Source organism: Texcoconibacillus texcoconensis (assembly GCF_014202575.1).
Classification (GTDB): Bacteria; Bacillota; Bacilli; order Bacillales; family Salisediminibacteriaceae; genus Texcoconibacillus; species Texcoconibacillus texcoconensis.
The window spans coordinates 1-57,671 of record NZ_JACHHB010000014.1; the positions used below are offsets into that span (position 1 = coordinate 1).

At 39.5% G+C, this 57,671-nt stretch carries 52 protein-coding genes and 1 pseudogene (1 of these 53 running past the window's edge); 10 read left to right on the forward strand and 43 right to left on the reverse strand.

From position 1 onward, the window contains the following. The 5 genes and pseudogenes from HNQ41_RS13450 to HNQ41_RS13465 form a co-directional block, all read right to left on the reverse strand. The coding region (locus tag HNQ41_RS13450; RefSeq protein WP_184664952.1) for a helix-turn-helix domain-containing protein at nucleotides 1–206 on the reverse strand (206 nt) is incomplete at its 3' end. A gap of 7 nt (nucleotides 207–213) precedes the next feature. Then, a pseudogene (locus tag HNQ41_RS16940) lies at nucleotides 214–285 on the reverse strand (IS200/IS605 family transposase); the annotation flags it as partial. Nucleotides 286–896: 611 nt separating this feature from the next. Continuing rightward, nucleotides 897–1,361, reverse strand: coding sequence for a hypothetical protein (locus HNQ41_RS13455; protein WP_184664953.1), 465 nt, complete (start codon nucleotides 1,359–1,361; stop codon nucleotides 897–899). Further along, nucleotides 1,358–1,825, reverse strand: a complete 468-nt coding sequence (locus HNQ41_RS13460) for a hypothetical protein (protein ID WP_184664954.1) — start codon at nucleotides 1,823–1,825, stop codon at nucleotides 1,358–1,360. The genes HNQ41_RS13455 and HNQ41_RS13460 overlap by 4 nt, the downstream gene beginning before the upstream one ends. A gap of 302 nt (nucleotides 1,826–2,127) precedes the next feature. Beyond that, nucleotides 2,128–2,979, reverse strand: coding sequence for a nuclease-related domain-containing protein (locus HNQ41_RS13465; protein ID WP_184664955.1), 852 nt, complete (start codon nucleotides 2,977–2,979; stop codon nucleotides 2,128–2,130). Between the two features lie 113 nt (nucleotides 2,980–3,092). Here HNQ41_RS13465 and HNQ41_RS13470 point away from each other — a divergent pair, with 113 nt between their 5' ends. Next, on the forward strand, nucleotides 3,093–3,725 hold the full coding sequence (locus HNQ41_RS13470; protein WP_246421696.1) for a restriction endonuclease: 633 nt from the start codon (nucleotides 3,093–3,095) through the stop codon (nucleotides 3,723–3,725). 198 nt (nucleotides 3,726–3,923) lie between these two features. Here HNQ41_RS13470 and HNQ41_RS13475 read toward each other — a convergent pair whose 3' ends face one another. The 6 genes from HNQ41_RS13475 to HNQ41_RS13495 all read right to left on the reverse strand — a co-directional run bounded on the left by HNQ41_RS13475 (nucleotide 3,924) and on the right by HNQ41_RS13495 (nucleotide 9,742). Continuing rightward, nucleotides 3,924–4,904: an Abi family protein gene (locus HNQ41_RS13475; protein WP_184664956.1), complete on the reverse strand. Its 981-nt coding sequence runs from the start codon at nucleotides 4,902–4,904 to the stop codon at nucleotides 3,924–3,926. 628 nt (nucleotides 4,905–5,532) lie between these two features. Next, a complete protein-coding gene (locus HNQ41_RS13480) occupies nucleotides 5,533–5,964 on the reverse strand; it encodes a hypothetical protein (RefSeq protein WP_184664957.1) in 432 nt (143 codons plus the stop codon). A 129-nt stretch (nucleotides 5,965–6,093) separates the two neighbouring features. Continuing rightward, complete coding sequence (locus HNQ41_RS16825) at nucleotides 6,094–6,216, reverse strand: hypothetical protein (RefSeq protein WP_281394027.1); 123 nt, start codon at nucleotides 6,214–6,216, stop codon at nucleotides 6,094–6,096. A 107-nt stretch (nucleotides 6,217–6,323) separates the two neighbouring features. Next, nucleotides 6,324–7,658 carry a UDP-glucose dehydrogenase family protein gene (locus HNQ41_RS13485; protein ID WP_184664958.1) on the reverse strand — a complete coding sequence of 445 codons (1,335 nt, stop codon included), beginning with the start codon at nucleotides 7,656–7,658 and terminating at the stop codon, nucleotides 6,324–6,326. 266 nt (nucleotides 7,659–7,924) lie between these two features. Further along, nucleotides 7,925–8,812 (reverse strand): UTP--glucose-1-phosphate uridylyltransferase GalU, encoded by an 888-nt coding sequence (galU, locus tag HNQ41_RS13490; protein ID WP_184664959.1) that lies wholly within the window; start codon nucleotides 8,810–8,812, stop codon nucleotides 7,925–7,927. A 429-nt stretch (nucleotides 8,813–9,241) separates the two neighbouring features. Further along, a complete protein-coding gene (locus HNQ41_RS13495) occupies nucleotides 9,242–9,742 on the reverse strand; it encodes a sigma-70 family RNA polymerase sigma factor (RefSeq protein WP_184664960.1) in 501 nt (166 codons plus the stop codon). A gap of 412 nt (nucleotides 9,743–10,154) precedes the next feature. On the opposite strand from HNQ41_RS13495, the gene HNQ41_RS13500 reads away from it, so the two are divergent. Then, the gene (locus HNQ41_RS13500; protein ID WP_343043371.1) at nucleotides 10,155–10,625 is read left to right on the forward strand and encodes a competence protein ComK; all 471 of its coding nucleotides are present in this window, start codon (nucleotides 10,155–10,157) and stop codon (nucleotides 10,623–10,625) included. 577 nt (nucleotides 10,626–11,202) lie between these two features. On the opposite strand, the gene HNQ41_RS13505 is transcribed toward HNQ41_RS13500, so the two are convergent. Beyond that, on the reverse strand, nucleotides 11,203–11,607 hold the full coding sequence (locus HNQ41_RS13505; RefSeq protein ID WP_184664962.1) for a hypothetical protein: 405 nt from the start codon (nucleotides 11,605–11,607) through the stop codon (nucleotides 11,203–11,205). Nucleotides 11,608–11,692: 85 nt separating this feature from the next. Here HNQ41_RS13505 and HNQ41_RS13510 point away from each other — a divergent pair, with 85 nt between their 5' ends. After that, nucleotides 11,693–12,499, forward strand: a complete 807-nt coding sequence (locus HNQ41_RS13510; protein ID WP_184664963.1) for a hypothetical protein — start codon at nucleotides 11,693–11,695, stop codon at nucleotides 12,497–12,499. Nucleotides 12,500–12,746: 247 nt separating this feature from the next. On the opposite strand, the gene HNQ41_RS13515 is transcribed toward HNQ41_RS13510, so the two are convergent. The 4 genes from HNQ41_RS13515 to HNQ41_RS13530 form a co-directional block, all read right to left on the reverse strand. After that, a complete protein-coding gene (locus tag HNQ41_RS13515; RefSeq protein WP_184664964.1) occupies nucleotides 12,747–13,208 on the reverse strand; it encodes a hypothetical protein in 462 nt (153 codons plus the stop codon). Nucleotides 13,209–13,309: 101 nt separating this feature from the next. Next, on the reverse strand, nucleotides 13,310–14,269 hold the full coding sequence (locus tag HNQ41_RS13520) for a ParB/RepB/Spo0J family partition protein (protein ID WP_184664965.1): 960 nt from the start codon (nucleotides 14,267–14,269) through the stop codon (nucleotides 13,310–13,312). Between the two features lie 727 nt (nucleotides 14,270–14,996). Then, nucleotides 14,997–16,319: a UDP-glucose dehydrogenase family protein gene (locus HNQ41_RS13525; RefSeq protein ID WP_184664966.1), complete on the reverse strand. Its 1,323-nt coding sequence runs from the start codon at nucleotides 16,317–16,319 to the stop codon at nucleotides 14,997–14,999. 104 nt (nucleotides 16,320–16,423) lie between these two features. Beyond that, nucleotides 16,424–16,945, reverse strand: coding sequence for a sigma-70 family RNA polymerase sigma factor (locus HNQ41_RS13530; RefSeq protein WP_184664967.1), 522 nt, complete (start codon nucleotides 16,943–16,945; stop codon nucleotides 16,424–16,426). 305 nt (nucleotides 16,946–17,250) lie between these two features. Between HNQ41_RS13530 and HNQ41_RS13535 the strand changes: the two genes are divergently transcribed. Further along, nucleotides 17,251–17,505, forward strand: coding sequence for a helix-turn-helix domain-containing protein (locus HNQ41_RS13535; protein WP_184664968.1), 255 nt, complete (start codon nucleotides 17,251–17,253; stop codon nucleotides 17,503–17,505). A gap of 120 nt (nucleotides 17,506–17,625) precedes the next feature. Continuing rightward, the gene (locus HNQ41_RS13540) at nucleotides 17,626–18,105 is read left to right on the forward strand and encodes a competence protein ComK (RefSeq protein ID WP_184664969.1); all 480 of its coding nucleotides are present in this window, start codon (nucleotides 17,626–17,628) and stop codon (nucleotides 18,103–18,105) included. 193 nt (nucleotides 18,106–18,298) lie between these two features. Here the strand turns inward: HNQ41_RS13540 and HNQ41_RS16830 are convergent, their stop codons facing one another. The 20 genes from HNQ41_RS16830 to HNQ41_RS13635 form a co-directional block, all read right to left on the reverse strand. Next, a complete protein-coding gene (locus HNQ41_RS16830; RefSeq protein ID WP_281394029.1) occupies nucleotides 18,299–18,433 on the reverse strand; it encodes a hypothetical protein in 135 nt (44 codons plus the stop codon). A gap of 273 nt (nucleotides 18,434–18,706) precedes the next feature. Next, the gene (locus HNQ41_RS13545; protein ID WP_184664970.1) at nucleotides 18,707–19,498 is read right to left on the reverse strand and encodes a LamG domain-containing protein; all 792 of its coding nucleotides are present in this window, start codon (nucleotides 19,496–19,498) and stop codon (nucleotides 18,707–18,709) included. A gap of 311 nt (nucleotides 19,499–19,809) precedes the next feature. Further along, nucleotides 19,810–21,285 carry a lipopolysaccharide biosynthesis protein gene (locus HNQ41_RS13550; protein WP_184664971.1) on the reverse strand — a complete coding sequence of 492 codons (1,476 nt, stop codon included), beginning with the start codon at nucleotides 21,283–21,285 and terminating at the stop codon, nucleotides 19,810–19,812. Nucleotides 21,286–21,303: 18 nt separating this feature from the next. Further along, nucleotides 21,304–22,521 carry a polysaccharide pyruvyl transferase family protein gene (locus tag HNQ41_RS13555; RefSeq protein WP_184664972.1) on the reverse strand — a complete coding sequence of 406 codons (1,218 nt, stop codon included), beginning with the start codon at nucleotides 22,519–22,521 and terminating at the stop codon, nucleotides 21,304–21,306. Between the two features lie 504 nt (nucleotides 22,522–23,025). Continuing rightward, on the reverse strand, nucleotides 23,026–23,973 hold the full coding sequence (locus HNQ41_RS13560) for a glycosyltransferase (RefSeq protein WP_184664973.1): 948 nt from the start codon (nucleotides 23,971–23,973) through the stop codon (nucleotides 23,026–23,028). A gap of 560 nt (nucleotides 23,974–24,533) precedes the next feature. After that, nucleotides 24,534–25,319: a hypothetical protein gene (locus tag HNQ41_RS13565; RefSeq protein ID WP_184664974.1), complete on the reverse strand. Its 786-nt coding sequence runs from the start codon at nucleotides 25,317–25,319 to the stop codon at nucleotides 24,534–24,536. Between the two features lie 868 nt (nucleotides 25,320–26,187). Beyond that, on the reverse strand, nucleotides 26,188–27,351 hold the full coding sequence (locus HNQ41_RS13570) for a glycosyltransferase family 2 protein (RefSeq protein ID WP_184664975.1): 1,164 nt from the start codon (nucleotides 27,349–27,351) through the stop codon (nucleotides 26,188–26,190). A 32-nt stretch (nucleotides 27,352–27,383) separates the two neighbouring features. Next, on the reverse strand, nucleotides 27,384–28,010 hold the full coding sequence (locus HNQ41_RS13575; protein WP_184665030.1) for an ATP-grasp domain-containing protein: 627 nt from the start codon (nucleotides 28,008–28,010) through the stop codon (nucleotides 27,384–27,386). Beyond that, complete coding sequence (locus HNQ41_RS13580; protein WP_184664976.1) at nucleotides 28,007–29,305, reverse strand: phenylacetate--CoA ligase family protein; 1,299 nt, start codon at nucleotides 29,303–29,305, stop codon at nucleotides 28,007–28,009. Before HNQ41_RS13580 ends, HNQ41_RS13575 begins: the two co-directional genes overlap by 4 nt. Nucleotides 29,306–29,345: 40 nt before the next feature. Beyond that, on the reverse strand, nucleotides 29,346–30,317 hold the full coding sequence (locus tag HNQ41_RS13585; protein WP_246421697.1) for an ATP-grasp domain-containing protein: 972 nt from the start codon (nucleotides 30,315–30,317) through the stop codon (nucleotides 29,346–29,348). Continuing rightward, nucleotides 30,307–31,266, reverse strand: coding sequence for a 1-aminocyclopropane-1-carboxylate deaminase/D-cysteine desulfhydrase (locus HNQ41_RS13590; RefSeq protein WP_246421698.1), 960 nt, complete (start codon nucleotides 31,264–31,266; stop codon nucleotides 30,307–30,309). The genes HNQ41_RS13585 and HNQ41_RS13590 overlap by 11 nt, the downstream gene beginning before the upstream one ends. Then, nucleotides 31,208–31,861, reverse strand: coding sequence for a sugar transferase (locus tag HNQ41_RS13595; RefSeq protein WP_184664977.1), 654 nt, complete (start codon nucleotides 31,859–31,861; stop codon nucleotides 31,208–31,210). Before HNQ41_RS13595 ends, HNQ41_RS13590 begins: the two co-directional genes overlap by 59 nt. Before the next feature lie 6 nt (nucleotides 31,862–31,867). Then, the gene (locus HNQ41_RS13600) at nucleotides 31,868–32,977 is read right to left on the reverse strand and encodes a DegT/DnrJ/EryC1/StrS family aminotransferase (RefSeq protein WP_184664978.1); all 1,110 of its coding nucleotides are present in this window, start codon (nucleotides 32,975–32,977) and stop codon (nucleotides 31,868–31,870) included. Between the two features lie 147 nt (nucleotides 32,978–33,124). Continuing rightward, the gene (locus HNQ41_RS13605; RefSeq protein WP_184664979.1) at nucleotides 33,125–35,002 is read right to left on the reverse strand and encodes an SDR family NAD(P)-dependent oxidoreductase; all 1,878 of its coding nucleotides are present in this window, start codon (nucleotides 35,000–35,002) and stop codon (nucleotides 33,125–33,127) included. A gap of 357 nt (nucleotides 35,003–35,359) precedes the next feature. Continuing rightward, nucleotides 35,360–36,130, reverse strand: a complete 771-nt coding sequence (locus HNQ41_RS13610) for a tyrosine-protein phosphatase (RefSeq protein ID WP_184664980.1) — start codon at nucleotides 36,128–36,130, stop codon at nucleotides 35,360–35,362. Nucleotides 36,131–36,305: 175 nt separating this feature from the next. Next, on the reverse strand, nucleotides 36,306–37,010 hold the full coding sequence (locus HNQ41_RS13615; RefSeq protein WP_184664981.1) for a CpsD/CapB family tyrosine-protein kinase: 705 nt from the start codon (nucleotides 37,008–37,010) through the stop codon (nucleotides 36,306–36,308). Beyond that, complete coding sequence (locus tag HNQ41_RS13620) at nucleotides 37,007–37,753, reverse strand: YveK family protein (RefSeq protein WP_184664982.1); 747 nt, start codon at nucleotides 37,751–37,753, stop codon at nucleotides 37,007–37,009. Before HNQ41_RS13620 ends, HNQ41_RS13615 begins: the two co-directional genes overlap by 4 nt. 532 nt (nucleotides 37,754–38,285) lie before the next feature. Continuing rightward, nucleotides 38,286–38,942, reverse strand: a complete 657-nt coding sequence (locus HNQ41_RS13625) for a hypothetical protein (RefSeq protein ID WP_184664983.1) — start codon at nucleotides 38,940–38,942, stop codon at nucleotides 38,286–38,288. A 103-nt stretch (nucleotides 38,943–39,045) separates the two neighbouring features. Beyond that, a complete protein-coding gene (locus HNQ41_RS13630; protein WP_184664984.1) occupies nucleotides 39,046–40,146 on the reverse strand; it encodes an S-layer homology domain-containing protein in 1,101 nt (366 codons plus the stop codon). Between the two features lie 195 nt (nucleotides 40,147–40,341). Further along, the gene (locus HNQ41_RS13635; RefSeq protein ID WP_184664985.1) at nucleotides 40,342–42,378 is read right to left on the reverse strand and encodes an S-layer homology domain-containing protein; all 2,037 of its coding nucleotides are present in this window, start codon (nucleotides 42,376–42,378) and stop codon (nucleotides 40,342–40,344) included. Between the two features lie 325 nt (nucleotides 42,379–42,703). On the opposite strand from HNQ41_RS13635, the gene HNQ41_RS13640 reads away from it, so the two are divergent. Then, nucleotides 42,704–43,540, forward strand: a complete 837-nt coding sequence (locus HNQ41_RS13640; RefSeq protein WP_184664986.1) for an S-layer homology domain-containing protein — start codon at nucleotides 42,704–42,706, stop codon at nucleotides 43,538–43,540. Between the two features lie 211 nt (nucleotides 43,541–43,751). Here HNQ41_RS13640 and HNQ41_RS13645 read toward each other — a convergent pair whose 3' ends face one another. The 3 genes from HNQ41_RS13645 to HNQ41_RS13655 all read right to left on the reverse strand — a co-directional run bounded on the left by HNQ41_RS13645 (nucleotide 43,752) and on the right by HNQ41_RS13655 (nucleotide 46,379). After that, nucleotides 43,752–43,922, reverse strand: a complete 171-nt coding sequence (locus HNQ41_RS13645; protein WP_184664987.1) for a hypothetical protein — start codon at nucleotides 43,920–43,922, stop codon at nucleotides 43,752–43,754. An 838-nt stretch (nucleotides 43,923–44,760) separates the two neighbouring features. Beyond that, the gene (locus HNQ41_RS13650; protein WP_184664988.1) at nucleotides 44,761–46,224 is read right to left on the reverse strand and encodes a sodium/proline symporter; all 1,464 of its coding nucleotides are present in this window, start codon (nucleotides 46,222–46,224) and stop codon (nucleotides 44,761–44,763) included. Further along, nucleotides 46,221–46,379 carry a hypothetical protein gene (locus HNQ41_RS13655; RefSeq protein WP_184664989.1) on the reverse strand — a complete coding sequence of 53 codons (159 nt, stop codon included), beginning with the start codon at nucleotides 46,377–46,379 and terminating at the stop codon, nucleotides 46,221–46,223. The genes HNQ41_RS13650 and HNQ41_RS13655 overlap by 4 nt, the downstream gene beginning before the upstream one ends. Nucleotides 46,380–46,637: 258 nt before the next feature. Here HNQ41_RS13655 and HNQ41_RS13660 point away from each other — a divergent pair, with 258 nt between their 5' ends. From HNQ41_RS13660 to HNQ41_RS13675, 4 genes are all read left to right on the forward strand, one after another. Beyond that, nucleotides 46,638–48,380: a M28 family peptidase gene (locus HNQ41_RS13660; RefSeq protein ID WP_184664990.1), complete on the forward strand. Its 1,743-nt coding sequence runs from the start codon at nucleotides 46,638–46,640 to the stop codon at nucleotides 48,378–48,380. Between the two features lie 5 nt (nucleotides 48,381–48,385). Further along, complete coding sequence (locus HNQ41_RS13665) at nucleotides 48,386–49,399, forward strand: NADH:flavin oxidoreductase/NADH oxidase (RefSeq protein ID WP_184664991.1); 1,014 nt, start codon at nucleotides 48,386–48,388, stop codon at nucleotides 49,397–49,399. 30 nt (nucleotides 49,400–49,429) lie between these two features. Then, entirely contained in the window at nucleotides 49,430–50,485 is a 1,056-nt protein-coding gene (locus HNQ41_RS13670; RefSeq protein ID WP_184664992.1) for a ketopantoate reductase family protein, read from the forward strand. A 67-nt stretch (nucleotides 50,486–50,552) separates the two neighbouring features. Continuing rightward, nucleotides 50,553–51,038, forward strand: a complete 486-nt coding sequence (locus tag HNQ41_RS13675; protein ID WP_184664993.1) for an Lrp/AsnC family transcriptional regulator — start codon at nucleotides 50,553–50,555, stop codon at nucleotides 51,036–51,038. A gap of 803 nt (nucleotides 51,039–51,841) precedes the next feature. Here the strand turns inward: HNQ41_RS13675 and HNQ41_RS13680 are convergent. The 4 genes from HNQ41_RS13680 to HNQ41_RS13695 form a co-directional block, all read right to left on the reverse strand. Next, nucleotides 51,842–52,618, reverse strand: coding sequence for an REP-associated tyrosine transposase (locus HNQ41_RS13680; RefSeq protein WP_184664994.1), 777 nt, complete (start codon nucleotides 52,616–52,618; stop codon nucleotides 51,842–51,844). 5 nt (nucleotides 52,619–52,623) lie between these two features. After that, nucleotides 52,624–54,207, reverse strand: coding sequence for a YifB family Mg chelatase-like AAA ATPase (locus tag HNQ41_RS13685; RefSeq protein WP_184665033.1), 1,584 nt, complete (start codon nucleotides 54,205–54,207; stop codon nucleotides 52,624–52,626). 755 nt (nucleotides 54,208–54,962) lie between these two features. After that, nucleotides 54,963–55,226 (reverse strand): magnesium chelatase domain-containing protein, encoded by a 264-nt coding sequence (locus HNQ41_RS13690; protein WP_184664995.1) that lies wholly within the window; start codon nucleotides 55,224–55,226, stop codon nucleotides 54,963–54,965. An 874-nt stretch (nucleotides 55,227–56,100) separates the two neighbouring features. Continuing rightward, a protein-coding gene (locus tag HNQ41_RS13695; RefSeq protein WP_184664996.1) for an S-layer homology domain-containing protein crosses the window boundary here: on the reverse strand, nucleotides 56,101–57,671 show its 3' portion. The gene runs 1,981 nt beyond the window's last position; only the last 1,571 of its 3,552 coding nucleotides appear in the window; its start codon lies off the right edge, out of view — the gene reads right to left on this strand; its stop codon occupies nucleotides 56,101–56,103.

The window sequence follows — 57,671 nt, forward strand, 5'->3', positions numbered from 1 at the left end:
TTGAAAAATTCACCTTTCCAGTTGTTTTTCGTAAGCTGTCCATTTTGCACCATTTCATTGACGATATACCAATAAGCATCTTTCTCTTTTTGTTTACCTACGAAATAGTTATATACTAAACGTGAACACCCCATCGTCTTATTGATGAAGACCATTTGTTTTTGATTTGGATAGATGCGGAATTTGTAGGCTTTTTTGACTTGCATTTTATTTTCACCTCACTTTCTGGTTTTGGATATATTGTCGTATCTGTGCTTCTGTTGGTTCGCTTACAGTCGTGACAAAGGGAAAAGCACGGGGACGGACCTCCTTTGCCAAATTTGTAATCATACTGTAATCATTTTTCCTTGATGATGCGCTTAAAGGATCAATCGAATATTTCAGCAAAATCAAACTCTCGAACATTGATATATTCTCTGTAGTTTGTTTTACTTCCCCGTGACAGAAGACTCCCTCTCCATCGCGTGAAGTGATTGAGTCCAGTGGTAAGGAGATATTTCATGACATTTTTTACCTTCCATAACCTAATATACTGTCAGTACCAATGGTGTCGCCTTGTTTCATCACCCAAATCGCTCTAGCGAGTGCATCAAACACCATAAGGAACATGCTACTGCAATTCTAATAATCAATAATCATAGTAACTGTTAAGTTTTTCTCAAGGATACCCATTCCAACTTTAGTACCTTACCTTCATGACTTTTACACTTTTATTACAAATTTGGAAAAGTGGATACGTCCCCTTGTTTCCCCTGAAAAGTGGATACGTCCCCTTGTTTCCCTGATACGTTCCGTCCTTTGAGTATTCCTAAAGAAACGACCTGTCTATTTACTTTAGATTCAACCTCAGGGTCGGTTTATTATTATTCTATAAAAAATCCTCGTCCGCGCTCCCTTTATCCCTTTGCGAGGTCTATGATTTCTTGAAATAATTCTTTTAATTTCGGATCAGTTGTATCGATTTTACCTAAGTATTCTTTTCTCACCACGAGTGTTAGTGTATCGAAGTGTGGTTCGGATCGAAATCGCCACCATGATTTTGCGGTCGGGGCTTTATTTTCTGGTGAGTAATAGGGCCATTCATGGTTTGGGTCGACAATTGTCTGAAGGTATTCTTTGGTGAATGATTGGTGTGGAAAGTCTATATCTAACTTTACTCCGCTCTCCTGAGGAAAAAGATAGCCTATTTTCTCCTTGGATTCACTGCGTTCTGCGTGTAAATTTTCATGCCACGGGACAGGAAAAGGGTTCTCTACCATTAACCTGTTATCTTTCATTTTTCGATCTACTAATTTACAACCCTCTAGCTCTTCGAATAACTTCACCCAACGATCAAATTCACCTTTAATTGCTTGGTTCATTTTGCCACCTCCGCCCCTTCGTCGGCGTTTGTGAATATTTTTTCTGGGAATGAGTTGTGGCGAATGGTTTGTTCTAGTTCTCCTAGGCTTCCGGAAACGTGCATGGAGCCGCTTGGTGGTACTTCAACATTGATGACTTGTCTTTCTGTTGATGTTACATCAATCAGGTTTGAAAACTCTTGGTAATCTAATGCGCAGATCGTTTCTTCTCCACAGACTAAACATAGAAATACATGCACTGGTGCTTGGATGTCATTACGGATTGCTTCTAATTCATTTCCATGAAACTGAAAGTTCCAAGGTGACGCTTCTTTCGTTAAGTATTTCACAAATAAACGTGTGTCGTGATTGACTAGGTAATGTCCATAGATGTCATCGACTTTATTTAAGGCTTTGAAAGAATGATGTTCGGTGATTTGTGTAAGAACGGACCCATGATATAAGTGTTGTGTTTGTATTTTCATATTTTCGCCTCCTCTAATGATAAACTTCATGGTTATTTAATATGAAATGTGCTCACTGGATATCTATGATGTGAAAATTGAAATCATACAGAGGTTTCAGTGATCGATAGTTGAGGTAAATGAAGTGGGTTCGTGAGGTATTAAAAGGCCTGATCGTCTGCGCATCAGTGGGGGGCGAGCTGGCCTTTGCAGTTCGGATGTTTAGTCAACCTTCTTTCAATCGACCTCTCGGTGGATACCTTTTATACTGATGCATAAGATGCGTTCCCGTGAATTACGGCCCCTGCGGTTCGGTGCTGGTTCTACACCGATTTCTGGTGCTCGTAACAGTAAACGTTTCCTGCAAATTTTTCGTTCTTCATGCAGTATGCTTTGACTTTTTCAGAAACAGGCTTATGACATACGACACAATTAACGCGCTGTTGTTCACGCTTTTCTGTCGTTTTGGCCTGCTCTTCTTTTAAAGCTTGTTCGTGGGCTTGTCTGATTTGTGGATCAAGAATGTTCGCCTGTTCAAATGCCTGATAAATCGTGTTGATATCTTCCTCACTTAGTAACGGCTCTTTGTGTTGAACCTTTAAAACAGATACTTTGCGGTGAATGAACTCCGATAACTCTACATCATAGACAATCAGTTCATCCGAGGCGATTTTGCGATATTCTGTCCCCACTTTAAATGTACAGCGCTTTGTAAATGAAACCATTGATACAAACAAGTCATGATACTTCTGATCAATGAAAGATTTTAACGCTTGAATATGGCCATAGTTTTGGACAAAAGGATTCATCATTTTAAACTTTCCGTTTACAGACCACGTCTTGCGGTCTTTCCCACCATAGATCGTCCCTTGGTAGTTTTTCGTTTCAATCACGATCACGCCGTAGGGAGTAATGACTGCATGATCGACTTGCGAATATCCGGATTTCGCTTTCGGATTTTTAATGAGAAGGTCGCTCAGAAAACAGCAGTCATTCGGTAACTGATCCAACTGGATATCAATCTTATATTCCCCTAGTTCACCTTTGCGCTGTGATACTTGTTCATGATTTCTCTTCGGATTCGATGAATGAGTGGTCTTTTTTGTGTTCTTATGCGGCGCTTTTGACGATGCCTTCTGCTTCTTTTTCTTAAACAAGCCCAAAAATAACAGCATGAAATGCTCCTTTACAAGTTTGACGGAATTTGTCTATAATTGTATCTATCATACTACAAATTTACCATAATTCGTTAACAGAAGAAATGTTAAACAGATGGGAGGGTCGAGAAATGTCTAATGCTGCTTATGTTATTGGAGGGGTTTTTCTCATAGGTGCACTATCTCTCTATTGGCTCGTTTTCAATAGTAGTAATGTTTACATATTTTTTGGGATCTTATTTGCCACCGTTCTCATTCAAAGGTTGACCGAAAACGTCTTATCAAAAAAGAAAACAACAGCTAAGAAACAGACGAGGAAAAAGAAAGCAAACACAAGGTCCAATCAACTTAGGTCCGATAAGGAAATGATTTCAACACCTTTAGAAGAGTTGTCATGGCGCGAATTCGAAAGGCTATGTTACCTCTACTTTAAAACACGAGGATTTAAGCCCCAAGAAACCTCAGAAGGCGCTGACGGTGGCGTGGATTTAATCCTTTATAACCGATATCACCACGCATATGAAGCTGTACAAATCAAACATTATATAAACTCAGGTCGACAAATCACCGTAAAAGAGATAAGAGAACTCCATGCGGCCAAACGAAACCACAAATGTAAACTGACAATGTTCATTACCACCTCAGGATTTACACAAGACGCCCTCAGACAAGCCGATGATTATCACATGGACTGCTGCAGTTATAACTGGGTGAACAATCACATTGTCAAATGGCAAGAAAAACAACGAATGAAAGAAGTGTAACCCCCACTTATTAGGCTAAGAAGACAAATACTCCACACTGCACCGTTCTTCCTTTCACCATCCGTACAACCAGCAAGTGGTGAAAGCGCTCAGTTTTCCGTTCCCCTGCCACTTGCACACACCCTTTGTGCCTTGCGGCACTCTATTTATAAATATATTAAAAAGGACCAAGTGCGGCTCACACTTGGTCGAAATATTTTATAATTTGCTAATGTCATACCAAGTTGACGGGAACCCCATCTTTTCTAGTATGACATCTATTTCAATTGTGTTTATCCTTGAAGATAACTCATCGATTTGCAGGTTTATTAGTTCACATAAATGTTTAAAGGATTCTTCTTTCAAGATTAGCTTTGAAATGATAACAATGGCAAATAAATCATTTTTTCCTTTGGTTGGGTTATTTCGACCATTAAAAGGAACATTTAATTCCTTGTGAAGTCGATTTGTTTTAATCATGTTTGGTTGCATATTTCGTTTCAAAGCCTTCAAATTGTAAAACCTTTCATCATGGGCACACGCATTGCGATAGATCGTCAGCACAAATAATATTTTTGTCATTTCATCTGGTTTCAACCCAAATATACGACCAATATCATTTTGATCCTTCTGTTTCAAATAACTATAAAATGTACTGATTGTTCCTAATGTCAATGTATTCACTAACACCCATAAAGGCACATAGCCGTAGGTCAATATATGGTGAGAAATCATTGGGTTGTTGCGAGAAAGCTGCCTTGAAACTTCACGCTGTAAGTTAGCAATTAATTCTGAAACTTCTCCAACCTTTTGAGCTTTTGATTTTTTCTCCCACTTTTTAACGCTTGTATCAAAATTCTCGATCTTCAAATAATTATCATGGCCGTACTTTTTTGAAAAATCGTGGGATAAAACACTCTTCATGTTGTTCTCAATTTCTAATATGTACTTAATAAATATATTCCGAAGCTCACGATCAAATAAGTATAGCGCATAAAGCTCATCAAAATGTGCACCATCTTTATACTTCTCATCAGGTCCTTCATACTTATGATCGATGAACAGATCTTTATAGCCATTAATTAAGTTATAATAGTTTTCCATTTCAAGAATGATGCGAGCCTTATGTTTATCAAGGATTAATCCTCTTGATTGTAGCTTTTTCATTTGCTCTTCAATTGATGAGAACATTTTATCCATATCATCACCCTATAAAAAAACCCCGGGCCCGTAGGTCACCGGAGTATGATCCCAATTAGTATATGCAGAAGTTAACGCAATAATTTAAGATAACATACAATTTACTTTTGTTAAGAAAAGAACTGACCATTTCCTTACTTTTATTTTATAACGGTTTATTACCAATGTCAATTGGACATAAGCCCAATGTATGTGTCACGTTTTCTCGAGGGTGCTCTGCTGTGTTGAACTTGAATTAGAGAGTCAAAGGGTATGTGCTTTGATTGTAACACCTACTCTTTACTCTACTAAATAGAAGAATCATCCCATTGATTGGAAGATTCTATAGCAAATAACCGAGTTTCTTCTATTATATAGTCACTAGTATGTTTATGCTCCCTGTTGATGTGCGTCAAAATGAACACATCACGGATATGTGTTCCGTTATTCACCCTAAATGGGCATTTTTTAGGGAGTTCGCGGACATATGTTCCGTTATTCCGCGATTTGAGGCACGTTTTCAGTTGGTTTTGAGCAATTAGCGGAACCAATGTCCGTCCACTTCTAAAATATTAGGTTTATTAAAGATTTAGCGGAATGTATGTCCGTCCGATCAAACTGTATCTCGCTAAACCCCTTTTTTGTGAACTTACTGTTCTGCACTTTTTCTTGTGGTTTTCGTTTTTTGTGACGAGTTTCTTCCTATTATATAGGCGGCTGTGAGAACACCCACTGCATTGATGCCGATGTCTAGGAAGCGGGCGTCGCGGGTGAAGAATTCTTGGGTGACTTCGCTGAATGAGACGAACAATAGTAACAGGGCGAGCGTTGATGTGCGTAAGCCTCGCCACTTGAAGAAGAGGTGTGCTAGGATCCAGGAGCCAAAGTAGTGGCCGAACTTGGAAAGGACAAAATCAAGTTCACTTTTCCATAAATACGTGACGGACCAAAATTCTTCCCAGTCTACATCACGGGTGAATGTAAATGATACGTCTTGGTCATACATGAAGTCGGTGGAGCTGGTGGTCCACATGCCAGCCATATAAATGATTAGTGCGATAAAAAATAAGATTGCTCTCAAACAACGCCCATCCTTTCAGTCCTTTAGTGTGGTAAATGGTAGGTGCTACTTCGGTAGCACCTACCGTTTACTACGCTAAAGCATTGGTTCTCGAAGGTTCCCCCTCGTCTGTGTGACGAGGGGGGGTCTTTATTCCTGGGTGTTACTTAGTTCAGTTTTGACGTGTTCTATTAATGTTGATACGTCGGAATCTTCTTGATCGCCGAGTTTTTTGAGTGATTCGAGTAGGTCGATGAGTTGGTGCTGGGTCATTTGGCTTCCCTCCGGATACTCGTTTTGCTTTACTTCTCTACCGTAAAGCGGGACAGTCCCGCTTTACTGGGGTAAAGAGTAGGTGCTACTGTGGTAGCACCTACTCTTTAGTTGGGTGAAGTGGCGGGTTGTTTTTGTTGTTGTGTTGTTGGGCGGCCGATGGAGTGGTATTCGATGCCGTTTTGTTTTGCTTTGGTTGGGTTGTGGCAGTTGCGGCCGTCGAATAGGATTGGTTCGTTTAGCCATGATTTGTATTCGTCTAGTTGGATGGCTTGGATTTCGTCCCATTCTGTCAGGATCATGGCGAAGTCTGCGTTTTGGCAGGCTTCTTTGGCGGTTGTGGCGTAGGTGACTGCTCCTGGTAGGACGTTTTTTGCGTTTTCTGTTGCGATTGGGTCGTAGCCTACAACGTTGGCGCCTGCGAGAACGAGTTCTTGTGCGATGGTGATTGATGGGGCTTCGCGCATGTCGTCGGTGTTTGGTTTGAAGGCGAGCCCTAAGAGTGCGACGGTTTTTCCTTGTAACGAGCCGAAACGTTCTTTGGCTTTTTCGACTAACAGTCGTTTTTGTTTGTCGTTTGTTTTTATAACGGAACGTAATAGTTCAAATGGTTCTCCTGCTTGGTCTGCGAGTTGCACGAGGGCGCTTGTGTCTTTTGGAAAGCAAGAGCCGCCGTAGCCGATGCCGGCGTTTAAAAATTTGTTGCCGATGCGTGCATCCATGCCCATACCTGCGGTGACGTCTTCAATGTTTGCACCAAGAGCATCACAGAGGTTGGAAATTTCATTAACGAAACTTATTTTCGTTGCGAGAAATGCGTTCGATGCGTACTTGATCATTTCTGCGCTGCGAATGTCGGTTTTATAGATAGGAATGCCGAATGGTAGATTGACTTGTTCAATTGTATCGGCGGCGGACTGTGTGTCGGCGCCGATGACGATGCGGTCGCCGTGGAAAGCATCGTGAACAGCGGACCCTTCACGGAGAAATTCAGGATTGGAAACAACGTCAACCTTCATGTTCTCAAAAAGGTTTTGCTGAATGATTTCACGGATATAATCGTTCGTGCCTACGGGAACGGTACTCTTTGTGACAACAACGATATCGTGCTCTGCGTGTTGGCCGATGCTTTCGGCTACTGCTTCGATAAAGCGCAAATCAGCAGTGCCGTCTTCTTTTTCGGGTGTGCCAACGGCAATATAGGCGACTTGAGCATTTTTCAGGCCGTCTTCATAGCACTTGGTGAAGTCCAAACGACCCTTTTCGATATTTTTCTTCATGATATCTTCGAGGCCGGGTTCGTAGATGGGTGATTCGCCTCGTTTCATTTTCTTGACTTTTTCGATGTCGATATCGATGCATGTGACGTTGTGGCCGATGTCGGATAGGGCGACGCCTGTGACGAGGCCGACATATCCTGTGCCTACAACTGCGATGTTCATGGATTCGTCCTCCTTATGTAGACAGTCCTGGTTTGTGGAACGGACTGTTTGTGGGTTTCGCTTTCATGTGATGAAGGGTAGGTGCTACTTTGGTAGCACCTACCCTTTGGTGTGTTAAAGTGCTCGCACCTCCGGTACGAGGGCGTTTTTTCGCTTTTTGCTTTGACATGTGCGCTATTTTGGATAAAATAGCGCACATTTTCTTTATCGCAGTAAAGGGTAGGTGCTACGCTAGTAGCACCTACCCTTTACTTGGGTGAAGTGTGTTATTGTGGTGCTTTTTGTGTTTCGAGTATTTGTTCTAAGTATTCGAGGACGTCGCGGCTTAGGTCTTCGCGTTCTAGGGCGAAGTCGACGGTGGCTTTTACGAAGCCGAATTTGTCGCCGACGTCGTAACGTTTGCCAGAAAACTCATAGGCAAGAACGGCTTGCTTTTTGTTCAACTCCTTAATCGCATCAGTGAGCTGGACTTCATTGCCGGCACCTGGTGGGAGGAGCTTCAAAATGTCAAAGATCTCTGGACGCAATACGTAACGGCCCATGATTGCATAGTTCGATGGTGCGTCCTCTTGTGTTGGCTTTTCCACAAGGCCATCGACGTGAATGACTCCTGGCTCGACTTGCCCTGCTTTCGGTGCGACAATCCCGTACTTGGACACATCCTCATCAGGGACAGGTTGGACACCGACGACTGACGTATGATGGCGTTCAAACGTATCGATAATCTGCTTCAAACAAGGCTTTTCAGCCGATACGATGTCATCCCCAAGTAAAACCGCAAACGGCTCATCGCCGATGAAACGACTCGCGACACTAATGGCGTGCCCCAGCCCTTTCGGCTCCTTCTGACGGATGTAATGAATGTTCGCCATATTCGTGATCTCTTGAACCTCATCAAGTATATCCCACTTGTCTTTTTTAATGAGCGTCTCCTCAAGCTCATACGACTTATCAAAATGATCCTCAATCGCACGCTTGCCACGGCCACTGACAATAATGATATCCTCAATCCCTGCCTCGACAGCTTCCTCGACGATATACTGAATCGTCGGCTTATCCACAATCGGTAGCATCTCCTTCGGCTGTGCCTTCGACGCCGGTAAAAACCGCGTCCCTAACCCCGCTGCTGGAATAATTGCCTTACGTACCTTCATAGTAAAATCCCCCTTTGATAGATTGAATCAATTTCATCATTAAAAATAAGATGTTTAACTCCGGATAATGAATGTGGCCTTCACTTCAGACGGACGCTTTCCCGAGGGCTTGTCTTCAGCTAACTTTTGCGATGGACTTGCCTCGCAAAAGTGGATCTTCAGACTGCGCTTGATCCTTTGGGAGTCGCCGTCTTACGTTTCAGCCACTTTTCATCATCCGTACATTAAATAGAAATTTAATAGAAATTATTCGTTTTATTGCTCATAAAACTTCATTATGAAATTGATTCGCTTAAAAACCTTTTATTCTTCTTACTAGATTGTTGTCTTAAAGTCTTGGTCATATGTGTTTAAAAGCAACAATCTTTTAGAAAACAGCTATACAAAAAGGCCTCCCGAATAGAGGGAAGCCGATGTTTAAACAAATGTTTAGTTGTGGAAATCAGGATGTTTTCGTAACTTTTTTAACGTTTGTTTGCGCCAGCCTTTGACCCGTTCTACATCGACACCGAGACGAGAGGCGATGTCGCGTGGGTGGTGGCCGTAAATACAAGCTTCGCGAAGCCAACTGCGCTCGCGCGCTGTGAGATTTGCTCTTTCGATCCAATCTTCTAGAATGATGCGCTCTTCTTCTGTCACCGCTGGGGCGACTTCACTTAATACGACAGGTTCAGTTGCGACGTAGCGCTCACTTAACAAACTTTGCTTTGTCAGTTCATTTTTGATTTTCCCGTGCACATAGCTTTTTGCATAGGCCGCAAATGACCCATGATTAGGGTCAAAATTGCACCACGCTTCATACAAAGCGATGCGCCCGAGTTGAATAAACTCATCGGGGTCGCTATGCAAGTTCCATTTCTTGACGAGTGACTTCACTAACGGCATGTACGCTTCACAAACTTCCTCAAAAATCTCATTTTGGTGTTCCAAGGGATGGCTCCTACTTGGAAGCGCGCTTCCTGGTTATTCCGCGGTAACTACAGTGTATAGCGCGGAATGAAATGGAGCGAAATGAGAAAAAGTCGTTTTGTCTAGGAGATTGGATTTCTATCTATTAGAGGTTCAAGCCAGACAACCTCATCATAGAAACACAATCATTAGAAATTATAAACCTCAGATTATTCACTAATTGTTCATAAACATTACAAAAATGTCATTTATTTTTGGTACTTCCGTAACAAATCATTGGTATGATATAAGAGGCTGCGTTTTTTCATCCTTGCATATACTCTGTTTTGCCTAAACATCACGTTTCCACATAAAACTGACGATTGAACTCTTAAATACGAATTTAATCGTTAGCCTCTGTATGTTACATCATCAAACAAAGGAGTGGAAGAAAGTGAAAGAAAATCAGGTATTAGAAAGTTATGTGATTAACAAGGAAACAATGGCATTATTACCTGCAAGGGAAATTGATTATGACACCATTGTGATCGAAAAACATCAGAAGCTATTTGTTAAAGAAACACCGATAAACATCATCGAAACCGCTTGTAAAGAAGCTGCCTCTACATATGAAGGTAGGCGGATCGCAACAACTGAACGAACAGGCATTCAAAAAAGAGTACCAATTCCGATCAACCGATTTGAAAACATTTATGCATTTCCTACTCATTCGCCAACCAATTTTGAGTGTAAGTGGATTTTTCTTTCACATATCCGCTCATCAGAACCTCATGTAAAGTCAACGAAACAAACTAGTTTAACCTTTCATAACAATCACGAAATCACATTGCCCGTCTCACCAACGACAATTGAACGACAAATCCATCGCACAGCTTACTGTGCCGTCTGCTTCTCACCACGGTAGAATGAATTACATATCGTGATGAATTAGATGGATTTGAGTGATACATAACACGAAGGCCAAACAACAGACATTGTCTTATCACCTTTTCAAACAATGAAAAAAATCACCCTCGACGTTTCATCAAGCGTGATTGAAAAACAAGTGCACCGGACTTCTTGTTGTATTTGACGGTTTTGCATTCAATAATGAGGTTATTATAAGATATATAGTGAAACAATTCACAGCATTTCTTTCAGGAACATGAATTAGCCTTTAATAGCTAATGTTGTTCAAATATGCAACGGGGTAGATCTCGTGTACCTCTTTGATGATTTCAGTAAATACACGAGATCTGCCCCGCCCTTTTTTTACTACTTGAAAGCGGTCGCTCTTTTTTTAACACTCTCTTACCCTATACATGCCATAATAACAAATTCATTACCCTTGCATTCACGCTTTGTTACACTTTCATTACAAATTTGGCAAACTAAATACGTCCCCGTGCTTCCCTTTTTTTACTGCTTGAAAGCAGTCGCTCTTTTTACAATGTTGGTACAGATTTGAAATTGAAGAACTGTTGTAATGATTCTAGTGACTTCTATAATTTCTTGCGAATGTGAATTTGCGCATTCGACCGAACTCTTTTTTCATAGACAGACAAACGATTAGATAAATCATCTAATAAGTTTTGTGCTTGCTCGCTTTCTTTCGGTAGCTTTTCAAACCATTGTTTAAGCTGTTCTTCTGTATGTACACCTGTCTTTCCTTTACCACGAGCATACCTTGATGTGTTCATGTTTTGGTAGCCGATAAACTTACTTGGACCGTACATATCAAGCTCAGGAAAGTAGTACCAATGTGTAAATTGCGTCAGCTGCGTCACAATATCTGTTTCATTTTCTAAATCCGCATTAAATTGCTGCACGTTTTGTACAACCTGATCGTAAGATGTCACTAACTCTGAGTCGTAATAACTAGGTTCGTAGACTTTTCGAGCAACCATAAGAACCTCCCCTTCCTTCTAAAATAAACTAGAATAAGACAATCCCGGAGTTTCATAGTCCTTTCATGAAGGGGGCTAAAACACCATGACTCAAGAACTTCATTTAATGTATATTCGCCCTGAGGACATTGATACGTTTTACCATGATCCCGTTTCTGAACAAACAGCCCGTAAACGCGTACGATCTCTGAACAACATTGCTTACAGAAATTACGAACTCGTGGTTGAAAGACTAAGTTTTCAGCATTATGTGTTAATCGAAGGCTTTGAAAAGTATTCAGCTCTTATACAGTTACAACCGGATCAACCCGTCTTTTGCCATGTCATCGATACATCAAATGAAAGAGAACGACTGATTCGAATATTAAACAAAGTCATTACATTCGAAAAAACATCGTGGTTCTTCCGACATACACATATAAAAAAGCTCATGACCGTCTATCATATGTCAACAAAAGACATTGCTTCGGCCATTAACCAACCAGAATCAACGGTTAAGAATTTTCTTTGGCGTGAGGGTATTCCCGAATATATCCAAACACTAGCTAAGCGTAATCAGGCATCTATGACGCTTTTAAATGATATTGCCCGATCAAGAGTCTTATATGATTCAATGAGAATCCACTTGTTTGAACGAGCTGTGCTTCCAAAAAAGGACCGTCGACGCTTAAAAGAAAGACACTTCGAACACGTGAAGCTCTTCTGCAAAAACTTTTCACTAAAAGAATCAGAAATCAATGATCAAACGTTTATATCTTCATTAACTGAATCTTTGATAGCAGGTGATGATCAGCTCATTTTCTGGTGGCGCCATTTATTACGTCGCTTACGCGGAAGGAGTGTCCGTCGTGTTTACTTGAAGCACTGGGATAAGAAGCCCTATAAAAATTAACATTCACCATTTCTAACAAATTCAAGTTTATTACAATTTGATTTCAAATTCAGCAAACTAGATACGTCCCCGTGCTTCTAAGTCCCGATATTGCAGTCAGGGTTGTTACACTTTTTTACGAATTTGGCAAACTTGATACGTCTCCGTGCTTCCCAATGATAAAAAGATGAACTAATCAACATTCCACATCAAAAACCATGTGACCCTTTTTTGTTAAGGGAAGGTAATGGTAACACTTTGACTATCGTTAAACTTCCTGACCTTCTTCAACGTTTGTAAATACTTTGTCCGGGAAGGAATTGTGGCGAATTGTTTTCCCCAGTTCTCCCAAACTTCCCGTGACATGCATGGAACCTCCAGGCGGTACTTCTACATTGATTACTTGTCTTTCTGTAGACGTCAATTCAACGAGGTTGGAAAACTCTTGGAAGTCTAATGCACATACCGTTTCCTCACCGCAAACTAAACATAAAAATACTCGGGCAGGTGCATTAATGTCACTTTGAATCGCTTCGAGTGTATGACTTTCAAATTGAAACGTCCAAGGGGAAGACTCACTCGATGCATATTTTACAAATAAACGCGTATCATGATTGACCAAATAATGTCCGTATAACTTATCAACTTTATTCAACGCTTTAAATGATTGGTGTTCTGAAATTTGGGTGAGTACGGCACCATGATACATTTGCTGTTTTTTTATATGCATTTTCATCACCATCCTTATTGGAGCTTTTCATAACATTATAGATTTTTTCCTTTGTACAACTTCATTTTTGTTTATCCATGTCAAATGATTGTAAAAGGAGATTAATGTTCTAAATTTTGGTCATCTTCATTTTCTTGATCATCATATTTTTCGTCCTTGGGGAACCCATCCCATTTAATGGGTGGATTTAAGTAAAGTATCAATTTCTGAAATGATTTAGTTAGTTTTTCTTTTTGATCTTTTGATAAATAGTTCACATAATAATTATTTTTGAATAATTTCTCTATTCTTGTTATAAAATCCAACGTTAAGTTATGCATAAAGGTATGACTTCTTCTGCTGTAACCAGCAAGCAAACTATTTTCATTTACAATTTCCTTCACTACATCATAATCAGTCGATTTCCGTTCAACGATTTGGTCAATACAAGGTTTTCGGTCGTTCTCTGGTATATACTGAAAAGCTTCTTCTTTTGTAGCTTTTTTGATATGATCGACGGTATTTTTGTTGATATTTCTTGCTATATATTCGTCAGCAATATCATTTTTGTGTTCTTCATTTAGCTTCAAATGATGAATAACAGTAAACCCATGTCGTCCTGCACCAGTTTTTTCACCTCTTCTAATCCAGTCCGGATTAACACCCCTTCCACTCGCATGCCTTCTTATCGTTTCTGTTTTAACATTACATAACCTCGCAATTACTTCCTCATCATAACGGTTATTTTCTAATAAACGATTTATCATTTTTTCTAATTCGTATCCAGTTCTTTTTTTATTGTGTAACTCTACACCGAGCCTCTTAACAATTCTTTCTTCTTCTGAAGACAGTTCCTCTACAATACAATCGGCATCTATTCTTTCAAGAAATTCTAGAGCAAAATAGCGACGGTATCCATCCACCAGTATATATTGGCTTTCATTTACTTGCTCAACTATTAAAGGTTGGATTAACCCTTTCCTATTGATACTTAATTCTAAACTTAAATCCTTCTCTCTTTTACGGTAACTCGTCTCTAACTTTATCTGGGATAATTTAATTGTCTTTGTTTGTATTTTCATGTTGAATCACCCATTTTCCATTTTTTTAAATGGGTATTCTACGCATAAATCGTCCTATTACAATAATTTACAAAAAGTTTAAGAAGACGACCTGTTATTGTAGAGGAAAAAGTAAAAAAGAAGCCTTTGTTCAACACTTCTTCTACAGGCTTCTTTAAGAATATTTATCATCAATAAGCGCTTTTTAAATTTCCCTCCCTCTTCTTTACAATTTCATTACAAATTTCGCCAACACGAACCGTCCCTTTGCTTCTCACCCCCGTGCTTCTCATCAAGCGTGATTGAAAAACAAGTGCACCGGACTTCTTGTTGTATTTGACGGTTTTGCATTCAATGATGAGGTTGTTATAATATATAGTGAAATAATTCACAGCATTTCTTTTCAGGAACATGAATTAGCCTTTAATATCTCATGTTGTTCAAGGATGCAACGGGGCAGATCTCGTGTACCTCTTTGATGATTTTAGTAAACACACGAGATCTGCCCCGCCCTTTTTTTACTACTTGAAAGCGGTCGCTCTTTTTTTAACACTCTCTTACCCTATACATGCCATAATAACAAATTCATTACCCTTGCATTCACGCTTTGTTACACTTTCATTACAAATTTAGCAAACTAAATACGTCCCCGTGCTTCCCCCAGGTTCCACCTCACGGTGGAACTGAAACCTTTGTCACTGAAGCACGAGGTCCGTCCCTGTGGTTTCGGGTGGAACTGAAACCTTTGTCACTGAAGCACAAGGTCCGTCCCTGTGGTTTGGCGGCCGATGGAGTGGTATTGGATGCCTTTTTCGGCTGCTTCAGCTGGGTTGTAGCAATTGCGGCCGTCGAAGAGGACGGGTTCTTTGAGCCATGCTTTGTATTCTTCTAATGAAACTGCTTGAATGTCGTCCCATTCGGTTAAGATCATGGCAAAATCTGCTGTTTTGCATGCTTCTTCTGGGCTATCAGCGTATGCGACTGCACCTGGTAACACCTTTTTCGCGTTTTCGGTGGCGATTGGGTCGTAGCCGATGACGTTGGCGCCTTCAAGAATAAGTTCTTGTGCAATCGTGATCGACGCGGCTTCGCGCATGTCATCGGTGTTGGGTTTAAAGGCAAGACCGAGTAATGCGACGGTTTTCCCTTGCAAAGAACCGAAGCGTTCTTTCGCTTTTTCGACTAACAAACGTTTTTGCTTTTCGTTGACGTTCATGACGGCGCGTAATAACTCAAACGGTTGGCCGGCTTGTTCGGCGAGTTGGACGAGGGCGCTTGTGTCTTTCGGGAAGCACGAGCCACCGTAACCGATGCCTGCGTTGAGAAACTTATTTCCGATGCGCGCATCCATACCCATGCCTGCTGTGACGTCTTCAATGTTGGCGCCAAGCTTGTCACATAGATTGGAAATCTCGTTGACGAAACTGATTTTTGTCGCTAAAAATGCGTTTGAGGCGTACTTAATCATTTCAGCGCTCTGGATGTCGGTTTTATAGATTGGGAGACCAAATGGTACATTGATCTGTTCAATCGTATCGGCCGCGTGTTGTGAATTCGCACCGATGACGATGCGATCGCCGTGGAAGGTGTCATGCACAGCAGAACCTTCACGTAAAAATTCAGGGTTGGACACGACGTCAATGTTCACATTTTCAAACAGGTTCTTTTCAACGAGCTGACGTACGTAATCATTCGTGCCCACCGGGACAGTGCTCTTTGTGACGACGATCGTGTCTCGTTGTACATGACGGCCGATGCTTTCAGCGACGACTTCGATAAACCGTAAATCAGCTGTACCATCTGCTTTTTCAGGTGTGCCGACGGCAATATAGGCGACTTCCGCTTCGGCAAAGGCTTCCTCATAGCACTTCGTAAAGTCCAAACGACCTCTTTCAATGTTTGCTTTCATTAAATCCTCGAGCCCTGGTTCATAGATGGGTGATTTTCCTTGCTTCATTCTTTTGACCTTTTCGATATCAATGTCGATACACGTGACATGATGGCCAATCTCAGAAAGCGCCACACCTGTGACGAGACCGACATACCCTGTGCCAACAACTGCGATGTTCATTGTTTCATCCTCCTATGTATTTCCGTTTTAGCGTCGTCAAGGGTAGGTGCTACCGAAGTAGCACCTACCCTTGACTGTGTACCTTTCGGTCCTTTATTGCGCTCCTAGTCCTTGTCGAACTGATGCACGAGGTGCGTCCCTGCGTTTCGCAATTTTTTTAAGGTTTGTTTGCGCCAGCCTTTGACTTTTTCGACGTCGACGCCGAGGCGGGCGGCGATGTCGCGTGGGTGGTGATCGTAAAGAACCGCTTCACGTAGCCACGTACGCTCGCGCTCGGTGAGGTTGGCTCTTTCGATCCAATCTTCTAAAATGATGCGTTCTTCTTCTGTCACCGCTGGTGCGACTTCACTTAGTACAACAGGTTCGGTTGCGACGTAACGCTCACTTAACAAACTTTGCTTTGTCAGCTCATTTTTGATTTTCCCGTGCACATAGCTCTTCGCATACGCCGCAAATGACCCATGATCAGGATCAAAATTGCACCACGCCTCATACAACGCGATACGCCCAAGTTGCATAAACTCATCGGGGTCGCTATGCAAATGCCACTTCTTGACGAGCGACTTCACTAACGGCATGTACGACTCACAAACATCGGCAAATTCAATCTCATTTTTGTGTTCCAAGGGATTGCTCCTACTTGGAAGCGCGCCTCCCATTTATTCCGCGGTAACTACAGTGTATAGTGCGGAATGAGAAGCGACGAACGACAAAACGAGCCGTTTCTTACGAGAAACGGGATGTACCTTTTAAGGAAACTTGCTGAATGAATGGCTGCACGAAGAAAATTATCGCATTTTACTTTTTTGCTGACTGAGCTTCCAGCAAAAAAAACTAGATATTATACATATATTCCCATTTTATAGACTATCGTCTATTCCACCTCCGACAAACCAACTTCATAATATTGGTAGAGAAGGAGGGACATCTGTTGAAACCGAATCCGCAGCTTTTATTTGAACTAGGAAACCAATTTAAAAGACACCGAATTCATCAAGGTGCTACACAAAAGAAGATCGCTGACAAAGCTAATATCGAAGTGTCCTATTTAAGTGACATTGAACGCGGATTAAAGAACCCAACTTATGATGTCCTAGTCCGTATCTCTCGTGCTTTAGGTACAACATTTTTCACCATTAGCAAAGCTGTGGAAGATGAGGTCTTTCACAACGATAAACGAAAGTAATTCACCTAACTCTCTCTTCTCCATATTCTTTGCGCTTTCAACCCTACACACCTAGGCCCCACTACAACTTATGCCAGTGAACTTCCTTATTTTAAAATTTATAGCTAGGAGTAGATGCCTGTGGAAACGTTCTTTAAAGATCAATACGATATTAATTGTGAAACAATGAGCTTATTGACTGCAAAAAGCACGGACTATGATTCAATCGTTCTTGAATCTGATCGAACATTGTACGTAAGACAAACACCGTTACAATTAATCGAATCCGCTTGCTTACGCGGCGGTTCTTCATATGATGGAAGGCGGATAGCGGTGATGCATGAAACAGGTGCACAACGTAAAGTTCCGATACCGATCAATCGGCTGGAGAATATATACGCCTTTCCGACCCATTCCCCCAAGAACTTCAACTGCCACTGGTTATTCTCAGCTCACATACATAAAATGACCCCTAACCCGAAAAACAAGAAACAGTGTCTCATCACCTTTACCAACAACGAAAAAATCACCCTCGACGTTTCACCAAGCGTGATTGAAAAACAAATGCACCGTACTTCTTATTGTATTTGGCGGTTTTCGCAAATGCTGAAGCGTTCATGAAGTGGACAAGATTCTTGTCGTTACACTTGTGAAACGATTAACAAAATCACCGAAATAGCAAGAATCATTCTTTAAAGACTAAAAAACACAGAGACAGACCTCGTGATTTCACTGTCCCTCTTATATGCTCTCACCAAAAGCACGAGGTCCGTCTCTCACTTCTATTGCTCTACTTTTTCTTTCTTAACCTGACTCACTTCAAGTACGCCATATACCAATCAACAAACTTCTTCAAACCTTCATCAATGCTCGTCGACGGTTGGAAGCCGGTAACGGCTTTCAAATCATTAATATCTGCGTAAGTGGCTTGGACATCGCCAAGTTGCATTGGAAAAAACTCTTTCTTGGCTGTGACACATATTTTCATATGTTCTATTCAAGTAATCAGTTACTAATTTCATAAGAGTTTTATTTCCACAATGGTAACAAAACATCACTATTTTATCTTTTTCCAATATTTATCCCCCTTTCTTTATATTCTCCCCCTTGTACTCTTGACCTAAGTTACGTATCCCTTGAGCTATCTTAATAATACGCCCTTCACATAAAACCTTCAGCAATTGTTGTTGGGAAAGCCTGTTAAAGAATTTCATTTGAAAATTTAGTTGATACTTTCTAAAGAGTATATATGCATTGGCCCAAACTTACACTTTATATCATACATCTCCTTATCTTCCCATAATATTAAAGCAATGGACCCTTCTTCGAAATAATTTTTAAAGTCGTATTCATTCATTTTAAGATTACCATCCACATATAATTTGAAGTTATTTCCAAAAATGTCTATTCTGACGTCATACCATACACCTAATTCCATTGGGAATTTAACAGAGGCAATGTTATTATAAAATGTACCTTTACGAACCTCGTCAAAGAAAATTCTATTATTTTCGAATCTAAACCTATACCTATTATAAAAATCTTTATATCTAAAACCAAATTGTAACTCTCTAAAAAATGATTCTCGACATACACTAAATTGCCAAGAAAAATTTCGCCAATTATAGTCATTGGAATCTAAGTATAAATAAACCCACTCATCATTAGTTTTAGTTTCTCCATTAACTTCTATTTCTCCATTGTCAATTAAATTCACTTCTTCAGTAACTTCCTGCCAATTATCAATGACATCCAAAGGTAAATCTTGACGTACTTTTTCTCTATGTTGTTTACGATTAATAACTCTTATCCAATCTTCATCATGAAATATCCAATTTAAATTTATAGATTCCGCATCAATTAATAATTCTGAAGTCTCTTTTTTGATATTACTTTTTATCCTCATTATTCCCTTTTTAAAATTGTATATTGTTCTTAAAAAAGTAAATTTCGTGTACTTTTTCAATCTATTAGGCAGGAATTTCTTTGATAAACTAATTAATTCTTTAATCAAATTAATAACCTCATTTCTCTTATGCTATTATACTGTCACGGAAATCTTATTTAAGTTGAAAAGTGTAGCTAGAAATAAATTCATAACTTTTGATCTATAAGCTGATCTTGACACGAAGGCCTCGTTATGAAGACAGGAATCAAAGACATTCTTTTGTCTCATTAGTATAAAGGTGTGATTATTCATAGATTTGTGCAGAATCCTGATTACCAATAATACATTTTTTCAAATACAATAAACCTTTTAAGGGACCAACGGAGAAAAGAAGAAAATTTTTGAGTTTACAAAAATAACGAAAACCAGAATATTTCTCACTTAACAATTTTTACGTCTTTTAATAACTGCTTAACCGCTTTGTTCTCTAATTTAAATAAACAAACTAAGTAAACAATAGACCCTAGCAAAACTGACAGTCCAAATATCAATCTAATATCTAAGTAATTATCAGAAGCCGTTTGCACAAATAACACAAACCCGGTCATGACTATAGATGCTAGCAAAATATATTTGAACTCAGTAATATAATAGAAAAAGCCATATAATAATTGTTTGCTGGTTATAAACTGTAAAGACATCGTTTTACTAACCACATAAAATCCATAAGCAAGTACTACAGCATATATTCCAAACTGTGCAAAAATAAAAAGTAAAATCACGTAGAGAGAATTCGTCACTAAATCAATATAAAACACGGTACTTGGCTTCCCTAATGAATATAATAGTGAACTAGATAAATTTGCCGTCAATATTAGTGGAATAAGTATAATAGAGAATGCCTGAAAAAATGGTATACTTTCAATCCACTGTTCTCCAAATATAAATGGTACAAAATATTCAGCAGTTACCGCAATCCCTATGAATACAGGAAAGGCAAAAAAACCGAGGTATTTTGAAATTCGAATATAGGTATTTGACAATTTGTTAATATCATTCTTTAATTTAGACAGAACAGGGAACAGGACTTTACTAAACGATGAAGTAATTAAATTTCTTAGCCTTTCGAGCATATTTTTAGCAAAGTGATAAATACCTAAAATTTCATTCGATAAAAATAACCCGATAATTACCTCATCAATTCTATGCGTCGTAAAAGTCATTATCTGTTTCCCAAAAACATATATCCCAAAAGACAAAAACGGTTTGATTACCTTTACACTAAAGTAGGGCATAATGTTTACTAGTTTATTTTTCAATGATACAAAGAGTATTAACGCGACAGAGGAAGCTACGGCTAATAATTGAGCAAAAACAATCCCTATTAGACCATAGCCTAAATATAAGAACAAAACTGTAACAATAAATAAAAGTATATTTCTAAAAATCTTTATCAGGGAGATTTCCTTAAACAACAACGACTTTTCTAACAATGCTCTAAATAAGAGGGATGGACCATTTATGATAACAATCAAACTTGTCAACGGTAGCAAATAACTTAGGTCAGGCATATCAAAAACGGTAGCCAATAGATCAGAGATTGTATATAACACCCCACCCAAGAATAAGACGAGAAAAATATTAAAGAAGAATAAGGACGATTGTTCTTCTCTGGAAATTTCATTTTTTTGGATTACAGCCTGGCTGATGCCAAAGTTTTCAATCGTATTCATCAAACCAATAACGATTGTGACAATTGCTAGAACTCCAAACTCCTCTGGGGTTAAATAACGTGCTTTAAATATCATCAACAATGGACCACTTAAACCCACAATAATTGTTTGAAAAGTTGTCCATTTCATACTACTTATGGCCCTTGATTTAAGATTGCTCAAAACTTCTTTGTCCTCCATTCAAAAAAAAGACCTGTACTAGACATTAAATAATTCTACACGGTCCAATTCCAACATCTTCTGATTGATATTTTCTGATTCCTCTGTTGAATGATCGAGCATATAATCCATAGTATCTAGAATAACCTCTTTATTTCCATCCTCTCTAACGTCAAACATATACCTTTCTTGTGAAAAGTTTTTCAACAGTTCTTGATATTTTACGGCCCACCCAAATACAAATGCAGGGACACCATTTTTATAAGCATGAATAATGGCGTGATACCTTGACGCAATTATAAAATCGAACTTAGATAATAACTTATCGATTTGGATACAATTTAAATCATCTTCCAATAAAATAACACGTTGTTCATCTTTATAGTTTTCCTTTATGACTTTATTGATTTCTAAATCTTCAAAGGAGTGACGAAGTAGGTAAACATTTTTTTCAGATTTCAAAACGCGATCGATCAATGCTTTATAGTATCGATGTATTTGATCTTCATTTCCATGCTTCATAATTTTCACATTGGGGATAATTGCAATAGCAGGTGTTTTTACATCGATCCCCCATTCTATATTTCCTAGTGCTTCTTTTTTATAAATATTTTCATTATTAAATTCCTTCGGCCCTTGAAGAACACTATCAAAAGTTTGCTGTACATTAGACAAGTTGAACGGTTTTAAATGCTCTAGGCCATCATTCTCTCGAACATAAATTTTTTCAGGATAAGACAAATACTTCTCCATCAGTGGCATCAACACTTTTTTTTCCGACCCATGATAATTAAACGGTCCAAAAGATTGTGGGAAAAGAATTACTGGGATCTTATATTTATTCGCTACCATTAGATTATAAATATAATTTAATGAGGCAAGATAGCCCCTTTGTGATGACAAGGCATACCCACTAATATCTATCATTTGGTCCGTGTTCTCTAATATATTGAGAATTTCTGTTTCCTCATTTTTTGTTTTACCTGTTCCCCGAACCAGATATTTAAGATAGTTTACAACTCCTACATGCTTTAACGTCTGAAACCCTAATAACTTCATTTTCATACGCATTGGCCAATGAATGACCTTGAAATTTAGAGCTTCACGCTCTTTCCTATCTCTTTGATTAAACACAGATGAAAATAAGACAACTTCTTTATTTGGATAAGCTTTTTTGACCTGGTCAACAACAGTAAATGTCATTGCCTGTGCACCTTTATTTTGGAGCTGACCACCAACAATAACAATATAGCTCATTTTATTTCTCCTACCTTTTAATTTTGATTCATCGTCACTTTTGCGAAATAGAAATTGTTCAACCTTTTTGTACGATGACAGAACGTAGAGAAGTAGCCAATGAAAACAAATACCTGTTTATCCTTTGACTAAATCCCTTGACCCTTGTTCTTTATCGACTCTAATATTTGAACATCTGTCATTAGTGAGTTCATTAATACGGCCATACTTCACTTTCATATCAACAGACTACATTTACAAGAATTCTTTTTCTCTTCGATAACGAGATATTTACTTTAGGATTTTGAATAAAAACCTCTAGTTTGATCGAATGATTGCTCCTGACATTACACACTTTTTACAGAGAATAAGTTTCATTCGTTGGTGGATCATCAAGAAGTCGGTCAATGCGGACGACAACATCATTGACATACGTAAATTACCTCGTCTTCCCATCCGATATTAAAAGCTAAATTGCATCACTTTCCATAATTTAAATTAAACAGACTGTACAACCAAGTTGTTTTATTGATATTTTTTTATTTGCTTTTCTCTTGATTTCAATTTAATATATCTTTTGAATAAAGTTATAGGGTTGAGAATCTCAGAAGAAAATAATCGGACCTGATTCATTCGCAAAATCCTTATTACTTGATATATTTTTTTAACCCCATATTTTCTTGCCATAACCAAGTAGCCCTGTCCGCTTAAACCTAAAGACTTGAAATCTCCAACAGATAGGTTTTTTTCCAGAAATTTATATCGACTAATTGAGACCTCTAATCGAGTATCAAATATTTCTTCATTTATATTTGTTGTTAGACTCCCTTTATTTCTCGTTACACAATAAATAACTTCATCTGAAGCAGTAATTGACTTTGCAAAAAAACCTGTTTTCACAGAGAACATTACGTCGTTTGAAGCAGGAACTTCATCAAATTCAATTTTATATTCTTCGATAAAACCTAAACGATATAACTTTGACCAGGGAACATAGTAGCTCGACCTTAGATTTAGCTCTGTATGACTATTTTTATCTCTTATAAAGTCATTAACCAGATCTTCGTATTTTTGATGTCTATTCGACATTTGATGTGTGTCTTCACACATACTTGTAGGTTTAAAAAAGACAATATCGTAATTAGAATTAAAATAGTTTTGAACTTTTTCTAAGAAACCTTTTTGAAAGAAGTCATCCGCATCTGCAAAAAGACACCATTTTCCTCGTGCATTTTTAATTCCTAAATTTCTCGCTGCACCGGCACCCTTTTTGTTAGATTCATTTTGGTAAATATAAATCCTCTTTTTAGGGTATATTCTTTTTAATTGATTCAACTGTTCAAATTGCCCCTCATCACTATGATCATCAACAATAATAATCTCATAATCATCACTCTGAGGGATCGAATCAATTAACCTTTTTATTGTTGAACCCGAATTATAATACGGAATAATAATAGATAATTGAATCACAAAAACACCCTTCCTATTGATAATGGGCTCAGACTACCCATGCCTCCTTAAAAATTTAATGAAATAAAAAGTGACAGAAATTGAATACCTAAGTGGATATATATCTTGAAACGTCCAGATCAGCGTCAACAGAAAGTACGGGACCTCGATCCATTAGATAAACAACTTCACCTATTCATTCATTTAAAAACGTCGTCGCTGGAAAAACTGCAATGAAGTATTCACAGAGCATCTTCAATTGTTCCAAACGGAAAACACTAGACACACCTATTCGTAATAAAGTCTATGGAATGTGTATGGGAACAATAATAAGCTATATTAGCTATTCTATAAATAAGTCATTAAGAGATTCTTTAGAACAACATATAGAACCCAATCCTTAAGAAATCGCTACTGATAGTTAATTTGTTAACACTTTATAAAATTTATATAGACTTTTTCAGCAGTCTCGAACCACACCGTACTTCACCTATGCCTCTGTGATACAAATAGGCACATAAATGTCTGTATAGATGACCAGGGTACACACTTTTTGTCCGAAAATGCATTGGATGTAAATATTAAACAATTTCATGAGAATTTGATGATGAATTCTTTTTATTTAAAATAATACCAATAAATAAAGATATCATTATCCAGAATATCGATGCTTGAATGGTTACTAGAAAAACTTCATGTGTAACGGACATTATTAAAAATGCTAATATTAATAATATGATAGATAAAGATTCAGAAGTATACCTTTTTAAATGTACTAAAGCAAAAGTAATTAGTAAGATAATGGGGATAAACCACAATACTAAGCCAATGTAGCCAACCTCAAGTATCAATCTAACAAATTGGCTATCTGCTGAAAGGGTGAATCCCCCTGTTAGAGTTTGTGTAAAGCCTTTCCCATTTCCAAATACCAAACCTATGTTGTCACTTTCAGATAATAACCTGTCCCATTTATTTTGGCGGGTATTAGCTCCTGAATCAAAGCCACTCACTAGCCTTCTTTCCACATACTCTAAAATAGGAGTGAAATATTTAAATACTAATAATGAGCAAGTTGCAACAACCACCATAGATGTAAATGTATATATTAAATTTAGTTTGGAAAAGAGCAATTTATATAATATATAAATTATTAAAACTATTAACATTGCAGAAATTGCAGTTCTAGAAACTGTAGCCAATGTTAAAAACATTGATATTATTGAACAAAACAAAAAGTATAATTTTAATTTGTTTTTTACATGAATTGATGATTGATATAAAAATAACAGAGATATAACTAAAAATAGTCCTCCGGATTGACTCGATGCTCCTTCACTTATAGTACCTATTCCATAGAAACCGAACATATTATCAAAGACTACTTGGTATAACCCCCAAATAATAGTGAGCGAGGAAAGTATAGTGATAAGCGATAACAGTTTTTTTCTGTTTTATAACTGAATATTACCAATAAGAGAAATAGAGCATAGATAAAATATTGAAATTCTTTTAATAGAAATAAAAAATATATAATAGAGAGGTCATTAAAGGCTACATTGGCTATCGTAATTAATAAACTATAAATTAAGTAAAATATTGTTGTATATACAAACATTTTTACCCAGACATTGGGTAAAGGGAGAAACAATGAATGATAATAAGTTGTTAATAAAATTAAAACCATCCCAACAACAATAACATCTTCGAACCTGAAGTTCACACCACTCACACTAAATCTTGGAAGCAAAAACACACTTATAACCATAAGATATACCGTAATAATCGTTACTTTTTTAGGTTTGGTTATAAATAAAATTATGCCAGTAATCACAAAAAGCAAACTAAATAATAAACCTATATATATTGCCCCTTGCGCTGTTAAGATTGCCACAAAGGATGCCAAAAGTGTACATAATATTATATATAGGTATTTTGACATTTGAACAGTAATCTTTGACACTTCCTTTAACATTGATACTGTGTCAAGAAAATGGACACAGAAAATTGAGTCCCCCCTGTCGCGTTTTCTGGGGTCAGCATAAAACAAAGGGGGGATATCAAAATTATTTAATTGATTGTTCTGCGTTAAGCTAATTACTCCTTAAAAGTAGTCCTGTTATCAAACACAAGACCATGATACTACCGAATAAAATTGCATTCCCTAGTGTCAATGGAAAATTCCAAGATCTTTTCTTCATAACAAAGGGTGAAAGAGGTAATACGATTAAGATATATTTACCTTGTACTCTCCGCTTTTTCCCAAAAAGGTTTCGATTTACCTGTTATTTGATTATAAGTTCCGACCAGCTGTGCTAATAGTGTCATTACATAATAGTATGGAAAATAAAAAACTTTATGGTTCAATCCAAACATTTTTTTCATTAGAGCTAATAAATAGAATGATATTTGTATAAGAAATAGAAAATAATATAGGATATTTTCATTAATTAACAATATATTAGTAGATAATAATGTTATATGAAATATAAACAAAGCACGTCTACATGCTCGGTGACCAAAATAAAAATAACTATACCATCCATATTTAAACGGATTATATTTTCTAATGTCTGTGTAAAGAGCCTTTAAGCCTCCTCTAGACATCCTGACTTTCCTTTTAAACTCATCACCTGTCGTTTCGCCAGCTTTTTCATAAGCGATTGCTTTTTCGTTAAAAATAGCTTTTTTATGGATTAGTGCTGCATGAGAAGGCATTGCACTATCATGGGATCTTATTGGATCAAAATCTACATAATCTGACTTTCTTATGGCATATATTGCGCCATTTCCGGCTGTAATTGTTTTTACATCGGATTCTACTTTTCTCATGAAAAGGTCATAATTCCAATACTTGTTTTCAGCCTCACTGGTTATTGAATCTAAGCTGTTAACATATGTTAATTTACCTGTAACATAGATCACTTTCTCATCTACAAACGAAGAAACTAAGTGGATTATAGCATCTTTTTCTAACATTGAATTTGCATCACTAAAAGCCAGAATTTTTCCATTAGCAATTTTAACTGCCTCATTTTGCGCATTCGTTTTCCCTTGTCTTTTTTTCACTTTATAAAGTCGAATGTTATTTTGATTATTCTTAGTAATGAAATCCTCTACAATGTCATTTGTTTTATCCGTACTGTTATCTGAAGAGATTATTATTTCCATCAAATCTTTAGGGTAGTTTAGATTTATTAAATTTTGTAATTTCTTTTCAATAACCGACTCTTCGTTATGAGCAGGAATTATAATTGAAACCTTGGGCCTCATCGAAGTATCAACTTCAACATTTTTTTTCTTTATAAACTTATCAATGATATATAATGATATTGGATAACCTATCATAGTGTGGAAAATCAATATTAGACTTAACCAAAACACTATTTCTACTATAATCATAGGCAAGCCTCTCCAATCTATAATCTAAGAACCTACTTTAAAGTTCCCTTTACTTTTATTTCGTTAAATTTCATCATATAGACACCTTCGTCATACCGACCAATAAGATCATCATTCTCGTTTCCAAGTATATTATGAATAATCATCTCTGGTACGTTCACTCCACACTCATATGCATATGGATAACCACCGCCAAATCGAGGGTTCACTTCAGAGATATAATATTCTCCGTTGACTTTAAAAACATTTATGTCAATAATCCCTTTAAATCCTGCAACCTTCACAAAATCGGTTATTAACTCAAATAGATGTTCATCTTTAACCGAAACAGACTTATCCGTTTCGCCAGCTCTCATTTTCAACTTTTCTTTTATAAAGATAGAAACCGGTTCATTAGAAAGTAAATCAATGTATACGTCTGCTCCGTATTCAATGCCATCCATAAACTCTTGTATCATTAAATTATCAAAGCGTCTAAATAACAATTCAACTTCTTCTTTTGAATTAACTTTACTTATACTAATGCTTGCACTACCTTTTACTGGTTTAATAAAAACTGGATAATTTATATATCCAGCTTCAACATCACTATAAAATTGTTCTTTAATGTTACCGATAAAACTAGCGGCACTTATTATTATTAATTTTAGGTGACTTATTTTTTCGGTTCATACTCACATATTGTATGCCTGTATTTCCCTGAATTTAACAACGGTATACCAGAAACATGTTCGATATTTATATTTGCATCATTACCTAAAAGTCCTTTAAACCTTTCAACAAAAAAATTATCTTTATATATTTTTTCTTTCATATTAATCTTAAATAAATAATCATTTTTTCCTTTTTGAATAAATTGATATTGTTCAATTCCTCTAAGGTCTGCCATATAACGACTTATTACATGAGAAGATAGCATGTTACCAGAAGTATCGTATATAAAGTCCAATATTCTTCCTTCAATATTTTTAATTACTATTTTATGATTCCAATTTAATTCATACCTACATAAATCGCCTGTGTCATAGCGAATAACCGGAGTTGCATAGTTAAATAAGTCTGTAACTACTATTCGTGCTAGTTCCCCTGGTTTTGCTTCTTTATTACTATTTAATTTAAGAAATTCTATATAATAAGAAGCATCATTGATGAGAAAATAAGAGTATTTAATATCTTCTTGAGCCAATATTCCATTTTCTTGATTAGAGTACCTAGAAACAACCTGACAACCTAGGCGATTTTGTAGGATCTTTCTTGTATTTTCCTTCAAAAGTTCTGCAGTACTGATAATTGTTTCTACATTATAGTTTTCTTTGGAGACATCGTTATCTTCTAAATATCTCGATATTTGATCTAAACTTGAAGCATAAGCAGAGATACATTTTAATTTTTTATCTTTTCTTAATAAAATATCAAAATTCTCTAAGGCCTTATCATTAAGATTCAGTACATCTATTTCAATCATGTTTTTTTTAAGTAAACTTATACGTGAATTCCTATTTTCCTTGGTCCATACTCTAAGAAATGCATTTCTATCACCAACATAAAAACCCGCTTTCTCACCAAAAAAAATAAGCTCAGCTAACACTCGATCCCTTTTTCCTTGATTCTGTTCCATGATTAAGGGGGTACCGGTTGAACCACTTGTACTCTTTTTATGCAAATTATTATTTTTGTATAAATTAGATAGCAGTTCATTTTTACTATCTCTAAGGATTTGTTTATCGATTATAGGAAAATCAGATAAACCTTCATAACCTTCATATTCTTTATAGTATGGTGAATTAGTAACAGCATAATCTAACAAATTTTTAAGGTGAGTACTTTTTCTTTCCTCGTAACCGTCTCTTTGTTCATAAATATATTTAATATCATTGTAATGAGAACTTATACTTCCACCTTTGATTTTATCCAAAGTCCAAAAAACTTTTTTTCTAATTAATTCACCAACCATTTTATACTTCCTTTCGTTTCTTTCAAATTAAAAAGAACTTTTATTTAATGACTACTTCATTGTATTTAAGCATATAAATACCTTCCACATAGTCACCAATTATATTTTCATTTATATTACCTTTTAAATTATTAATAACCATATTCGGAACATTAATTCCTGCAGCATATGCGTGAGGGTACCCCCCACCAAATCGAGGGTTAACTTCAGAGATATAATATTCACCATCTACTTCAAAGATATCAATGTCAATAACACCTTTAAATCCAACAGTCTTAACAAAGCTCTCAATTAATTTAGAAAGTTTTTCATCTTTAAATGAAACTGACTTATCAGTTTCACCAGCTTTCATTTTCAACTTTTCTTTTATAAAGATAGAAACCGGTTCATTAGAAAATAAATCAATGTATACGTCTGCTCCGTATTCAATGCCATCCATAAACTCTTGTATCATTAAATTATCAAAGCGACTAAATAATAATTCAACTTCTTCTTTAGAAGTAACCTTACTTATATTAATACTTGCACTGCCTTTTACTGGTTTAATAAAAACTGGATAATTTATATATCCAGCTTCAACATCACTATAAAATTGTTCCTTATCTACATAACTTTTTACAGTTTTAAACCCATTCTGAACTAAAAACTCATACATCTTATACTTATCAAAACACATTTCTACAACTTTATAATCTGAAACAATTGGTGTTGTACCTATATTTAAAAACGATTCCTTATTTTGAGCAAGAAAGGTTAATTCGGGATCAATTAGTGATAATACAGCCTTAATATCATTTGCTCTGCAAATATTAAGAATGGTATCTAAATAACCCTCTTCAGTCATTTTTGGGACTATATAATGCTCGTCTGCGTCGTATAAAGCTGGTGCTAATTCACTACAATCTGTTGCTATAACCCGACCGTAATTTCCAACTTCCTTTTTAAAGTACTGTACAATTTTGTTTCTTGTGCCACAGCTTAAAACTAGTATATTTAAGTCATCACTCATCATCCGTCAAATCCCCCAATTTATCAAAAAACAGTGGGGTCCCACCTGTATGGATAAAAAGAATCTTTTTATCCTTGATTTGATTCTTTTTAATATACTCTTTCATACCCCAAAACGCTTTCCCTGTATAAGTTGTATCCAATGGAACTCCATCATATGTTAATACATCTTTAATAGACTGTAATATTTGTTTATTGTATGAACCATACCCATTCAACACAAAATCATCTGCAAAGTTTATTTCATCTATAGTGACCGGTTTTTTACTTAAACTCTTAAAATAGCTATTTACACTTTCAAGAACAACATTACCACCATGGGGATTTTTCCTCGCAATACTTATTCCTACAATTTCTCTAGTATCACCCTTAAGTAGTTTCCCACAAACTAGGCCTGCTTGAGTGGTTCCAGTTCCAGTTGCATGAAAAATATAATCAAAATTAAACTCATTGTTCAATTCATACTCAACTATTTCATTATAAACATTGACATAAGCTTGTGTACCTATATCTCCATGTCCTCCACCTTGTATAAAGTAAGGTTTATAACCTTTGAACTTTAACTCTTCTATTTTTCGATCAATAGTAGCTTTCACTTCAGAAATTTGACAGTACGATAGTATTGCATCAAACATTTTAATTATTTTAGTGTTAAAAGTTAAGTAATTTGATTGAAGGGGTGATATTATATGGCACGGAATACCCTTTGCGGCTGCAAGGTTGGCAATAATTCGACAGTGGTTTGAACTACTGCTACCGTATGTTATAACACAATCAAACTCTTTTTTAATTAAATCATCGAAGAAAATTATTGCTTTCCTTACTTTATTTCCCCCAAAAGAATACGGGTACAAGTCTTCCCTTTTAACATACAATTCATTGCCTAAAAATTTATTAAGTTTCTGTACCGGAGTTTGCACTCTGTTGTTTCCTTCTATATTCATCAAAATCATCTAACACCCCTGGTTCTACAATATCGCTTTTCTTAATCACCTTTAAAGCCGTTCTGAAAATTATGGTTAAGTCTTCTTTAAAGCTTAAACACTCAATATATTCCAAATCTTGTTGAAATCTATCTTCCCAAATAAAGGTGTTTCTCCCCTTCACCTGTGCGCGACCTGTGAGACCAGGTCTAACATGATGCCTCTTAGCTTCTTCCGGTGTGTAAAATGGAAGGTACTTTACTAACAATGGTCTTGGTCCTACAATCGACATATCTCCTTTAACAATATTAAAAAGCCCTGGTAGTTCATCTAAGGAAGTTGAACGTATAAAGTTACCGAATTTAGTTAGCCTGACATGGTCAGGAAGCAATTCTCCATTTTCATCTCTTTCATCAGTCATGGTACGAAACTTATACATTTCAAAGATCCTTTCATTTAATCCTGGTCGTTCCTGTTTAAACAAAATCGGACTACCTAATTTTGTTCTTATCAAAAGTGCAACAACTATAAGAACTGGACTTAATATAATAATTGCACTCAGTGAAAGTATAAGGTCTATTGGTCGTTTGAGGAATCTTTCATAAGCTCCTTTTTTTCGTTTCATCTTTAATCACCAAAGCTCCTTTATAATTTCTCCAATTTTCCCTAATTGTGCATCCGTCATCTTCGTATCACTCGGCAAACAAACACCCTTCTCAAACAACTTCTCTGATACATCCGTTCCGACAAAATCATACTTCTCAAAGAACGGTTGCATGTGCATCGGCTTCCAGATCGGTCTTGATTCAATATTCTCTTCTTCCAATGCTTCAAATATATCAAGTGGTCTTACTTTGCCGTTCAATGTCATGACACTTAACCAATAGTTTGGTGCATCCCATTCATTAGTAGGCATGAATTGCACGCCTTCGAGATCACCAAGTTCTCTCTTATAAAACTCATAAATATATTTCTTCTTCTCAACTCTCTGATCTAATACCTTAAGCTGTCCACGACCAATTCCAGCTACGACATTACTCATCCGATAGTTAAATCCTAGTTCACTATGTTGATAGTGTCTTGCTTTGTCTTTAGATTGGGTCGCCCAGAATCTTGCTTTGGCAATTCTCTCTTCATTATTAGAAACGAGCATGCCCCCACCAGAAGTAGTAATGATTTTGTTGCCATTGAATGAGAAGATGCCATAATCACCAAACGTTCCTGTATGCTGGCCTTTATAGTAAGTTCCTAAAGATTCAGCGGCATCTTCTATCAAAACAACGTTATGTTTCTTACATAGCTCAACGATTTTATCCATGTCGGCAGACAAACCGTAAAGGTGAACAACGATCACGGCCTTTACGTCAGGGTATTTTTGAAACGCTTCTTCTAAAGCTTTCGGACACATATTCCACGTTTCATCATTACTATCAATGAATACAGGTGTTGCGTTTTGATAAATGATTGGATTCGCTGTTGCTGAGAATGTCAGTGTTGGACAGAAGACAATATCACCTTCACCGACTCCTGCTGCTCGCAACGCTAAGTGAATAGCGGCCGTTCCTGAAGAGAGTGCCGCAGCAGCTTTCGAGCCCACTTTTCCTGCTAGTTCTCGTTCAAAACCATTGACGTTTTCGCCAAGGGGAGCGATCCAATTCGTATCAAACGCTTCTTGGACGTATTCCATTTCATACCCTTCATCACTCATGTGTGGTGAAGAAAGAAAAATGCGATCTGACATGATTAAAACTTCCTTCCTCTGTACCATCGTTGTTGTTTAGTCTCTTAGCACTTACCTGGAACCCCCCAACCAACTACTAATCTACTAAAATGAGAAGTTGTCGCTATGTTAAACACCATAGCGACAACTTTATACGATCTTTTCGTTTCATTTCACAACTGCTAAATCTTGCCCTACTTTTATTTTGCTTGTTTCTTTTTTCGGTGGAAGACTTTCTTCTTTTCTTTCAATTACTCCACCTGCGATTTCCAGTACATACTCCCTTAACGTCAGATCCGCAACGCCTTGTGCAACATACGCCTCCGCTCGTTCAATCGCACTAATATCAATCGCTGCAGTTTTCCCACGGTAAATCTGCGGATAGATTTGTTCACCGTGGACTTCGTCGTCGGAGAGGAGTTCTTCGTATAGTTTTTCGCCTGGGCGCATGCCGGTGTATTTGATGCCGATGTCGTCGGTGTCGTAGCCGGATAGTTTGATTAAGTTTTTGGCTAGGTCGACGATTTTGACGGGTTCGCCCATGTCGAGGACGAAGATTTCGCCGCCGTCGGCTAAGGCGCCGGCTTGGATGACGAGGCGAGATGCTTCTGGGATCGTCATAAAGTACCGGGTCATGTCTGGGTCGGTCACTGTAACCGGTCCCCCCGCTGCGATTTGCTTTTTAAAGAGTGGGATGACACTGCCTCTACTTCCGAGCACGTTTCCGAACCGGACCGCGACAAACCGTGTGTCGCTCACTTTGTTCATATGTTGGACGACCATTTCTGCGAGTCGCTTCGTTGCCCCCATAATGCTCGTTGGGTTGACGGCTTTGTCGGTTGAAACCATCACAAACGCTGAAACACCTGATTTGTCAGCGGCTTTGGCGACGTTTTTCGTTCCCATCACGTTGTTTTTCACGGCTTCATGTGCATTTTGTTCCATCAGTGGCACGTGTTTATGCGCCGCCGCATGATAAATGACATCCGGTTTTTCGCGCATCATCACGTGTTCAATCCGTTCTCTGTCTTGGATGTCGGCAATCACCGGTTGGATCGCTGCTTCGATTCCATTTGTTTTTAATTCCCGTTCGATTTCATAAATGCTGTTTTCGCCATGACCGAGCAAAATCAATTTCGCTGGTTTAAAATTGGCCACTTGGCGGCAAATTTCTGAACCGATGGAGCCGCCTGCGCCAGTGACGAGGACGGTTTTGCCTGATAGTTTATTCGATATTTTACTAATATCGAGTTCAACCGGGTCGCGGCCGAGTAAGTCTTCCACTTGCACGTCACGGATAGCGGTGACGGACACTTTCCCAGATGCTAAGTCTTCCACGCGCGGCATGATTTGCGTTTTTGCGTTTGTATTTGTGCAGCGATTAAAGATTTCATGGAGTCGCTCGCGAGATAACGACGGAATCGCAATGATGATATGCTCGATCTTTTTTAACTGGACGACGGTTTCTAATTCATTGACCGTCCCTAAGACCGGCAGGTCGAAAACCGCTAGCTGTTGTTTGTTCGGGTCATCATCTATGTAACCGACAAGGTTTAGTTCCGTATTCCCACTTTGTGTCAGTTGGCGTCCGACCATTGATCCCCCAAAACCTGCACCGATAATGAGCGTGCGCTTTTTCTCGCTCGTATCATTGGTTGATAAATATGTATCACGGTACATACGCCACATAAAACGAGAGCCGCCGATGAAGATGACATGTAGCATCCATGTGACGATCAGTGCTCGCGTGTACATGGACCCAAAAACAACGACTTGTAAAACCGCAACGACGGCGATTGACAATGTAACTGCTTTTAAGATTGCCTTTAATTCGTATATACTCGCGTAACTCCAAACGCGCTTGTACAACTTAAAAACATGAGCAAATAGATGATGACTGACAAACAAGCCGAGTGAACTGACGATGATTGCTATTGGAACGACATTATTAAATGGCGTTAATAACATGTAGCTGAACACGATCGACATTAATACAATGATGGAGTCGACGGTGACGAGCGCAGCTAGTCGTTTTTGGTAACTCACAATGTTCCCTCTCCTTTCCGTATCCTAAAAAAACCCTAAGCCGTAAGGCTTCATGGGTGTAGAGATTGCCTCACGGCTTAAGGTTTTCTTTGGGCTTCTTCTAAGGCTGATCGTGATGGTGTGAAAAGATTCACTTCTTCACAATAAGTAATTAAACATATAAGAATAACAGGCATTCAACCTATCCTCACACCGCACCTTTGGTGACGGGCACCTAAGGTTTTTGAACCCACAGCGCGGCCGAGTGCCTCCGTTGATAAGGGTTAGGAGGCATTACCCTGTTTTGAAATGCGCGAGGTGTGTCACACAATTGTTGGTTTTTCGTTCAAATTTTTACAGTGATGTTTCTGAAAAAAGTTAGATGGGGATGCCAAATAACTTTTTTCTTTTGATGTATTGTGGTTGGTTTTGTTTGAGTGCTTTGCCTGTGGTGAGGCGTCGGGCGTTTTCTTGGAAGTCTTGCCAGGTGTATGGGTTGATTGTTTTTTCGATTTGTTGTTTGGCTTGTTGCCATCTGAATGGTCTTGTTGTTGTGTTGTGTGCGTCTGATGCGATTAGGTGTGTTAGGTTGTGTGTGATGAGTTGTTCTGTGAATTTTTTGATTTTTTTGCCGAAGTGGCCGGTGATGCTTGATGTTGTGATTTGTGTGACGGCGCCGGCTTTGACGAGATTGTATAGGATGTCTGGGTTGTCGATGAGTTCTGTGTTTCTTTCGGGATGGACGATGACGGGTACGACGCCTGTGAGTTGGATGTCGTACAGTAGTTGGCTTGTGAACCGTGGGACATGGTTTGATGGTAGTTCGACGAATACGTATTCGTGTGCGTTGGCTACCGTTAGGATGTCGCCGGTTTCGAGGCCTTCTACCATTTCACCGTGAATGCGTGCTTCTTGTCCTGGAATGATGTCGACGTTGATGTTTTCTTTTTTTAGTATGGCGTTGAGTTCGTCTGTTTTTCTTAGGATGTTGATGTGTGTGTTTTCGTATGTTGGTACGTTGTGGTGAGGGGTGGTAATGATGGTGGTGATCCCCTCACGTTCTGCTTCTTTGGCTAGTTTGATGCTGTCTGCGAGTCTTGTTGGTCCGTCGTCGACTTCCGGGAGTATATGACAGTGACAATCGATCATCTCGTCGTCCCCTTCCGTGTGAATCTATGGTGTGTTCTGATATTTAATGATGAATTTTTGATGATGAATTTTTGATGATGGATTCTTGATGATGGTTTCTCGCTGATGCACCAGGAATATTTTACCATATTTTCATAGAATTGAAAGGGTGCAGGTGGAAAATTTTGGTGTTTTTTTATTTTCCACCGTAGTAATAGTAATAATGGCCTTGACGTTTCTCTCGTTGGTTTAAGACGACGCCTAGAATGTTGCCGTTGGCGGCGTCGAGTAGTTCTTTTGCTTTTTCGGCTTCTTCTTTTTCGGTTTTGCCACTGGCGGCGACGAGGATTGTGCCGTCGCATTGGTTGGCGAGTACTTGCGCGTCGGTGACGGCGAGTACGGGTGGTGTGTCGATGATGACGTGTGTGTATTCGGTTTGTGCTTCTTCTAGTAGTGCGTTCATCCTACGTGAGCCGAGGAGTTCGGCTGGGTTGGGCGGGATAGGCCCGCTCGTTAAAAGATCGAGATGAGCGATGTCGGTTTGTTGGATCGCTTCTTCGAATGTCGTTTGCTCAGATAGAACCGTTGTGAGTCCTTGTAAGTTACGGCGCTCAAATGTATAGTGTGACGTCGGTTTTCTTAAGTCGGCGTCGATGAGCAGTGTCGGTTGTTCTTGTTGGGCCATGACGGTTGCCAGGTTGGCTGCGGTCGTCGACTTTCCTTCGGATGGTCCGGTTGACGTGACGACGATCGTATCGATGGATGAGTCGATGCTTGCAAACTGGATGTTTGTCCGAATTGTTCGGTATTGCTCGGCGACTGGTGATTTCGGGTCGTAATGGGAGATCAGGCTCCGTTGTGTTTCGTCTAGTGTGCGTTTTGATTTCTTTTTGAAGATCATGCTGATTCCCTCCCTTTCCTGTTGCTACGGCTCAATTCGGTGTTTGCTACTTCTGATTTGCTAGTTTTCACCTCGGGTGTTTCTTCGTCGATGACTGAAACGCTGCCTAAGATCGGTAGGCCGAGTGTGTCTTCGACGTCTTGTTCGTTTCGAAGTGATTGGTCGAGAAATTCTAGTAAAAAGGCAAGTCCTACTGCGGTCATGAGTCCAACGACGAACGCGATCGCCATGTTGAGTGGCGGGTTCGGGCTGACTGGCGTTGGTTGTTCGCCGAGGTCTGCTGATGCGAGCACGTAAATGTTGTCCACATTGAGTAGGTTTGGCATTTCTTGTTCGAAGATGCCAGCTGTGGCGTTGGCGATGTCTGTCGCGCGTGCTGGATTGGTGTCCTCAACGCTGATGTTGACAACTTGTGAGTCTCCTTCGCGTTGGACGTTGATCTCTGGCGTGTTCTCAAGTCCGAGTTCTTCTTCGACTTGGTCGAGGATGTACGGACTTTGTAGGATGACGTTGTATGTATCGATGTATTCTGAGTCTGAGCCGAATGAAGCAGAGTCTAGGATCGATGATGCTGTGGCTGCTTCACTGACGAGTACTTGTGTTGTTGTTTCATAGCGCGGTGTGAGCATAAAGTAGCTGATGATTGCGCTTGCTGCAACGGCTAATAGTGTGATTGATATGATAAGGCCAAGGCGCTTTTTTAGTGTTTCGTATATTTCTTTTAAACTAATTGTTTCTTCCATGGTGATCCTCCAGAGTATTTGGGATATCGAAATTACCATCTAGGTCGAAAGTTTATAGAACATTTTCCCCAATGTCGACAGATTCGACAAAACTTGTCATTTATTCCATATAATAGACACAGAGATTTGTCGAAGGGTTGGGTTGAGTTGGTTGGTCGTGGTGATTCGTTTTGCACAGGATTTTTTTCGGTATGCACGCGTTTTTTCGTTCAGGTGAACTGATTTTTCCTTCAGGTAGAGCGTTTTTTCGTTCAGGTGAAATGGTTTTTCCTTCAGGTAGAGCATTTTTTCGATCAGGTGAACTGATTTTTCCTTCAGGTAGAGTATTTTTCGGTCAGGTGAACTGGTTTTTCCTTCAGGTAGAGCGTTTTTTCATCAGGTGAACTGGTTTTTCCTTCAGGTAGAGCATTTTTCGGTCAGGTGAACTGATTTTTCCTTCAGGTAGAGCGTTTTTTCGGACAGGTGAACTGATTTTTCCTTCAGGTAGAGCATTTTTCGATCAGGTGAACTGGTTTTCCTTCAGGTGAGGCTTCTACCTTACTTCTAAGATTTGTTCGACGGCTTGGCGGCGGCGTTCGTCTTTTTCGGTTTCGTAGATGTTGCGGAATTCTTGGGCTTTGGCTGCGTCGTAGTCGTTTTCTTCTAGTGTGTTTTCAAGTTCGGTGTAAACGGCGTCGAAGCGTTCGTCGGCTTCGTTTTCGTATTGGTCGACGATGTCAATATAGTCGGCTTGGAGTTCGGATTCGGTTTTGTCGAGTTCGCCGGCTTGGAGTAGCTCATAGTCTTGGGTCATTTCTGAGACGAGTGTGTCGACGCGTTCGTATTCTTCGGCTGCGAGTTCTTCGAAGCGTTGGAAATAGGTTTCTTCGATGTCGACGAGTTCTTTGGTGTTCGATTCACTTTCAGATTCAGTGCTAGCTTGTCCTTCATTTGAGGATGAGTCGGATGAATCGGATGAATCGGATGAGTCGGTTTCAGATTCTTCGGTTTGGTCACCATCGTTGCTTTCGGCATCGTCGTCGGTAAAGCGTTCGCTTTCGAGTTCGGTGTCGTTGGATGCTCGGTCGCTTTCTAGCATGGTTGATGCTTCGCTTGCTTGGCGGTCGAGTTCGTTTTGCCAGTAGGTGTTGCCGAAGGCAACGAGGGCGATGGTTGCGATGATGATGGTGATGATGGACCATTTTTTCATTCTGGATTCCTCACTTTTTCGTTGGTGTCGGTTGTCGAATGGATCGTCTTGTTACTGTGTGCTGATTCATGGCGTGATGTGTGGTGAAAACGAAAGCTGTCCGTTATTCGACATGGACTGGTATTTGTATTGGTGTTTGGTTGCCGTCATCGTCGGTGAGATGGCCGCGGGCGGTGAAGTCGCCTTGGGCGTCGCGGATGAGGTCGATGTCGGCGTCTAGGTCGCTTAGGAATTGGGCGACGGATAGTTCGTTGGTGCCTTCTGATAGTTCTTGTGGTTGTTCTAGGTCGCTGGTTGGTGCGTTTGTGAATTCGAGTGTGCTGTCTTTGCTGACGTCGATGGTGCCACTTGTGATTTCGTCTTCGCCGTCGAGGTGGGTGAGGTCGAAAGTAAGGGTGTTGTCTTGGGTGTCGGCTTCGATGGTTTCACCTGCGGCGGTTGTCATGGTTGCGGTGGTTGCTTCTGGTGGTGTGGTGTCGTCGGTGTCTCCGCTTCCATTGTTGTTATCAGGTTCGTCGGTTTCGTCAGTGTTTTCATCGTTGTCACGTTGGTCATCGTTTTCACCGTCGTCATCGTCGTTTCGGTCGTCTTCGGTGGTTAGGGCGCGGTGTAGGAAGACGGCGAATTCGGCGCGGGTGACGTTGGCTTTTGGTTCGTATTGGTTGTTGCTGCGTCCTTCGGTTAGGCCGTGGTGGTACAGGGTGATGATGTTTTCTTGGTGTGAGTGGTTGGCCTCTTGGATGTCGGTGAGTGTGTCATTGTCTTTTGCTTTTGGTTCTAGGTCAAATGAGCGGACGAGGACGGTGGCCATTTCTTCTCTTGTTAAGGGATTGGTTGGGTTGAATTCGTTGTGTGTGTTCCCTTGGAAGATGCCGGCTGCTGTTGTTAGGTGGACGGCATCGGTGTAATATGCGTCTTCGTCGATGTCTGTAAAGTTGGTTTCGGTTTGGTCGGTTGGTTCGTCTAGGTCTAGGGCGCGTGTGAACATGGTTGCTGCGTCGGCGCGGTCAATGTTGTTGTCGGGTTTGAATGTGTCGTCTGGGTAGCCGGTGATGACTTCGGCGTCGACGAGGGTTTGGATTTCTTGTTTGGCGAAGTGGTCGTCGGCGATGTCTGTGAATGTATCGTTGGCAGTGACGGTCGTTGCTGGTATGGCTAGAATGGCTACGAGTGCGATGGTTGTGATTGGTTTCGTGATGTTCATTTGGATGGCTCCCTCCTTTGTTGGATTGTTGGTTTTGGTGAGTGTTCTCGGTGCGTTGCAATGTGACGCAATGTCGCTTGTGGTGACAACCAATAAAAAGGCTGACTTAGGCTGGGCTCTCGTTGGTGAGAGCGCCTGGCCCTGTGTGTCAGCCTTTCTGGCGTTACGGTTGGTTACGGCGACGTGTGTTTTCGTCTAGTTGATGAAGTCGACTTCTTGTAAGAATCGGTCGATGAGTGCGGCCATTTCAGCTCTTGTTGTGTTGTCTTTTGGTAAGAGTTGGTTATGGTCGTCACCGTTCATGATTTCTGTTTGGATGAGTGTTTCGATGTGCTCATCCGCATAGTCTGCGATGTCTGTGTGATCTGTATAGTCTGTGAGCTGAAGGTCTTCATCGAGTTCTGGTTCGTGAGCGATGTAGTCGATGGCACGGCTGATCATTGTTGCCGCTTCTTCACGTGTAACGTCTTCGTTCGGTGTGAACGTGCCGTTTGCGTGTCCTTCGATAATGCCTGTTTCAACTGCTGGCATGATTTCGTCGACGAACCATTCGCTGCCGTCAACGTCTGTAAATTGTTCGTTGTAGGTTTCTGTTGTTGCAAGGCCTAGGCTGCGAGTTAGGACCGTAGCTAGTTCGGCTCTTGTCATGTTTGATTCTGGCTTGAAGGTGTTGTCGTTGTACCCTTCAATAATGTATTTTGATGCGAGTTTTTCGATGTTTTCAAGTGCCCAGTCTGACGTGCTGACGTCTGGGAATGATGCTTCGTTTTCGACAACGACGTATTCGCTGTTGCTGAAGCCTTTGAGTGTTGCTGTGTCTTCATCGATTGTTGTTGGTACGGCTGTGAACGTGCCGTCTTCTTCGAGGCGGACAGCTGTTGCTGTTTCTTCGTCGAAGTCATCTTCACCGTAAATGTCGCGTTCAACAACGGTGTCGAATTGGTCAAGGTTGATTGTGTCGTCACCGATTTCCGCTTGAACTTGGAATGTGACTGGTTCGGATGCTGTTGTTAGCTCGTTTTGTTCGGCGACGTCGTTTTCGTCATCGCTTTGGCTCATTGTGATTGAGAAGCTGACGTCTTCTTCATCTGTATCGAGCACTTGAACTTCAGCTGCTTCGGCGATGTCGGCGCTGAATTCGGATACGCTTGCGCGGAAGGCGCCGTCATTGGAGCTAACTCCGACTGTTGCGTTTTCGTTGGCGCTACGGATTGTTTCGATTGCGTCAGATGGTAGGCTTAATTGCGCTTGCTCACCTGCTTCTGTGTCGATGGAGAAGTCGACTTGTTCGATTGGCTCATCGTCGGACGCTGCTTCTTCTAACGCTTCGGATAAGCTTTCAGCGTCAACTGTTGCTGTGACTTGCTCTGTGCCGTCTTCTAATGTTTCGGATTCAGTGGAGATACTGTCGTCACCGCTGACAGTGCCTTCTTGTTCATCGGTGGTGTCATCGGAGTCGCTAGGGCTGGAGCTTCCACCGCCTCCGCCGCCGGAGCTGCCGTCGTCAGCAGGTTGAAAAGCAGTTACTAATACATGTGCCATTGCATCTTTGATTTCATCTTCATTAAATCCAACCTCAGCAATTAAATCATCACTGATATCTGAGATTTCACTTACACTTAAATCCAATTCATCTTCAAGATGTTCAATCATATCATCGTAATCATCTGTGACATTAAGAAGTAATTCAAGGTCAATGTTATCACGGACCCATTCTTCATCCATTCCTTCAACCCAAAGGCTTTCTGCTTTTTCTTCCAAATCACTAGCCATACCTAATAGATATGCGACAGTCACTTCCTCTCCGTAACCATCAAACAATTCTTTGAAACTGTCATCATGTCTGTCACGGAATTCTTCAATTTTTGAAATAAGTTGATCTTTGTCGGCTTCTACATCATATAGTAGCTCAGCATAATCTTTTGCGATCTCACCTACTGGTCGGGAGACACTTTCCTTTCCCTCAACTGCATCAACAAAATCTTCAGGAAGGATGTCATCCTCCCATGTTTCAGCATCTAATTTTTTAATCTCTTCACGAAACTCTCTTATTGTATCCTTTTGACCTTCGTCCATCTCATCGTAAACTTCTACCATACGTTCTGCATAATCTTGGATTTCTTGTTCTGTTTCTGCAGAGACACTAGGTGTGCCTACGAGTGCAAATGGCACAATAAGTGCGGTTGCAAACATTGAATTTAATGCTTTGTTACTTAGCGGGAGTTTTTTCATAGCTCCTTCTTCACTCCTTCTGTTTTTTATCCTCGTTCCTATTACATTGTTAGGATTTGAAAATATGTAATTATTTAATCTAAAATAGAAAACATTTCCGTTTCACCATCATTACTAATGGTATTAAATAAGTAATAGGAAATCAATACCAATCTACAATTTTTGGATATTCATAGGGTCGAAAGGCGGTTATGACGAGGTTAGACTGGGATGATTATTTTTCGACAATTCGTTCGTTTTATTTCAAAATATGAATGAAAATAACTTTCGCTTCTGGTGTTATTGGTGATGGTTTATCACCTATGAAATAGAAATGGATGGCGCGATGATTCATACAAATGAGGTTATGTCGCTAGAACAAGGGTTTGATACGGGTTACGATGAGCCGAGGTATACTTTTGATGGTGATGTCGTTTCTGAGGAATTATATAATGAGAAACATGATTCATATTATGAGCGTCTTGAGGAAGTTGATACGGGAAGTGTTTCGATTACGGGTCGTGATGTGGTCAATTTTCAACGAAACACTGTCAATGTTGGCAAGATCGGTGAGTTGATTGATTCGTTTGAGTCAACGGCTGTCATCGATGAGCCTTCTAATTGGGCGCAGGAAGAGGTTTCTGAGGCGATGAATTTAAATCTTGTTCCTGAGCGTTTGCAATATGGATATGAAGATGACATCACTCGTGCTGATTTTAGCGTGTTGGTGGTTCATTTGTTAAAGGAGAAAACGGGTCAATCGATTCAAGAGTTGCTGGTTGAACATGATCTGACGTTAGACGTACATACGTTTGATGATACTTCTGATTATGAGGTTCTATCTGCGCATGCGTTCGGGATTGTGAAGGGGCATGGTGATGGAACGTTTGATCCGGAAGGTGCAATTACGAGGCAGGAAGCTGCTAGTATGCTAACGAAAACGGCTGATGTGCTTGATTTGGATACTCGTAGTCATATGGATAACCCTGGGTTTTCTGATCAGGATCATATTGCTGACTGGGCAACTGATGATGTTGCTTTTGTTTCGACGATGTATGATCGTACGAATGGCCTGGCGATTATGACTGGGACTGGTAACGATCGGTTTAGTCCGCTGGATTCTTATACGCGTGAGCAGTCTTTTATGACTTTGAAGAGGTTGTTCAATGTGGAGTCATTGTAAAGAATGTGACAATGGCATTTTGGATCTGTGATGGATAACGGATCTGTAGGGGCAGCGCTCATCATTGTGCGGGATTTGTTATGTTCCGTTTGATGAGCGTTTTTTGTTTGGGTGTGGCCTGCTTCGGTCAGGTGAAGCGGTTTTTCCTTCAGGTGAAGTGATTTTTCGATCAGGTGGAGTGGTTTTTCCTTCAGGTGAGATACTTTTCCCTTCAGGTAGACTGTTTTTCCTTCAGGTTAGACTGTTTTTCCTTCAGGTAGACTGTTTTTTCCTTCAGGTGAGCTACTTTTTCCTTCAGGTAGACTGTTTTTTCCTTCAGGTGAAGCGGTTTTTCAATCAGGTGAATCAATTTTCCCTTCAAGTGGACTACCTTTTCCTTCAATCATCAGATTCCTTTTCTCAATGACAATCTACCGCCGTTCGTGTTACTGGATTGTTTGTTCTGATTTTCAGAGATTATCTTTCCTAATTGATTCCATATTCGTCGTTGTACTAGTTCAATCGTTTACTATGATGCTTTTACGTGTCTGTCAAACACCAATGACTATTTGCACTCAAAAAGACCTCATGGGGAAATACATTTCCCATGAGGTCTTGCACAAATGAAAAAGGACTTTAACATTTCACCGCACCGAAATCGGATATAGAACACACGATCAAGCTTACAATCACCATGATTATCGTGATTATGCGATGTTTATATTCCGTTTCATATAAAACTTTTGAATACACCCGATCTCCTTGAGAAGCTTCGTTTCCATACGATCACCATCGTTTCTTTTATTATATCATGCGAAAAAATCAACAAAAGTGAGAACATCAGAAATTAGGGAATGAGTATGTGAGTGCGGACAAGAGGTGAGTAAAACATTTGATTTAAGAAGAAAACAAGTTTGGAACTTTCGACGAATGTTGTTTTATTGTTTCTCAAATAACTGTTTTTTGGAGGATTGACTTCTTCAAGTGAAAAAGAACATATGTTCTTATCTGGTTTTATTATATAATATTTTTTTGTTTAAATAAAGTGCACAATGATTCGTTTATCATTCTGTCACAGTGCGGGTAAGTTGTTTTCTCCATTCCAAAGTGAATAAGGGACACCTATGCCTAAACACCCTGTTATTTTACATAATGAAAACCACCTGAACTTGATATAGATCGTTCAGGTGGTTTTATCATCGCAAAACTTCCGGTAGGTCCCTTCGAGAACCGTCATTGCGTTATTTCCAAACATATGAAACTTTCGTTAGTTCTCCTTCAATTTGTTGTTCATGAGGCTGTGAAGTTAGTTTACTTACAATAATCGCAATTAAAAAGGCTGCAATGAAGCCTGGTACACCTTCCATGACGACCTCGGCTAACCCTGATTGATACCAGATAAACACGGCTAGTGCTCCAGCTGCCATACCAGCTCCTGCTCCTGCGTTCGTAAGCTTTTTCCAGTAAAGAGAGAGAATGAGGACTGGTGCAAAAGTTGCTGCGAGTCCTGCAGAAGCATAAACCGTTAAGAAAAATACAGATTCCGGTGTTGTCACTGCAACAATCGTTGATAAGACGCCGATAAGGATAATCACAATTCTTGTGACCAACACGTTTTGTTTATCCGATAGGTTCTTATTAAGGTATTTTGAATAAATATCCTCTGTTAATGCAGAAGAGGCTGATAGCAACTGTGAGTCAGCTGTTGACATCAATAACCCTAAGAAAATGGCTAATAAAATGCCTCCCCATAGAGGGTGCGCCAATTCCGTTAATGCCAATGGAAATATCATCTCTGGGTCTGCTACCTCTGGGAATAATACTCTTCCAGAATATCCCACGAGAAATGCACCCCAATATGTAATCGTTAATGCGGATAAACAAATGGCTGCAGATTTTCGGACTTCTGCTGAGCTTTTTAAAGCGAAAAATCGAATCGTATCATGCGGACGACCTATAACATTTAACCCCATGACAAGAAAACCAAGAACAGAACCGAGTAACGCTGAGCCGGTTGCGCCCATGTTTGCCGAAGTGTACATCGGGCTAATTTCAGCTGTTTGTGCCACAACCGCATTCCATCCCCCAGCAACATAAATCATAAAGATACCTAAAATGACGGTCCCGATGACAACGCCAATTCCTTGAAAGTAGTCAGTTAGAGAAACGCCCATCAATCCGCCGAACAGACAATAAGCAGTAACAACAATTCCTGCAATAATAATCGCTGTCACAGGTTCAAAGCCAAAGACTGTCTGTAACGTCAATCCAGCTGCCGCTAATTGCGCTGCTGTATATGCAGACATAAAGATCACTATAGAAATACCTGATACTAAACGTATAAAGTGCGGATTTCCTCTCATTCGTTTAACAAAATAATCAGTATACGTGACAGCTCCTAGTAATTGAGAATAGTTTCTCACACGCTTGGCAATCACCATATAAGCAAAAAGAAAACCTAAATTAAAACCGATCAATATGTAAAATACTGAAGGTCCTAAGGAATAAACCATTCCCACGTAACCGATTAGTACCCAAGCGCTCATACCTGAGAATGCATAACTAATAGCAGAAACCCAGCTTCCTAAATTTCTCCCAGCCAGGTGAAAGCCTTCTTTTGATTTTGTGAATTTAAAAGAGTATATTCCAACACCGATCATTAAAATGAAATAAACAATAATTGGAATAATAAGTGCTAGATTCATTTAGCATCCCTCAATTCCTCTTCATAGTTCTTATAATATTGGTCATCTTTCTTTGCTGCCCTTACTTCTAACAAATAGTATACAATCGGAATCAGCGTTAAAATCGTAGGAATCACAACTACGACAAACCAAGCCCCCCATGTCCAACCTAACATCAGTGCACCCCTCCAAATATTCAAATAATTCTAAATACACAATTTATAGTTTTGTATTATATCCTTACTCTTCTCAATTGTAAATAAATAATTTTTAATTTTATAAAAAAATCACTCTATTTTATCAAAATTTTTATTTGCAACACGTCTAAATTGCTTTTTCTTTAAAAATAAGCATTTATTTTTGACTTTTTTAAAAAAATGGATTAATTTATTAGTTAAAAGATTCTGACAAAAACGAAGCAAGGGGGACACTTTGTGACTACTTCAATCACGTCAACAGAAAAACAAGATATGATAGAAGAGTTAAGCCAAGATCATCTCATAGACTACACGAAGCAGATCGCACAATACGTTAGGCTTTCTGGATCCCAAGATGAAGAAAACGCCTTTAAATATATAAAAGATCTATTAGAAAGTTACCAATTAAGTCCGAAACTTACTTATGATGATGCCTTCATCAGCATCCCTAAAGAAGCTAGTTTAACTGTTAATAATGAGCAATTTGAATGTATCACACATTCTATGGCTGCTTCTGCCACAGAGTTAACAGGGGACATGTTATTCATTTCTAAAGACGATCTTCATCATCTTTCTGATATAGATGGTACAAAGGTTGCGCTTATTGAGGGGCTTGCCACGCCTGGTATCGTTTACCAAATCGAAAAAACTGGCTTTCAGGCAGCAATTTTTATCAATACAGAATACACATATGAAATGATTGTCTCCCCAGTATGGGGTACACCAACACCAGAGAACGTAGAAAAATTACCTAAGATTCCTGTCATTTCAGTCACCGCACCTTCTGGAGAGAAACTGAAGGAACAGGCACAGCAAGGCTCTTCATGTACATTATCTACTTCAGTAGATACAGGCATTCGCAAGATCCCTACGCTAACCGTTGACATTCAATCTGATCAAGAAGAGGATTCCTTTATCTTATTTAGTGGACATGTTGACTCCTGGCATTATGGGGCAATGGATAATGGTACAGCGAACGCAACAATGCTTGAAGTCGCAAGAGTGCTTGCAAAAAACAAACATTTACTTAAACGAAATGTCCGGCTGGCCTTTTGGTCTGGCCATTCTCACGGTCGTTATGCAGGGTCAGCCTTATACTGTGACACGCACTGGCAGGAACTTTATGATCATTGTGTCGCCCACGTCAATATTGACTCTGTCGGGGGGAACGGTGCGACAGTATTATCTCAAGGCAATTGCATGGCAGAAACGAAAAACATCGCCCAAAAAGCGGTTTATGAAGTTACGGAGCAGGATTTTGAAGGAAAGCGTTACGGTAAGGCAGGAGACCAGTCATTTTGGGGAACCGGGGTCCCTTCCCTATTCATGGGGCTTTCAGAGCAACCACCGTTAGACGGAACGGCCGCTAACGCTCACCAAGAGTTATTCGGACAATCTGGTAAGTCTTCAGGATTTGGTTGGTGGTGGCATACAACAGAAGATACGACCGATAAAATCAACCCTGAATTCCTACTAAGAGATTGCCAAGTTTACCTTCTTTCAATTTTAGAGCTCGCCTGTAAAGATCTATTGCCGATTAATCATATCGCTGCTCTAGAAGATATCAAAAATGGCCTTCAAGAATGGGAAGGAAAACTTCAAGGCGAAATGACGTTAGAAGAACTCCAACAACGTGTCGACTCTCTGATACAACGGGTAGAATCGATCAACATACTAAAGAATGAACCATTAACAGAAGCGCAATTACAGACATTCAACCATCTAACCATGAAACTCTCACGCTACTTCGTTCCTTTTAACTATGTAGCAGACAACCCTTTTCAATTTGATACCTTATTTCAACTACCAAGGGTACCAGCCTTACTAGATATTGATGCATTACAAAAAGTATCTCCACAAGATGAGGCAGCATTTTTTATCAAAACGAAGATTCGTAGAAAAATCAATGAATTATCTTTTCAATTGAATCAAGCTAACCAAGAAATCAACCGATTTTATGAAACATTGAAAAAGGAGTAGATAGAATGACGAACTTATTTTCACCTATTCAACTAAAAGGTGTAGACATCCCTAATCGCATCATGCTTTCCCCTATGTGTCAGTATCAAGTGAAGAATAATGACGGAATGCCAAATGATTGGCACTACATACATTTAACAAGTCGAGCTATTGGCGGTGTTGGGCTTATCTGCCTTGAGATGACAAATATCGAAGCAAGAGGAAGAATCACGGAGAATTGCCTTGGGTTGTGGGAAGAAAGTCAGCTTGAGAGCTACAAAAAAATCATTGATGCATGTAAGTCCTACGGTTCTAAAGTAGCGGTTCAAATCGCTCATGCTGGGAGAAAATCGAAAATTGCATCCGGTGACGTCGTCGCGCCAAGTGAAATGCCATTTTCTGATGACTCCCCCTCTCCTAGGAGCTTAGAGACTCAAGAAATAAAAGATATTGTAAGACAATTCGGTAAAAGTACAGAACTAGCTGTCAAAGCAGGATTTGACATGATCGAACTGCACGGGGCACACGGATATCTATTACATCAATTTATCTCTCCTTCTTGTAATAAAAGAGAAGATGAATATAGCGAATATGACCGCTTCCCTTTAGAAGTCATTAAAGAAGTCCGAAATAATATGCCTGATGATATGCCTTTAATTTTAAGAATTTCAGCAATTGAATACGGGGACGGGGCCTATGATTTCCATCATATCAAACAAATGATTCCTGCATTTATTGAGGCAGGCGTCGATGCCTTTGATGTGAGTACCGGTGGGAACTCTCCGCAAAGGCCGCCTGAAATATTTGCTGGGTTTCAAGTAAAGTATGCAGAAGCGATCAAACAAGAATTTGATATTCCTGTTATTAGTGTTGGATCTCTTGAAGATGCTGAAGTTGCACAACAAGTGATCGAACAAGAGCAAGCAGATATGGTAGCCATCGGTCGAGGACTTTTACGTTACCCTTATTGGCCAAAGGAAGCAGCGGAAAAATTAGGTCTAACGTTCAACTTGCCTGGTGTTTACGATATTGGATATTAATTTCAGCTACTGAAAATTGGAGGGGAAAAAATGAAATTCACTTTTATTGGAGCAGGCGCAATTGGCGGTGTTGTAGGTGCTTACCTCGCCAAAGCAGGGGAAGATGTTACCTTAGTTGACGTCAATGAAGAACATATCAATGAAATACAAAAGAACGGTCTCAATATTCAAACCCAAGAGGAGTCATGGACAACAAAAGAAGTAAAGGCGAAAACGATGAATGACCTAAAGAAAAGCAAAGAACCGCTTGATGTTGTTGTACTCGCTGTAAAAGCACAACACACTTCGGAAGCAGTCAATGATATCAAAGACCTTCTTCAGAAAGATTCCGTCGTCATCTCTATGCAAAACGGATTAACAGAAAATATTATCTCCTCCATCATCGGTCAAGATCGAACGATCGGAAGTTTTGTTAATCTTTTTGCAGACTATTTAGAACCAGGACTGATTCAATACGGAGGCGTCGGTTCACTGTTCATCGGAGAGCTTAGCGGAGAATTATCCCCTCGCTTACTCGCTCTTGAAGAAAAATTCAAGGCATGGGGAGATGCAAAGGCAACGGACAATATTTACGGTTATCTATGGAGTAAACTTGCATTCGGGGCGATTTTAACAGCAACAGCAACTGTCGATGAAAAAATGGCTGAAGTGATTAATCCAACTGATAACCGGAAAATGTTTGTCGAGTTAGCTACAGAAGTGCTAAAAGTAGCTGATCAAAACGGCATTCAACCGATGAGCTTTGATAATTGGGAACCAAACATCATTTACCAAAAAAACAAAGAAAGAGATTGGGATACAATCAACGAGCACTTTGATAAGCTCGTCGCTAGACTCCGTTCTTACAAAAAAGTGAAGTCTGGCATTTGGCGAGACCTCGCTGTCCGGAAAAGGAAAACAGAGGTTCCATTTCACCTCTCCCCTGTCATCGAACGTGGCCAAGACCTTAACATTGATATGAGTCTAACGAAAAAGACACTTGACCTCATTGTTGAACTTGAAAACCAAGAGCGCGAAATGTCTTGGGAAAACATCGAATCATTGAAACAATTAGCAAATCAAAAACAAAAATCATTAAATGGCTAGATATCTATTTTTTTGAATATGATATAGTCAACCTAAATTCAAAAAAACAGTAAAGGTGGGTTGGCACTTGTTTGATAAAATGAATGAAGACTTTTCTATTGATCAATTAGATCGACAAATTGTTGAGATTTTACAAAAAGATGGTCGCATTTCGTATACTGAGCTATCGGAACAGCTCGACACAACCGCGAGTACGATCCGAAATCGAGTTCAACGATTAACAGATAACAACTTCATTAAAGTAGTCGGCGTTGTGAACCCTTTCCTAACAGGGATGGAGACAGTCGCTTTCATCGGCGTAAAAATTGACCTACCCAAATATGATGACATCGTAGAAGCACTACGAAAGATTCCGGAAGTACGATTTATCGCTGGAGCTTCAGGCGGGTATGATTTATTTATTCAAGTCATCACAACGAATAACATGAGTCTCTTCCAAATTATAAGACAAGATATTAGCGATATCGATGGGATCGCGTCATTGGAAACGCACATGCTTTTTGACATTCACAAACAAACATACGATTGGGGTACTGGCCAAGATAAAGTATGAATCAGTGAGAAGCACGGGGACGGACCTTCTTTGCCAAATTTGTAATCAGAAGCACGAGAGAAGCACGGGGACGGACCTTCTTTGCCAAATTTGTAATCATAATGTAATCATTTCTCCTTGATGATGCGCTCAAAGGGGCAAACAAATATTTTAGCTAAATCAAAAACTCGAACATTGATATCTTATCTGTAGTTTGTTTTATCCCCTCCGACTGAAGACTCCCTCTGCAATCGCGAGAAGGGCTTGGTTCCAGGGGAGGGGGTATTTCACGACATTTTTCACCTTCCATAACCTAAAATACTGTCAGTACCAATGGCATCGTCTTGTTTCATCGTTTCAAATCGCTTTAGCGAGTGCAACAAACACCATAAGGAACATGCTACTGATACACTTATCACCATATATTTTAGAAAGAAATTACGCGAAGCATCGCGGTACCCCTAAAAGGACGGCAAAAGCTTTTCCCTATCATTCATGTATAACAATATTAGAACGGAGCAACAATATGTCGCATGAAGTTGTTATCACTAAAAAAGTAACCACCTACTATCCTTTGTTCGAGGGGTAGGCGGTTACTTTTTTGTTTTTTCTTTTAACGATTTCTAGAACCATTCTCCACACACTTACCAGAGCGATACAATCAGATTCTAACAATCTATAATCATGGTAACTGTTAAGGTTTCTCAGGAATATCCTTTCCACCTTTATTACCTTGCCGCCTTCACGCTTTGTTACACTTTCATTACAAATTTGGCAAACTAAATACGTCCCCGTGCTTCCCCTGCTGCCGTCCCCGTGCTGCCTCACGCCTTATAAACAAAGTTAGGCGAAACGCCTAATATCCTTGCTGCTTGGCGTTGCGAGATGCCTTCAATGGCTTTGACTTTTCTCAATAAATGATTTCTACTTACCTTTGGCAAACTTTTCACTTGCGGAATCTCAATCGAACCAAGCACCTTCTTGATTTCAACTCGCGCTTCTTCATCTGACAACCTTCGCCGATAAGCTGTCTCGTCAAGACATTGATCGGAAGTTTTCCGTTCATTAAATACCTTAAACGTTGCTCGCGCGGTTGCTAGATCAGTAGAAAACATCTTTAAAGCCAACCCTGTATCTAATAACCGCTCTGGATACACTTCTTCATTATAATATCCAAGACAACTACTCCACGGCCACTGATCAACTTGATTAACCATACCTGCTTTCACCGGATTCTGATGAATATACCTCACAACCGTCAGAAAATACCGCCTCGACTCAACATTCTCACTCTTAAATCGATCTTGAAAAAGATGACCTTGCGTGCGATATTTCCAATTATAATACAAAGCGAAACTAACACCGATTCGCTTCATTGTAAGCGAAATGTCCTCATTTCCTTCTCTTACTAAGAGATGAACATGATTACTCATCAAACACCAAGCATATACGGTCATTTCCGCTTGGATTTTGCACTTCAAAAACGTACCAAGAAATCTCATCCGATCTTCATCGTCATGGAAAATTTCTTGCCCGTTCGCACCTCTCCACATGATATGATAGATTCCGTATGCACTCTTGCTCCTTGGTTTACGACCCATCACAATCACCGCTTTATATAGTCATCAATGGTTCTCTTTTCACCTGTTAACAATTTCGTATCCAACGTCGGACGACTCAGCTTTCTTAACGTCATCGCTTCTAACAAACTTTCATCTGATATTTCATTTTCACCCTTTACATCAGCAATCGTTCTAGCTAAGCGGATCATTTTGATTTGCACACGATTGCTAAGGGCCTCTCGAACCGAGAGACGCTGGATAAGCTGTTGCTGTTCGCCCGTTAATGGAGACATTTTCAGCAAATGTTCATACGGAACGCTCCCGTTACAAACCTTTTCACCGTACCGTTGATATTGCCGCTCCCGTGCGATTTGCACACGTTGTTTGATCACTTCAGACGATTCAATCCCTTGAAAATCATGCCCTTTAAGGTGAACAGATTTTAACGATAATAAAATGTCAATTCGATCTAAAACAGGCCCGGAGACACGATTTTGATACGTTTGGATTTGCTTTTTGGAACACGTACAGTATTGGGTCTTGGAACCGAAGTATCCGCATGGGCAAGGGTTCATCGCAGCGAGAAAAATAAATTTTGCGGGGTAAGTTACTGTGGAATGAACGCGACTAATCGTCACTTGTTCATTTTCTAACGGTTGCCTTAACATATCTAACGTTTTCTTGGAGAATTCAGCAAGTTCATCTAAGAAGAGGACACCACGATGAGCGAGCGACACTTCACCTGGTTTCGGGTTTGTCCCCCCACCGATAAGTGAGACAGCAGACGCGGAGTGATGGGGATGGCGGTAGGGAGGCATAGATAGGGACGAGTCATCAGCCCCAGCTAATTGATAAAGACTCATTTTTTCAAGTTGGGCTTCTTTTGAAAGTGACGGTAAAATGGAAGGAAACGTTTCTGCCAATAAACTTTTCCCACAACCAGGCGGACCATCCATTAACACATAATGTTCACCTGCCGCCGCAATTTCAAGCGCCCATTTTGCAAAGTCATGACCAATCACTTGTTGAAAGTCCTTGTCTACGACTTGCTCTTCGTCTTTTACTGCTTCAGGCTGATCAAACGAGAGGGGCGGCTGTCCGGAAAAAATATCGATGACATCTTGAAGGGATTGAATGTAGATCAGTTCCAAATCATCCATTTCAATTTTAGGAAGCGTCGGATCAAAGGGAAGGAAAAGCCTCTTCAGATTTAATTTCTTCGCCGCAAGAACAGCAGCGATCATCCCTTCGACAGGGAGCACCGACCCATCTAACGATAATGCGCCAATGAAAGCAGCATCGTCAGGAATGTTCTCTTTTAGAAAATCACCACTCTTTAAAACACCCAGCGCAATCGCTAAGTCAAAAAGCGGCCCGTTTTTCTTCTGCTCCGCCGGCGATAAGTTAATCACCACTTTCATATCAACCAATGGAAACCCCATACTATGTAACGTCGCAGACACCCGTTCCTTCGATTCTTTCACCGAAGCATCAGGTAGACCAACGATCACAATCGACTCAAGCCCATCCATGACTTGTACTTCCGCTTGAACAACATACCCTTGCAAACCTTTTAAACCAATGCTCGTTACTTTTGACGACATATTCGATTCCTCCAATATATCCATTTGATTTTGTGATAACAAAAGGGAGTATTCGCGATGTTACTGACGTAGATTGATGATGTGTGAATGACACTTGGGGTAAGCAATACAACTTGAGGTTAGACGACGAAAAGCTACAATCAATCAGGAAATGATGTGAGTATAAATTTAGGTATTTAAAAAAGGGAAGTCATTGTTAGCGGTCGTTCATTTCAGGTAAATCGTCGAGGATGACACGGAGAAGGTAGAGTCGTCCAAAAATGTAGGACTACATCACATAGAAATATACATGTTTATTTGAACTTCCTTTATCATACAACAAAATGTGAAATATTTCACCTATAAAACATTACCTTTGCAACATTTTTTCAAACATTCAAAAGAAAATACAAAAAGAGCCACCACCTAAAGCGATAGCTCCCTTCCACATACAATTTTTATTACACTTTCATTACAAAATTGGCAAACTGGATACGTCCCCCTGATTCCCCTACAACAAAATGTGAAATATTTCACCAGTTGAACAGTACTTTAACAATAATTTTTTGAACATTCATAAGAAAACACAAAAAAAAGAGCCACCACCTAAAGTGACAACTCCCTTTCTCATACAAATTTTATTATACTTTCATTACAAAATTAGCTAAGTGGATACGTCCCCCTGCTTTCCCGAAGAAAGAGCTACCGCGTTATGCGATAGCCCCTCTCTTGGAAACCAGCAGGTTTCGATTCCTCTTCATTAACCTCTCTGAAATATTACATTTTCATTTCAATTCTGGCTAACTGGAACCGTCCCTATGCTTCTTGTTCTCTTTTAAAAAGTCACCACTCTTTAAAACACCCAGCACAATTGCTAAGTCAAAAAACGGCCCATTTTTCTTCTGGTCTGCCCGCGATAAGTTAATCACCACTTTAATATCAACCAATGGAAAGCCCATGCTATGTAATGTCGTAGACACTCTCTCCTTGGATTCTTTCACCGAAACATCAGGCAGTCCAACGATCACAATCGACTCAAGCCCTTCCATGACATGTACTTCCACTTGAACACAATACCCTTACAACCCTTTTTATCCAATGCTCGTTACTTTTGACGACATGTTCGACTCCTCCAATATCGATTTGTTTTCTTTGTATTTATGAATTTTCAGAAACAAACAGGCGTATTCGTGATGTTATCGACGCTGGATGGTTTATTTATGATTAACATGTGGGGTGAGCAATACAGCTTGAGGGAAATTTGCTAAGAGGTTCAATTCTTCAAGAAGGGCTTTCATTATCGAATGTTAGGTGTTTATAAAAAGGGAAGTGATTGTTAGAAATAGTTCATTTCGGTGAACCGTCGAGGAAAACACGGTAGGCAAGAGCTGTCCAATATCATTTAACAACATCACATAAAAGTAGGTGTATTGTTTACTTTCTCTATTTGAACTGCCCCTATCAACATTATATTGTGAAATATTTCATCTATTGAGATATACCTTTAATATAAATTTTTCGAACATTCATAAGAAAATACAAAAAGAGCCACCGCCCGTGAAGCGATAGCCCTCTTCATCTCCCTATACATGCCATAATAACGAAGTTCTTAGCCTTGCATCTAGGTTTTATTACAGTTCCATTACAGATCTAGCCAACACGAACCGTCCCTTTGCTTCTCACAGCAATCACCCTTATCCTAAAATTTTTATAATTATATAGAAACACATCAAGAAGAGAACGGTCAATACAAACAATAAAACGTTACAATTTTGGTTCGTTCCCGTGTTTCAACGCTAACAGTCCCCACTGCCAAGCCTGAAGTGGACTTTCATCACCTAGCTGTTAGACATGCCGGGCACACATATAAAAAGAGCTACCGCATTATGCGATAGCTCTCTTATTAGGAAGCAGGAGAAGCGTCCCCTTACTTCTTAATTATTCAGCTACAGATACGCCCTTAAATTCATCGTCTTCAACAACAAAGTCTAATTCAATATCCGTAGTTCCATGACCATTAACATCAGTAGTAGTAAAAGTGACCTCTACTGTTTCTTCCGTTGCTGCATTCGTATCAAGTCCTGTAAGTGAAATAGTTGCTACACCCTCGGAGTCAGTAGAAACTGAGCCATTATTGTCTCCACCTAGAGAATCAATTTCACCCTCGTCTTCAAAATCCGGAACATCAATTACATTTGATTCTTCAATAGCATCACCAGCAGCGTCCAACAATGTTAATTCAAATTCCACATCTTGATCACCGTTAGTGATATCCACACTATTTTCATCAAATGTTAATGTTGAAACAACTTGCTCAATTTCAAATGTATCATCTTCTGTTTCATCTTGGATAGTAATGACTAATTCATAGTCACTTGCAGCTTCAATTTCAGTATCAATGTCATCAAACTCAACATTTGAATCAACATCAAAGTCATGTGTAACGGTTTGTGAGTCAATTTCATTACCCTCAGAATCAACAATTACACCTTCTACATCAACTTCACCATCGAAAGCAACACCATCTGCATCTTCTACATTTTGTAGTTGAGCAACAAGATTGTCATCTTGACCGATCGTAGGGATGTCATTAATATCAAATGATCCAACAATCAAGTCATCTGCAACAGAAGCGTCATCTTCATCGATTTCTGTTTCTTCGATTACGTTACCAGCTGTATCTTCAAGATCTTCAGGACGCTCAACAGTTACCTCTGGCGCTTCATCAAGTGAAAGTTCTTCATCAAGCTCTAGTACTACTGCTTTTGTTCCATCAGTTGCATGGTCAACACTGTCAACCTCTGCACCTTCAACAGAGAATGTACGATCATCAATGCGAGTACCGTTCATCTCTTCACTAAAGTTTACAGTAACTTCATCAGCTTCAGTAAGTTGAACATTATCAATTTCAGGAGCGATTTCGTTAATTAAACCTGTTTCTGTAAATTGAAGTGGTTGACCAAAGCGGTTCACAGTATCACCGGAACCATCAGCAATAACTTCTACATCTTCTCCCTTATACTGACCGTTTGTATCAAGGTCTTCTTCAATTGTCAACTCAACAGTGTTACTTGATGTAGTTGAAACGCTATTGATTTTTAGTTCATCATAAGGGGAACTATCCTGTTGTAGAGTGAACTCCTCAACGTCAAATTCATCGATATCGTCTTCAAATTGAAGTTCAATCGTATTACGATCTAGGGCAGTCATTAGGTCGTCGCCATCATCGTTTTGATCGATTCCAAATGGAGTACCTGATTGGTCACTACCTAAGTTTTCAGTCCAGTAAAGATCATCTGTACGGTTACCATTAGCATCAGCTACACGAGCACCTGTAAGGTCACCAATTAGGGCAAGCTCTTCTTCAGCGTTATCAAATGTGATTTCTACTGATTTAAGGTCATCAGCAACACTGATTTCAGCTGTGTCAAGCTCATCAAAGGATGTGTTATCAGTAGAGTACTTAGACAAGTCAGCTACTGAGTAATCACCAGTAGTTGCCATTTCGT

Coding starts and splice junctions, on each gene's coding strand:
- HNQ41_RS13455 (WP_184664953.1), bottom strand. CDS start 1,361: ATGAACCAAGCAATTAAAGGTGAATTTGATCGTTGGGTGAAGTTATTC.
- HNQ41_RS13460 (WP_184664954.1), bottom strand. CDS start 1,825: ATGAAAATACAAACACAACACTTATATCATGGGTCCGTTCTTACACAA.
- HNQ41_RS13465 (WP_184664955.1), bottom strand. CDS start 2,979: ATGCTGTTATTTTTGGGCTTGTTTAAGAAAAAGAAGCAGAAGGCATCG.
- HNQ41_RS13470 (WP_246421696.1), top strand. CDS start 3,093: ATGTCTAATGCTGCTTATGTTATTGGAGGGGTTTTTCTCATAGGTGCA.
- HNQ41_RS13475 (WP_184664956.1), bottom strand. CDS start 4,904: ATGGATAAAATGTTCTCATCAATTGAAGAGCAAATGAAAAAGCTACAA.
- HNQ41_RS16825 (WP_281394027.1), bottom strand. CDS start 6,216: ATGACCCAGCACCAACTCATCGACCTACTCGAATCACTCAAAAAACTC.
- HNQ41_RS13485 (WP_184664958.1), bottom strand. CDS start 7,658: ATGAACATCGCAGTTGTAGGCACAGGATATGTCGGCCTCGTCACAGGC.
- galU (WP_184664959.1), bottom strand. CDS start 8,812: ATGAAGGTACGTAAGGCAATTATTCCAGCAGCGGGGTTAGGGACGCGG.
- HNQ41_RS13505 (WP_184664962.1), bottom strand. CDS start 11,607: ATGGTTGCTCGAAAAGTCTACGAACCTAGTTATTACGACTCAGAGTTA.
- HNQ41_RS13510 (WP_184664963.1), top strand. CDS start 11,693: ATGACTCAAGAACTTCATTTAATGTATATTCGCCCTGAGGACATTGAT.
- HNQ41_RS13515 (WP_184664964.1), bottom strand. CDS start 13,208: ATGCATATAAAAAAACAGCAAATGTATCATGGTGCCGTACTCACCCAA.
- HNQ41_RS13520 (WP_184664965.1), bottom strand. CDS start 14,269: ATGAAAATACAAACAAAGACAATTAAATTATCCCAGATAAAGTTAGAG.
- HNQ41_RS13525 (WP_184664966.1), bottom strand. CDS start 16,319: ATGAACATCGCAGTTGTTGGCACAGGGTATGTCGGTCTCGTCACAGGT.
- HNQ41_RS16830 (WP_281394029.1), bottom strand. CDS start 18,433: ATGCAACTTGGCGATGTCCAAGCCACTTACGCAGATATTAATGATTTG.
- HNQ41_RS13550 (WP_184664971.1), bottom strand. CDS start 21,285: ATGGAGGACAAAGAAGTTTTGAGCAATCTTAAATCAAGGGCCATAAGT.
- HNQ41_RS13555 (WP_184664972.1), bottom strand. CDS start 22,521: ATGAGCTATATTGTTATTGTTGGTGGTCAGCTCCAAAATAAAGGTGCA.
- HNQ41_RS13565 (WP_184664974.1), bottom strand. CDS start 25,319: ATGTTCGGTTTCTATGGAATAGGTACTATAAGTGAAGGAGCATCGAGT.
- HNQ41_RS13570 (WP_184664975.1), bottom strand. CDS start 27,351: ATGATTATAGTAGAAATAGTGTTTTGGTTAAGTCTAATATTGATTTTC.
- HNQ41_RS13580 (WP_184664976.1), bottom strand. CDS start 29,305: ATGGTTGGTGAATTAATTAGAAAAAAAGTTTTTTGGACTTTGGATAAA.
- HNQ41_RS13585 (WP_246421697.1), bottom strand. CDS start 30,317: ATGATGAGTGATGACTTAAATATACTAGTTTTAAGCTGTGGCACAAGA.
- HNQ41_RS13590 (WP_246421698.1), bottom strand. CDS start 31,266: ATGATTTTGATGAATATAGAAGGAAACAACAGAGTGCAAACTCCGGTA.
- HNQ41_RS13595 (WP_184664977.1), bottom strand. CDS start 31,861: ATGAAACGAAAAAAAGGAGCTTATGAAAGATTCCTCAAACGACCAATA.
- HNQ41_RS13600 (WP_184664978.1), bottom strand. CDS start 32,977: ATGTCAGATCGCATTTTTCTTTCTTCACCACACATGAGTGATGAAGGG.
- HNQ41_RS13610 (WP_184664980.1), bottom strand. CDS start 36,130: ATGATCGATTGTCACTGTCATATACTCCCGGAAGTCGACGACGGACCA.
- HNQ41_RS13615 (WP_184664981.1), bottom strand. CDS start 37,010: ATGATCTTCAAAAAGAAATCAAAACGCACACTAGACGAAACACAACGG.
- HNQ41_RS13620 (WP_184664982.1), bottom strand. CDS start 37,753: ATGGAAGAAACAATTAGTTTAAAAGAAATATACGAAACACTAAAAAAG.
- HNQ41_RS13625 (WP_184664983.1), bottom strand. CDS start 38,942: ATGAAAAAATGGTCCATCATCACCATCATCATCGCAACCATCGCCCTC.
- HNQ41_RS13630 (WP_184664984.1), bottom strand. CDS start 40,146: ATGAACATCACGAAACCAATCACAACCATCGCACTCGTAGCCATTCTA.
- HNQ41_RS13635 (WP_184664985.1), bottom strand. CDS start 42,378: ATGAAAAAACTCCCGCTAAGTAACAAAGCATTAAATTCAATGTTTGCA.
- HNQ41_RS13640 (WP_184664986.1), top strand. CDS start 42,704: ATGATTCATACAAATGAGGTTATGTCGCTAGAACAAGGGTTTGATACG.
- HNQ41_RS13650 (WP_184664988.1), bottom strand. CDS start 46,224: ATGAATCTAGCACTTATTATTCCAATTATTGTTTATTTCATTTTAATG.
- HNQ41_RS13655 (WP_184664989.1), bottom strand. CDS start 46,379: ATGTTAGGTTGGACATGGGGGGCTTGGTTTGTCGTAGTTGTGATTCCT.
- HNQ41_RS13665 (WP_184664991.1), top strand. CDS start 48,386: ATGACGAACTTATTTTCACCTATTCAACTAAAAGGTGTAGACATCCCT.
- HNQ41_RS13670 (WP_184664992.1), top strand. CDS start 49,430: ATGAAATTCACTTTTATTGGAGCAGGCGCAATTGGCGGTGTTGTAGGT.
- HNQ41_RS13680 (WP_184664994.1), bottom strand. CDS start 52,618: ATGGGTCGTAAACCAAGGAGCAAGAGTGCATACGGAATCTATCATATC.
- HNQ41_RS13685 (WP_184665033.1), bottom strand. CDS start 54,207: ATGGATATATTGGAGGAATCGAATATGTCGTCAAAAGTAACGAGCATT.